Source organism: Streptomyces sp. NPDC043878 (assembly GCF_056435735.1).
In genome coordinates, this window is sequence record NZ_JBWKDW010000026.1 from 3,494 (window position 1) to 45,620 (window position 42,127).

General features: G+C 72.3%; 40 protein-coding genes. 15 read left to right on the forward strand and 25 right to left on the reverse strand.

Translation table 11 applies throughout. The features are described 5' to 3' along the window. Nucleotides 1-113 precede the first annotated feature (113 nt). The 3 genes from AC07AZ_RS29945 to AC07AZ_RS29955 form a co-directional block, all read right to left on the reverse strand. Nucleotides 114-1,058 carry an SPFH domain-containing protein gene (locus AC07AZ_RS29945; protein ID WP_478853207.1) on the reverse strand — a complete coding sequence of 315 codons (945 nt, stop codon included), beginning with the start codon at nt 1,056-1,058 and terminating at the stop codon, nt 114-116. 131 nt (nt 1,059-1,189) lie between these two features. Continuing rightward, nucleotides 1,190-1,624 (reverse strand): NfeD family protein, encoded by a 435-nt coding sequence (locus tag AC07AZ_RS29950; RefSeq protein WP_478853209.1) that lies wholly within the window; start codon nt 1,622-1,624, stop codon nt 1,190-1,192. A gap of 92 nt (nt 1,625-1,716) precedes the next feature. Beyond that, nucleotides 1,717-2,514 carry an ABC transporter ATP-binding protein gene (locus AC07AZ_RS29955; RefSeq protein ID WP_478853211.1) on the reverse strand — a complete coding sequence of 266 codons (798 nt, stop codon included), beginning with the start codon at nt 2,512-2,514 and terminating at the stop codon, nt 1,717-1,719. Between the two features lie 151 nt (nt 2,515-2,665). Between AC07AZ_RS29955 and AC07AZ_RS29960 the strand changes: the two genes are divergently transcribed. Then, nucleotides 2,666-3,445, forward strand: a complete 780-nt coding sequence (locus AC07AZ_RS29960) for a hypothetical protein (protein ID WP_478853213.1) — start codon at nt 2,666-2,668, stop codon at nt 3,443-3,445. A 161-nt stretch (nt 3,446-3,606) separates the two neighbouring features. Here the strand turns inward: AC07AZ_RS29960 and AC07AZ_RS29965 are convergent, their stop codons facing one another. The 4 genes from AC07AZ_RS29965 to AC07AZ_RS29980 form a co-directional block, all read right to left on the reverse strand. Then, nucleotides 3,607-3,846, reverse strand: a complete 240-nt coding sequence (locus AC07AZ_RS29965) for a chaplin (RefSeq protein ID WP_478853215.1) — start codon at nt 3,844-3,846, stop codon at nt 3,607-3,609. A 188-nt stretch (nt 3,847-4,034) separates the two neighbouring features. Next, nucleotides 4,035-4,280, reverse strand: a complete 246-nt coding sequence (gene chpE / locus AC07AZ_RS29970) for a chaplin ChpE (RefSeq protein WP_478853217.1) — start codon at nt 4,278-4,280, stop codon at nt 4,035-4,037. Between the two features lie 179 nt (nt 4,281-4,459). Then, nucleotides 4,460-5,101, reverse strand: coding sequence for a response regulator (locus tag AC07AZ_RS29975; protein ID WP_478853219.1), 642 nt, complete (start codon nt 5,099-5,101; stop codon nt 4,460-4,462). Further along, on the reverse strand, nt 5,094-6,239 hold the full coding sequence (locus tag AC07AZ_RS29980; protein WP_478853221.1) for a GAF domain-containing sensor histidine kinase: 1,146 nt from the start codon (nt 6,237-6,239) through the stop codon (nt 5,094-5,096). Before AC07AZ_RS29980 ends, AC07AZ_RS29975 begins: the two co-directional genes overlap by 8 nt. A gap of 216 nt (nt 6,240-6,455) precedes the next feature. Here AC07AZ_RS29980 and AC07AZ_RS29985 point away from each other — a divergent pair, with 216 nt between their 5' ends. The 3 genes from AC07AZ_RS29985 (at nt 6,456) to AC07AZ_RS29995 (ending at nt 9,355) form a co-directional block, all read left to right on the forward strand. After that, on the forward strand, nt 6,456-7,151 hold the full coding sequence (locus tag AC07AZ_RS29985; RefSeq protein ID WP_478853223.1) for an SDR family NAD(P)-dependent oxidoreductase: 696 nt from the start codon (nt 6,456-6,458) through the stop codon (nt 7,149-7,151). Then, on the forward strand, nt 7,148-8,287 hold the full coding sequence (locus AC07AZ_RS29990; protein WP_478853225.1) for an S-adenosylmethionine:tRNA ribosyltransferase-isomerase: 1,140 nt from the start codon (nt 7,148-7,150) through the stop codon (nt 8,285-8,287). The genes AC07AZ_RS29985 and AC07AZ_RS29990 overlap by 4 nt, the downstream gene beginning before the upstream one ends. A 321-nt stretch (nt 8,288-8,608) precedes the next feature. Continuing rightward, nucleotides 8,609-9,355 (forward strand): transglycosylase SLT domain-containing protein, encoded by a 747-nt coding sequence (locus AC07AZ_RS29995; protein ID WP_478853227.1) that lies wholly within the window; start codon nt 8,609-8,611, stop codon nt 9,353-9,355. A gap of 108 nt (nt 9,356-9,463) precedes the next feature. On the opposite strand, the gene AC07AZ_RS30000 is transcribed toward AC07AZ_RS29995, so the two are convergent. Then, nucleotides 9,464-11,974: an ABC transporter ATP-binding protein/permease gene (locus AC07AZ_RS30000; RefSeq protein ID WP_478853229.1), complete on the reverse strand. Its 2,511-nt coding sequence runs from the start codon at nt 11,972-11,974 to the stop codon at nt 9,464-9,466. A 239-nt stretch (nt 11,975-12,213) separates the two neighbouring features. Here AC07AZ_RS30000 and AC07AZ_RS30005 point away from each other — a divergent pair, with 239 nt between their 5' ends. After that, the gene (locus AC07AZ_RS30005; protein ID WP_478853231.1) at nt 12,214-14,586 is read left to right on the forward strand and encodes a streptophobe family protein; all 2,373 of its coding nucleotides are present in this window, start codon (nt 12,214-12,216) and stop codon (nt 14,584-14,586) included. Between the two features lie 193 nt (nt 14,587-14,779). Then, a complete protein-coding gene (serB, locus tag AC07AZ_RS30010; RefSeq protein WP_478853233.1) occupies nt 14,780-15,988 on the forward strand; it encodes a phosphoserine phosphatase SerB in 1,209 nt (402 codons plus the stop codon). 755 nt (nt 15,989-16,743) lie between these two features. Here the strand turns inward: serB and AC07AZ_RS30015 are convergent. The 4 genes from AC07AZ_RS30015 to AC07AZ_RS30030 form a co-directional block, all read right to left on the reverse strand. Next, nucleotides 16,744-17,262, reverse strand: a complete 519-nt coding sequence (locus tag AC07AZ_RS30015) for a SixA phosphatase family protein (protein ID WP_478853235.1) — start codon at nt 17,260-17,262, stop codon at nt 16,744-16,746. A gap of 99 nt (nt 17,263-17,361) precedes the next feature. Beyond that, complete coding sequence (locus AC07AZ_RS30020) at nt 17,362-17,568, reverse strand: hypothetical protein (protein WP_478853237.1); 207 nt, start codon at nt 17,566-17,568, stop codon at nt 17,362-17,364. A gap of 194 nt (nt 17,569-17,762) precedes the next feature. Further along, nucleotides 17,763-17,879, reverse strand: coding sequence for an SGM_5486 family transporter-associated protein (locus tag AC07AZ_RS30025; RefSeq protein WP_356043957.1), 117 nt, complete (start codon nt 17,877-17,879; stop codon nt 17,763-17,765). Nucleotides 17,880-17,926: 47 nt separating this feature from the next. Then, complete coding sequence (locus AC07AZ_RS30030) at nt 17,927-19,252, reverse strand: CynX/NimT family MFS transporter (protein ID WP_478853239.1); 1,326 nt, start codon at nt 19,250-19,252, stop codon at nt 17,927-17,929. An 82-nt stretch (nt 19,253-19,334) separates the two neighbouring features. On the opposite strand from AC07AZ_RS30030, the gene AC07AZ_RS30035 reads away from it, so the two are divergent. Next, complete coding sequence (locus AC07AZ_RS30035) at nt 19,335-20,030, forward strand: FadR/GntR family transcriptional regulator (RefSeq protein WP_478853241.1); 696 nt, start codon at nt 19,335-19,337, stop codon at nt 20,028-20,030. Here the strand turns inward: AC07AZ_RS30035 and AC07AZ_RS30040 are convergent. From AC07AZ_RS30040 to fabG, 3 genes are all read right to left on the reverse strand, one after another. Next, nucleotides 20,005-20,358: a hypothetical protein gene (locus AC07AZ_RS30040; RefSeq protein WP_478853243.1), complete on the reverse strand. Its 354-nt coding sequence runs from the start codon at nt 20,356-20,358 to the stop codon at nt 20,005-20,007. The genes AC07AZ_RS30035 and AC07AZ_RS30040 overlap by 26 nt on opposite strands. 177 nt (nt 20,359-20,535) lie before the next feature. Beyond that, nucleotides 20,536-21,303 (reverse strand): enoyl-ACP reductase FabI, encoded by a 768-nt coding sequence (gene fabI / locus AC07AZ_RS30045; protein WP_478853245.1) that lies wholly within the window; start codon nt 21,301-21,303, stop codon nt 20,536-20,538. Nucleotides 21,304-21,308: 5 nt separating this feature from the next. Further along, a complete protein-coding gene (gene fabG / locus AC07AZ_RS30050) occupies nt 21,309-22,028 on the reverse strand; it encodes a 3-oxoacyl-[acyl-carrier-protein] reductase (RefSeq protein WP_478853247.1) in 720 nt (239 codons plus the stop codon). A gap of 251 nt (nt 22,029-22,279) precedes the next feature. On the opposite strand from fabG, the gene AC07AZ_RS30055 reads away from it, so the two are divergent. From AC07AZ_RS30055 to tyrS, 3 genes are read left to right on the forward strand one after another with little or no spacing between them, the layout of a single operon-like run. Beyond that, nucleotides 22,280-23,803: a TldD/PmbA family protein gene (locus tag AC07AZ_RS30055; RefSeq protein WP_478853249.1), complete on the forward strand. Its 1,524-nt coding sequence runs from the start codon at nt 22,280-22,282 to the stop codon at nt 23,801-23,803. Next, complete coding sequence (locus AC07AZ_RS30060; protein WP_478853251.1) at nt 23,800-25,194, forward strand: metallopeptidase TldD-related protein; 1,395 nt, start codon at nt 23,800-23,802, stop codon at nt 25,192-25,194. Before AC07AZ_RS30055 ends, AC07AZ_RS30060 begins: the two co-directional genes overlap by 4 nt. Nucleotides 25,195-25,251: 57 nt before the next feature. Next, complete coding sequence (gene tyrS / locus AC07AZ_RS30065) at nt 25,252-26,520, forward strand: tyrosine--tRNA ligase (RefSeq protein WP_478853253.1); 1,269 nt, start codon at nt 25,252-25,254, stop codon at nt 26,518-26,520. Between the two features lie 78 nt (nt 26,521-26,598). Here the strand turns inward: tyrS and AC07AZ_RS30070 are convergent, their stop codons facing one another. Beyond that, nucleotides 26,599-26,874: a GlsB/YeaQ/YmgE family stress response membrane protein gene (locus AC07AZ_RS30070; RefSeq protein ID WP_478853255.1), complete on the reverse strand. Its 276-nt coding sequence runs from the start codon at nt 26,872-26,874 to the stop codon at nt 26,599-26,601. 258 nt (nt 26,875-27,132) lie between these two features. Between AC07AZ_RS30070 and AC07AZ_RS30075 the strand changes: the two genes are divergently transcribed. Both AC07AZ_RS30075 and AC07AZ_RS30080 read left to right on the forward strand, forming a co-directional pair. Next, nucleotides 27,133-27,561 carry a DUF3099 domain-containing protein gene (locus AC07AZ_RS30075; RefSeq protein WP_478853257.1) on the forward strand — a complete coding sequence of 143 codons (429 nt, stop codon included), beginning with the start codon at nt 27,133-27,135 and terminating at the stop codon, nt 27,559-27,561. Between the two features lie 270 nt (nt 27,562-27,831). Further along, nucleotides 27,832-28,050: a hypothetical protein gene (locus tag AC07AZ_RS30080; protein WP_478853259.1), complete on the forward strand. Its 219-nt coding sequence runs from the start codon at nt 27,832-27,834 to the stop codon at nt 28,048-28,050. Nucleotides 28,051-28,135: 85 nt separating this feature from the next. Here AC07AZ_RS30080 and moaA read toward each other — a convergent pair whose 3' ends face one another. From moaA to AC07AZ_RS30095, 3 genes are all read right to left on the reverse strand, one after another. Beyond that, nucleotides 28,136-29,125 carry a GTP 3',8-cyclase MoaA gene (gene moaA, locus AC07AZ_RS30085; protein WP_478853261.1) on the reverse strand — a complete coding sequence of 330 codons (990 nt, stop codon included), beginning with the start codon at nt 29,123-29,125 and terminating at the stop codon, nt 28,136-28,138. A 160-nt stretch (nt 29,126-29,285) separates the two neighbouring features. Next, on the reverse strand, nt 29,286-30,905 hold the full coding sequence (locus AC07AZ_RS30090) for a solute symporter family protein (RefSeq protein WP_478853263.1): 1,620 nt from the start codon (nt 30,903-30,905) through the stop codon (nt 29,286-29,288). Then, nucleotides 30,902-31,258 (reverse strand): DUF485 domain-containing protein, encoded by a 357-nt coding sequence (locus AC07AZ_RS30095; protein ID WP_478853265.1) that lies wholly within the window; start codon nt 31,256-31,258, stop codon nt 30,902-30,904. The genes AC07AZ_RS30090 and AC07AZ_RS30095 overlap by 4 nt, the downstream gene beginning before the upstream one ends. Nucleotides 31,259-31,510: 252 nt before the next feature. Here AC07AZ_RS30095 and AC07AZ_RS30100 point away from each other — a divergent pair, with 252 nt between their 5' ends. Continuing rightward, nucleotides 31,511-33,040: a S8 family peptidase gene (locus tag AC07AZ_RS30100; RefSeq protein ID WP_478853267.1), complete on the forward strand. Its 1,530-nt coding sequence runs from the start codon at nt 31,511-31,513 to the stop codon at nt 33,038-33,040. Between the two features lie 59 nt (nt 33,041-33,099). After that, on the forward strand, nt 33,100-34,473 hold the full coding sequence (locus AC07AZ_RS30105) for a CoA transferase (protein WP_478853269.1): 1,374 nt from the start codon (nt 33,100-33,102) through the stop codon (nt 34,471-34,473). 18 nt (nt 34,474-34,491) lie between these two features. Here AC07AZ_RS30105 and AC07AZ_RS30110 read toward each other — a convergent pair whose 3' ends face one another. The 6 genes from AC07AZ_RS30110 to AC07AZ_RS30135 all read right to left on the reverse strand — a co-directional run bounded on the left by AC07AZ_RS30110 (nt 34,492) and on the right by AC07AZ_RS30135 (nt 40,681). Next, nucleotides 34,492-35,535: a zinc-dependent alcohol dehydrogenase family protein gene (locus AC07AZ_RS30110; RefSeq protein ID WP_478853271.1), complete on the reverse strand. Its 1,044-nt coding sequence runs from the start codon at nt 35,533-35,535 to the stop codon at nt 34,492-34,494. A 96-nt stretch (nt 35,536-35,631) separates the two neighbouring features. Further along, on the reverse strand, nt 35,632-36,342 hold the full coding sequence (locus tag AC07AZ_RS30115; RefSeq protein ID WP_478853273.1) for a VIT1/CCC1 transporter family protein: 711 nt from the start codon (nt 36,340-36,342) through the stop codon (nt 35,632-35,634). A gap of 135 nt (nt 36,343-36,477) precedes the next feature. Continuing rightward, complete coding sequence (locus tag AC07AZ_RS30120) at nt 36,478-37,707, reverse strand: amidohydrolase family protein (protein WP_478853275.1); 1,230 nt, start codon at nt 37,705-37,707, stop codon at nt 36,478-36,480. Continuing rightward, nucleotides 37,704-38,987 (reverse strand): amidohydrolase family protein, encoded by a 1,284-nt coding sequence (locus AC07AZ_RS30125; protein WP_478853277.1) that lies wholly within the window; start codon nt 38,985-38,987, stop codon nt 37,704-37,706. Before AC07AZ_RS30125 ends, AC07AZ_RS30120 begins: the two co-directional genes overlap by 4 nt. A gap of 12 nt (nt 38,988-38,999) precedes the next feature. Next, on the reverse strand, nt 39,000-39,884 hold the full coding sequence (locus AC07AZ_RS30130; RefSeq protein ID WP_478853279.1) for an SDR family NAD(P)-dependent oxidoreductase: 885 nt from the start codon (nt 39,882-39,884) through the stop codon (nt 39,000-39,002). Continuing rightward, nucleotides 39,884-40,681 (reverse strand): acetoacetate decarboxylase family protein, encoded by a 798-nt coding sequence (locus tag AC07AZ_RS30135; protein ID WP_478853281.1) that lies wholly within the window; start codon nt 40,679-40,681, stop codon nt 39,884-39,886. The genes AC07AZ_RS30130 and AC07AZ_RS30135 overlap by 1 nt, the downstream gene beginning before the upstream one ends. A 325-nt stretch (nt 40,682-41,006) precedes the next feature. Here AC07AZ_RS30135 and AC07AZ_RS30140 point away from each other — a divergent pair, with 325 nt between their 5' ends. Then, the gene (locus tag AC07AZ_RS30140; RefSeq protein WP_478853283.1) at nt 41,007-41,993 is read left to right on the forward strand and encodes a DEDDh family exonuclease; all 987 of its coding nucleotides are present in this window, start codon (nt 41,007-41,009) and stop codon (nt 41,991-41,993) included. The last annotated feature ends 134 nt before the right edge of the window (nt 41,994-42,127 follow it).

The window sequence follows — 42,127 nt, forward strand, 5'->3', positions numbered from 1 at the left end:
CAGACGGCCCCCCCCCCCCCCCCCCCACCCCCCCCCCACCCCCCCCCCCCCCCCCCCCCCCCCCCCCCCCCCCCCCCCCCCCCCCCCCCCCCCCGCTGCCGTGGGCGGGGACGTCAGTCGAGGGACGGCTTCTCGCGGCGTTCCGCGCCGGAGTTCCCGGAGTTGCCACCGCCGGAGTTGCCGCCGCCGCCGAAGTTGCCGAAGGCGCCGGACAGGCCCTTGAGGGCGTCGCCGATCTCGCTGGGCACGATCCAGAGCTTGTTGGCGTCGCCCTCGGCGATCTTCGGGAGCATCTGGAGGTACTGGTAGGAGAGCAGCTTCTGGTCCGGGTCGCCGGCGTGGATGGCCTCGAAGACCGTACGGACGGCCTGGGCCTCGCCCTCGGCGCGCAGGGCCGCGGCCTTGGCCTCGCCCTCGGCGCGCAGGATCTGGGACTGCTTCTCTCCCTCGGCGGTGAGGATGGCCGCCTGGCGCGTGCCTTCCGCGGTGAGGATCGCGGCGCGCTTGTCACGGTCGGCGCGCATCTGCTTCTCCATCGAGTCCTGGATGGAGGTGGGCGGCTCGATGGCCTTGAGCTCCACGCGGTTGACGCGGATGCCCCACTTGCCGGTGGCCTCGTCGAGGACTCCGCGCAGGGCCGCGTTGATCTCCTCGCGGGAGGTCAGGGTCCGTTCCAGGTCCATGCCGCCGATGATGTTGCGGAGGGTGGTGACGGTCAGCTGCTCGATGGCCTGGATGTAGCTGGCGACCTCGTAGGTCGCGGCGCGCGCGTCGGTCACCTGGTAGTAGATGACCGTGTCGATGTTCACGACCAGGTTGTCCTGGGTGATCACCGGCTGCGGCGGGAACGGCACGACCTGTTCACGCAGGTCGATGCGGTTGCGGATGGTGTCTATGAACGGGACGACGATGTTGAGGCCCGCGTTGAGTGTCCGGGTGTAGCGGCCGAAGCGTTCGACGATGGCCGCGCTCGCCTGCGGGATGACTTGGATCGTCTTGATCAGGGCGATGAAGACCAGCACCACCAGAATGATCAGAACGATGATGACCGGTTCCATCGTCGGCTTCCCGTGCCCTTCTTTGCATCGGCGTTTTCGGAGGATCTTATGCTTGTTGAAGATCTTGCTGGTCGAGTCTGACAGACCGTCGTTTGGCCCGTGGGGCGTTCCGTCCAGTACGTCGTGCGAGGTCACATGACGATCGCCGTGGCGCCTTCGATGTCCACGACGTCGACTTCCTGACCCACCTCGTAGGCGCGGTCGGTGTCGAGCGAGCGCGCCGACCAGATCTCCCCGGCGAGTTTGATCCGGCCACCGCCGGAGCCGTCGACGCGCTCCAGCACGACGGCCTGCTTGCCCTTCAACGCGTCGATTCCGGTGGCGAGTTGGGGTCGCTGACCGCGATGCCGGGTGGCGATGGGCCGTACGACGGCGATGAGCGCGACCGACACGGCGGCGAAGACGAGCACCTGGACGACGACACCGCCGCCGAGTCCGGCGACGATCGCGCCCGCGACGGCGCCCACGGCGAGCATGCCGAACTCCGGCATCGCGGTCACCACGAGCGGGATTCCGAGCGCTGCCGCGCCGACCAGCCACCACACCCATGCGTCGATGTCGTTCACATGGTCATGGTAGGTCCGCAAGTCCCGCCGCGGACAGGGCGCGATGGGGCGGGAAGGGGCTTTCTACCGTTGATTTCGCGGTAGTTCAGGGTTTACGACAGCGGGAGGCCCTGTGCGGTCCAGCGCTCGCCGACCTGCTCGACGACGAGCGGGAGGCCGAAGCAGAGGGAGAGGTTGCGGGAGCTGAGTTCGAGCTCCAGCGGGCCGGCGGCCAGGACCCTGCCCTGGCGGATCATCAGGACGTGGGTGAAGCCGGGCGCGATCTCCTCGACGTGGTGCGTCACCATGATCATCGAGGGGGCGATCGGGTCGCGGGCGAGGCGGCCGAGGCGGCGTACGAGGTCCTCGCGGCCGCCGAGGTCGAGGCCGGCGGCCGGCTCGTCGAGGAGCAGCAGCTCGGGGTCGGTCATCAGGGCGCGGGCGATGAGGGTGCGCTTGCGCTCGCCCTCGGAGAGGGTGCCGAACCTGCGGTCCAGGAAGTCGCTCATGCCGAGGCGGTCGAGGAAGGCGCGGGCGCGCTGCTCGTCGATGTCCTCGTACTCCTCCTGCCAGCCGGCGGTCATGCCGTAGGCGGCGGTGAGCACGGTCTGCAGGACGGTCTGGCGCTTGGGCAGCTTGTCGGCCATGGCGAGACCGGCCATGCCGATGCGGGGGCGCAGTTCGAAGACGTCGGTACCGGGGCGGCCGAGGGTCTCGCCGAGGATGGTGGCGCTGCCCTGGCTGGGGTAGAGGTAGCTGGAGGCGACGTTCAGGAGGGTGGTCTTGCCGGCGCCGTTCGGGCCGAGGATGACCCAGCGCTCGCCCTCCTTGACCGACCAGGAGACCTGGTCCACCAGAGCCCGGCCCTCACGGACCACGGATACGTCCTGAAGCTCCAGAACATCGCTCATGAGCGCGTTGTCTCCCCTTGCAGTGTGGCCGGTCTCGGCTGTCGCGTTCGCCTGTGGCGTGGTCCGGCGCGCCGGTGGGCGCAGCCCTCAAGGAAATCTACGCCACCGGCCGGCCGCTCCATTCCATCGGTCCGGTCCTTAGGGTGGGGCCATGCTTTCGGAACCACGTTCAGGACGCCTCGCAGCCTGGGGAAATGCCCTGTTGGCCGGACTTGTCTCGCCGGACGACGCCGTGCTCGCCATCGTCGGTGAGGATGCGGTGCACCGTGTGGAGGGGCTGCCGGGTGAGTCGGGTCCCGTCGGTCTGACGCTCGCTCTCGGGCGGCTGCGGACGCTCGGGGCGAGCGGGCTGCGGGTCGCGCTGCCCGCGCCCGGGCATCCGCTGGGGCTGAGCGGACCGCCGGAGTTCAACGCGCGGGCGCTGGACGCCGAGGAGGCGGTGGTCTGCTTCGGGACTGCGCTCGGGCTGGTTCCGGAGGTGTACGAGGCCGGGCCCGCCGGTGACGTCCACGTCGAGGTGGTGTGGCACTGCCTGCCGGTGCGGGAGGCGCCGCCCGCCGACGTGCCGTCGCTGGGTGAGGCCGAGCGGGAGCTCGCGGAGGCCCTGCGGGAGGCGACCGAGGTGCTGTCGCGGCTGGATCTCGCCGGGTCGGGGCCGGTGGCCGAGGCGGCGATCAACGCGTACCGGGCACGGGCCGAGCGGGGGCGGGAGGCTCTGGCGCCGGGGTATCCGCCACGGGCGGTGCGGGTGCTGGAGCTGGCGCGGCGGGTGGCGTTGCTGGTGTCACTGGCGTACGAGAACGGGCCCGGCGGTGCGGTGAGCGCCTCCGAGCTGGCCGTGCGGGCGCAGGCGCTGCGGCCGGTGGAGCGGACGGCGCGGCGGGCGCAGGTGGCGGCGTACAACTCGATGGTGGAGGAGCGTGAGCGGTGAGTCTCACGGCGTGGTGACCGCCTCGGGGTAGCGCCCCTGGGGCTCCTGTCGGCCCCTGCCGGCCTTGTCCTCAAGGGCCGGCAGGGGCTCTGGTGGTCGCACGCGCGGGAGGGGCCCCGCGAGTCCTCGTCGACTCGTGGGGCCCCTCCGGGTGGTGCGGGTCAGCCGTTGACGCCGGTGTTGCCGAACGCGGGGTTCAGCAGACCGATGACGTTCACGCTGTCACCGACCACGTTCACCGGGATGTGGACCGGGACCTGGACGAGGTTGCCGGAACCGACACCCGGCGACTTCACGGCCGCGCCCTCGGCACCCGCGTCGGCGAAAGCGGCACCGGCGGACGCGCCGGCGGCGATACCGGCGACGGTGAGCGCTACGGCTGCCTTCTTGGCGATGTTCATGAGAAGCGTTCCTCCTGCGTTTGCGTGTTCGACCCGGCCGCGGGTCGTTGGCTGGTGAACGCGGCGGTGCTCCGTAACGGCACGCGTCACCGGCTTCAAGCGCCCGTTCGGGTCAATGGAACGTACAAGCTGACCGGCCTCCCGGGAGGCCCGGGAGGCCGGAGGTCACCACCTGCCGACGGCAGGGGTCAGTGGTTGAGGCCGAGGTTGCCGAAGGCCGGGTTCAGCACCCCGATCACGTTCACGCTGTTGCCGACCACGTTGACCGGGATGTCCACGGGGGCCTGCACGAGGTTGCCCGAGGCGACGCCGGGCGAGCCGGCGGCCTGGCCGTGGGCGACGGCGCCGTCGGTGGCGGAGGCCATCCCGGCACCGGCGGCGATCAGCCCGCCGGCCACCATCGTCACGGCCGCCGCCTTCTTCAGCTTGTTCACTTCTGAGCCCTCCTGGTGATGACCGCGGCAGTCGCCGCGGCACGCACTGGAGAACGGCGGAGATCCCCGAAGGATGCGCCATCCGGGGGACATTCCCACGACGGTATGAATCTCAGCCCGGAACGCAACCATCCGTATTGCCGTACCGGATCGCTCCGGCGCACCACCCGGAGCGCGAATCAGCCGGTCACGCCATGGCGCACGGCCCACAGGGCGGCCTGGGTGCGGTCGGCGAGGTCGAGTTTCATCAGGATGTTCGAGACGTGCGTCTTGACGGTCTTCTCGGAGAGCACCAGCGCCCGGGCGATCTCCCGGTTGGAGCGGCCGTCCGCTATCAGGGTCAGCACCTCGCGCTCCCGCTCCGTCAGCGAACCGCCCCTGCCGTGGCCCGAGTTGGTGACCTCTTGGGACAACAGCGCGCCCGCGACCTCGGGTTGGAGCAGGATGTGGCCGGCGTGGACGGAGCGGATGGCGCCGGCCAGGGCGTCGGGGTCCACGTCCTTGTAGACGTAGCCGGCGGCGCCCGCGCGCAGGGCGGGGACCACCGTGCGCTGCTCGGTGAAGCTGGTGACGATCAGCACGCGCGCGGGATTGTCCAGGTCGCGCAGCTTGCGGAGGGCCTCCACGCCGTCCATTCCGGGCATCTTGACGTCCATGAGGACGACGTCCGGCTTGAGTTCCTCGGCGCGGGCCACTCCCTCGGCGCCGTCCCCCGCCTCGCCCACCACCTCGATGTCGTCCTGCACCTCCAGGAAGGTGCGCAGACCCCGGCGGACCACCTGGTGGTCGTCGACGAGCAACACCCTGATCGCGTCAGCCACCGGGGACCTCCATCTCGATCGTGGTGCCCTTTCCGGGCGCCGATTCGACGGTCAGGCCGCCGCCGGCGCCGTCCGCCCGGTCCCGCATGGAGACCAGACCGAGGTGGCGGCCGCCGCGCCGCACGGACTGCGGGTCGAAGCCGCACCCGTCGTCCGTGACCCGCAGGACGGCCCCGCCGGCACGCCGGTCCAGGGTGACGTCGACGTGCTGGGCGCCGGAGTGCCGCAGTGCGTTGTGCAGGGCCTCCTGGGCGACGCGGAGCACGGCTTCCTCCTGGGCGGCGGGCAGCGCCCGGACACCGTCCGCGCCGAAGGTCACGCGCGCCGTGTGGGCGCGGTCGAGGACCTGGACGTGGGTGCGGAGGGTGGCGACCAGGCCGTCCTCGTCCAGGGCCGCGGGGCGCAACTCGACCACGGCCGCGCGCAGTTCGTCGGCGGCCTCCGCGGCGAGCGCGGCCACCTGCTGCAACTCGCCCTTGGCGCGGGAGGGGTCGCGGTCGACCAGGGCGGCGGCCGCCTGGGCCGTCAGGCGCAGGGAGAACAGCTTCTGGCTGACCGCGTCGTGCAGTTCGTGGGCGAGCCGGGAGCGTTCCTCGGCGATCGTCAGCTCCCGGCTGCGTTCGTAGAGCCGCGCGTTGGTGAGGGCGATCGCCGCGTGCTGGGCGAGCAGCGCGAGCAGTTCCTCGTCCTCGGGGGTGAAGCCGCAGGTCCCCCGTCGTCTCGCGCAGTTCTTGTTGGCGAGGAACAGCGCGCCGATGACCTCGTCGCCGTCCCTGATGGGCAGGCCGAGGAAGTCGGACATGTCGGGGTGGGCGGCGGGCCAGCCCTCGAAGCGGGGGTCCTGGCGCACGTCGGCGAGGCGCTCGGTCCTCGCCTCGCGCAGCATCGCGGCGAGGATGCCGTGCTGGCGTGGGAGGGGGCCGATGGCCTTCCACTGGGCGTCGCTGACGCCGTCGACGACGAACTGGGCGAAGCCGCCGTGGTCGTCGGGGACCCCGAGGGCGGCGTACTGGGCGTCGAGCAGTTCACGGGCCGAGGCCACGATCGTCTTGAGGACGTCGCGGACCTCCAGGTGTCTGCTCATGGCCAGCAGCGCGGAACTCACCGCCGCGAGGCCGGACCGGGGGCCTTGACTCATGTCCTCACGGTACCGGCGGCCTGTGACAGCGCGGATCGGACCGGTGACGGCCACCGGCCCGGTCTGTGGTCCTAGGACCGGAGTCGCGGATCGACGGCGTAGGACGAAGGGCCCCGCCGTCCTGCGGCCTGCGCCCGAGGCGGGACGGGCGGGCCCGTTCCTAGCGTGGGGCCGGCGTCGCGCGGACGGCGCGACGGACGAGGGGACGGTGGAGACATGCCGGTGGCGATGATCACGGGAGCGTCGAAGGGGCTGGGCCGGGCGCTCACCGAGGCGCTGGCCGCCAGGGGCTGGGACCTGGTGCTGGACGCCAGGGGGGCCGGGGCGCTGACGGAGGCGGCGAAGGCGGTCGCCGCGCACGGTACGCGCGTCGAGGCACTGCCGGGGGACGTCACGGACGCCGGGCACCGCGCCGGTCTGGTGGCCGCGGCGAGCGGTCTCGGCGGCCTGGACCTGCTGGTGCACAACGCGAGCGCGCTGGGGGCCGAGCCGCTCGTACGGCTGGCCGAGCTGCCCCTGGAGGGGCTGCGGCGGGCGCTGGAGGTCAACGTGGTGGCCGCGCTGGGCCTGGTCCGGGAGGCGCTGCCGCTGCTGCGCGCGTCGGCGGCGGGGGCGGTGATCGCGGTCAGCTCGGACGCGGCTGCCGAGGCGTACGAGACGTGGGGCGGTTACGGGGCGTCGAAGGCGGCCCTCGACCAGCTGACGGCGGTCCTGGGCGTGGAGGAGCCGGAGCTGCGCGTCTGGGCGGTGGACCCCGGGGACATGGCCACGGACCTGTACGCGGCGGCCGTACCGCTGGACGACGAGCCGCGACCGGCACCGGAGCGGGTGGTGCCGGCGTTCCTGCGGCTGCTGGACGAGCGTCCGGTGAGCGGCCGCTACAGGGCTCCCGCGCTGGTGGAGGGGCGATGACGCTGGCGGTGCGGGTGCCGGAGGCGTTGTCTGCGCGGGTGCCGGCGGAGCAGCGCGGACCCGGGCTGGGCCGGGAGGCCGTACGGCTGCTGGTGTCGCGTGGCACGGAGGTGTCGCACCACGCGTTCGCGGAGCTGCCACGGCTGCTGCGGGCCGGGGACCTGCTGGTCGTCAACACGTCCGTGACGCTGGCCGCCGCCGTCGACGGACGGATGGGGCGCGCGCGCGTGGTGGTGCACTTCTCCACGCGCGGGGACGACGGGCGGTGGGCGGTCGAGCTGCGGGAACCGGACGGGCGGGGCACCACGCGCGCGCGTGCGGGCGGGCCCGCCGGAACGCAGGTCCGGTTGCCCGGGGGGACGCGGCTGGTCGTGGAGGAGCCGGTCAGTCCGGGCGCCGAGCGGTTGTGGTGGGCCCGGGTGTGCGGGCCCGAGGTGCTCGGGGCGCCGCGCGCACCGGGGGCCGGGGTGCTCGCGACAGCGTGCGCTCCGGGGGCCGGGGTGCTCGGGATGCTACGGGAGTTCGGGCGGCCGATCCGTTACTCCTACACCGAGCGCGACCAGCCGCTGTCCGCGTACCAGACGGTGTTCGCGCTGCCGTCCGCCGACGGGGCGGGCAGCGCGGAGATGCCGAGCGCGGCGCGGCCCTTCACCGCGCGGCTGGTGGCGGAGCTGGTGAGCCGGGGCGTGCAGTTCGCCCCGGTCACGCTGCACACGGGGGTGGCGTCGGCGGAGTCGCACGAACCGCCGTATCCGGAGCGGTTCGCGGTGCCGGAGGCGTCGGCGCGGCTGATCAACACGGTGAAGGCGGGTGCGGGCCGGGTCGTCGCGGTCGGTACGACGGCCGTGCGGGCGGTGGAGTCCGCGGCGGGCGGCGACGGGGTGGTCCGGGCGGCCGAGGGCTGGACGGGGCTCGTGGTGACCCCGGAACGGGGCGTGCGGGTGGTGGACGGGCTGCTGACCGGGCTGCACGAGCCGCAGGCGTCGCATCTGCTGATGCTGGAGGCGGTCGCCGGGCGTGCCGCGGTCGACCGCGGGTACGAGCAGGCGGTGGCCGGGCGCTACCTGTGGCACGAGTTCGGGGACGTGCACCTCCTCCTCCCTCCTTCCGCTGGAGCGGAGAACTCCTCACGCTGAGCATTGCGCCCGCAACCGCCGGTGAGGTCAGGGGTGGCGCCGTGTGAGCCCGCGCATAGGGCGCAGATCACGTACGAAGGGGCATAGGAGACGGACATGTCCCTTATGAGCGGCACGGACGGTCCAGTCTGTCCCGATTTGCCATTCCCTGATCCACTATCGAGGATCGTACGTCACACCTTTGCCTCAGGATTTTGCGGCCGCTAAGAATTGCTCCCGTCGCTCAGCGCCGCGGATGTCGTCCGCGGCGTTTGTGCCGGAAGCACCCGTCCCCGCCGGACGAAGAGCGACCTCCGCGCTATCCGAAGAGGTCCGTCAGCCATGCCCCAGAACACCACTGCCCGAAGTCAGCGTCGCGTTCTCACCAGGCCGCACAGGGCCGCGATCGCCGGTGTCGCCGCTCTCGGTGCCGCCGCCCTGGCGTTCACCACCGTGCCGGGTCACGGGCAGACCACCACCTCCGACGCCTCCGTCTCCTCGGCGCGGGTGGCGTACACCTCGGAGCAGTTCAAGGGCGCGGCTGAGCAGTTCAAGGGCACGGCGGACGTCACCGAGCAGTTCGCCCGCACCAGCCTGCAGGGCGAGGCCGCCGCCAAGAAGAAGGCCGCGGCGGACGCTGTCGCGAAAAAGAAGGCCGCGGCCGAGGCCGCCGCGAAGAAGAAGGCCGAGCGGGAGCGCAGGGCCAGGCAGACGGCGAGCCGGTCGGTCAAGCGCATCGAGTTCAAGACCGTCGCCGCGAAGACCTACGCGAACAACCTGGACGGCTGGATCAGGCACTCGCTCGACATCATGAAGTCCAAGGGCATCCCGGGCTCCTACAACGGCCTGCACCGCAACATCATGCGGGAGTCCTCGGGCAACCCGAAGGCGATCAACGGCTGGGACATCAACGCCATCAACGGCATCCCCTCCAAGGGTCTGCTCCAGGTGATACCGCCGACCTTCACGGCCTACCACGTCGCCGGGACCTCCTGGAACATCTACGACCCGGTGGCCAACATCACCGCGGCCGCCAACTACGCGGCGGACAAGTACGGCTCGATCGACAACGTCAACAGCGCGTACTGAGGTCGGCGCGGACCTCTGCACGCGGACGCCGAAGGGCGGCACCCTCCTGACGGGGTGCCGCCCTTCGGCGTCGTACGACCACTTCCACCGCGAGTGCTGCCACGACGGCTACTTGCGCATGACCTCGGGCTCGTGGCGGCGCAGGAAGCGGGCCACGAAGAAGCCGCAGATCACGCCGAGGACGACCAGCGCGGCCATGTCCATGGTCCAGGCGCCGACGGTGTGCTCCCACAGCGGGTCCGTGGCGCCCCCGTCCTTGGGCGGGCTGATCTTGTTGAAGTCGAGCGTGGCGCCCGCGGCACCGACCGCCCAGCGCGAGGGCATCAGGTACGAGAACTCGTTGACGCCCACCGCTCCGTTCAGGGTGAACAGGCAGCCGGTGAACACGACCTGGATGATCGCGAACATGACCAGCAGCGGCATGGTCTTCTCCGCCGTCTTCACCAGCGAGGAGATGATCAGGCCGAACATCATCGCGGTGAAGCCGAGGGCCATGACCGGGATGGACAGCTCCAGCATGGTGGCGCTGCCGAGGACCAGGCCCTGCTTCGGGATCTCACGGCTCGCGAACCCGATGACGCCGACCATCAGGCCCTGGAGCACGGTGATCACGCCGAGCACGAACACCTTCGACATCAGGTACGCGGAGCGGGACAGGCCGGTCGCGCGCTCCCGCTCGTAGATGACCCGTTCCTTGATCAGTTCACGGACGGAGTTGGCCGCGCCGGCGAAGCAGGCGCCGACCGCGAGGATCAGCAGGACCGTGGTCGCGGTGCCGTTCGGGATGATCCTGCCCTGCGCGTTGGGCGGGTTGGGCAGCAGGCTGTTGCCGGAGTCGATGAGCAGGCTCACCGCGCCCAGGACGGCCGGCAGGATCACCATCAGCGCCAGGAAGCCCTTGTCCGAGGCGATCACCGAGGTGTAGCGGCGCACCAGAGTGACGAACTGCGACATCCAGCCCTGCGGCTTCGGCGGCTTCATGGCCTGCATCGGCGGCATCTGTACGGACTGTGCGGCGACGGCGTCGATGTCCGCGGCGTACATCTGGTAGTGCTGTGAGCCCCTCCAGCGTCCCGCCCAGTCGTAGTCGCGGTAGTTCTCGAAGGCGGAGAAGACGTCGGCCCAGGTGTCGTAGCCGAAGAAGTTCAGCGCCTCCTCCGGCGGACCGAAGTAGGCGACCGCGCCGCCGGGCGCCATCACGAGGAGCTTGTCGCAGATCGCCAGCTCGGCCACGGAGTGCGTGACGACGAGGACCGTACGGCCGTCGTCGGCGAGGCCGCGCAGCAGCTGCATGACGTCACGGTCCATGCCCGGGTCGAGGCCGGAGGTCGGCTCGTCCAGGAAGATCAGCGACGGCTTGGTGAGCAGTTCCAGGGCCACGGAGACACGCTTGCGCTGGCCGCCGGACAGGGAGGTGACCTTCTTCTCCTTGTGGATGTCCAGCTTCAGCTCGCGCAGCACCTCGTCTATGCGGGCCTCGCGCTCGACGCCGGTGGTGTCCGCCGGGAAGCGCAGCTTGGCCGCGTACTTGAGGGCCTTCTTGACGGTCAGTTCCTTGTGCAGGATGTCGTCCTGCGGGACCAGACCGATGCGCTGGCGCAGTTCGGCGAACTGCTTGTACAGGTTGCGGTTGTCGTAGAGGACGTCGCCCTGGTTGGCCGGGCGGTAGCCGGTGAGCGCCTTGAGCAGCGTCGACTTGCCGGAGCCCGAGGGGCCGATGACCGCGATGAGCGACTTCTCCGGGACGCCGAAGGAGACGTCCTTGAGGATCTGCTTGCCGCCGTCGACCGTGACGGTCAGGTGACGGGCCGAGAAGGACACCTCACCGGTGTCGACGAACTCCTCGAGACGGTCGCCGACCAGGCGGAACGTCGAGTGACCGACACCGACGATGTCGTTCGGGCCGAGCAGCGCCGAGCCGCCCTTGGCGATCGGCTGGCCGTTGACGTAGGTGCCGTTGTGCGAGCCCAGGTCGCGGATCTCGAACCGGTCGTCGGGCGTGGCGTGGAACTCGGCGTGGTGACGGGAGACCTGGAGGTCGGAGACGACCAGTTCGTTCTCCAGGGCACGGCCGATGCGCATGACCCGGCCGAGCGAGAACTGGTGGAACGTGGTCGGGCTGCGGTCGCCGTAGACCGGCGGCGCCCCCGCGCCACCACCGGGGCCCTGCTGCTGCGGGAACGGCGGGGCGGCGGCCTGTTGCGGCCTCTGCCAGCCTGCCTGCGGGGTCTGCGGCTGCGGAGGAGCCTGCTGCGCCCAGCCCGGACCCGCGCCCTGCGCCGCGAACGGCTGCTGCTGCGGCTGCGCCTGGGGCGTCGCCACGGCGGCGGTGCCGCTGACGCTCACGAGCGGTCCGTCGGTCGCGTTGCCGAGGTGGACGGCCAGTCCGGGGCCGATCTCCATCCGGTGAATCCGCTGCCCGCGCACGTACGTGCCGTTGGTACTGCCGTGGTCCTCGATCGCCCAACCGCCGCTCCCCCAGCTGATCGTGGCGTGACGCCAGGACACCCTGGCGTCGTCGAGCACGATGTCCCCCTGCGGATCACGTCCGAGGGTGTACGGCCTGGACGCGTCGAGCGTCCAGGTCCTGCCATTCGATTCCAGTACGAGTTCCGGCACTCCATGCCCCACTGAGTAGTCCCCCGAGTTACCCCCAACACAGGGAGTCTAGGGATGTCGAACATCGTCGGGAACTATTTCAGGCTCGGCCCCCTGACCGAAAGCCGGGCCTTGTGAAGACCGCGCGCGGGCGCTTGCGCCGTTTCCGTTGACGGGGTTGAAACCGGCCCGGAGAGTGGTAATCCACGCGAGGGGGACAAGTGCGGTGGCCGGCCGCGCCGTGGATCGGGGGGTCTGCCATGAGGTCGTCGACGAGCGTCATCACCACCACGCCGTACGACACGAAGGTGCCGTGGGGCGACGTACTGCTGTCCGCGATCGCCGCGGTGAGCTGGGCGTTGATCGGGATGGCGGCCACGGCCGCGCTCGGTCTGCATCTGCTGGAGGCGGACACGGCGGGCTCGCTCGGCCCGATGACCGCGGCCGTCGTGGCGCTCGCGGCGGGTGGTTCCGTCACGCCGTCGGGCGACGTCTCCGCGTTCGGCCTGTCGGGCGCGCAGGCGAACACCGCCGTCGAGATCACGCCACTGGGCGTGAGTCTGGTCGGTGCCCTGCTGCTGACCTGGTTCTTCCTACGGTCCCTGCGGGCGGCGGGAGTTGTGATCACGCCCGCCGAACTCCTCGCGCGCGCGGGTGCGGTGGTGGCGCTGTTCGTCGCGATGCTGGGCGGGCTCGCCTGGGCCGGTCATGACGTCATCACGATCGACGGGGGCAAGCTGGGGCTGGACGACCTGCCCGGCGGCGGCGGTGGGGGCGGCGGTCTCAACGTTCCGGGGCTCGGTGACATCGGCGGACTGCTGCCGGACCGGCTCGGTGACCTCGTGCACGCGAAGGCGGCGGTCGGCTTCACCGTCGACACCGCGCCCACCCTGCTCGGCGGCCTCGCCTGGTCGGCCGGGATCCTGCTGATCGCCCTGCTCGCCTCGCGCCGCACCCCCCTGCCGCGCGGCCTCGACGTCGCCCACCGGGTGGTGCGGCCGGCCACGTCCGCGCTCGTCACGGTGCTGCTGACGTCCGTGGCGGCGGGGCTCGCGGCCGCCGCGTACGCGGCGATCGGCGACGACCATCCCAAGCGGATCGCGGGCGCGGCGCTGCTCGGCGCGCCCAACGGCACCTGGCTGGGCATCCCGGTCGGCCTGTTCGTGCCGTACGACGGACAGGCCACCGGCGTACTGACCAAAGTGCTGCCGCATCCGCTCGACGACCTGCTGAGCACGAGGTCCGACCGGCCGGTCACCCTGGGACGCCTGGCCGAACTGGACGGACGGGTGTGGCTGCTGGGCGTCGCCGCCGCCCTGATGATGCTGCTGGCGGGGGTACTGGCGGCGGTACGAACACCGGTGGCGGGTGGAGCGGGGGCCGGGATCGGGGGCGTCGGCGGAGCCGGGGCCGGTGGAGTGGGCGGGATCGGTGGAGTCGGCGGGGCCGTGCCGGACGAGGGTGCCCTCGGTTTCGCGGGGCGATGTGCGCTGCGGCTCGGTGTCGCGACCGCGCTGACGCTGCCGCTGCTCGGGTGGCTGACCACGGTCTCGGTGGACGCCTCGCTGTCCGTGCTCGGCTTCGACGCCTTCGGGGCGGGGGTCCGGCTGAGCGGACACCTCGGCATGGCGCTCGTCCTCGGCGCGCTCTGGGGCGCCGGGGCGGGGGCAGTCGGGGCCCTGCTGGCCCGGGCGTGCGGCGCCGCGGGACGACGGGCGGCGCCACTGGCACGGGGTGTCGCGGCGGGATCGGGGACGTGGTCGGGGCCAAAGGAGCCTGGCGGGGCGGGAGTCGGGGTGCCGGGAGGGCCGGGTGATGGGGTGCCGGCGAGCGGGCCGCTGGGACGTCCGGGGTACGCGGATCCGGCCGGGGCGGGGCACGGTCCGTACGGGAGCGGGGCCGCGTCCCACTCCGGCGGGCGCACGCCGTACGAGAACCGGAGCGGGCCCTACGGCGGGACCGGGCCCTCGGCGGAAGGGACCGGGCCGTCCGCGGATGGGTCCGGACCGTATGCGGGACGGCCCGGGTCGTACGCGGGGCAGGGTGGTGAGCCGCACGGGGAGCGGGGTGGCGGGCCGTCCGGGGAGCGTGCCGGTGCGGGTGGATCGCCTGCGGGTGAACATGGGGCGCGGGCCGGGGAGTCCGGGGCGCCGGCCGGTGCGGGCGGGCGGCCGTCCCCGCGCGTGCCCGACCCCCCTGCCGGCGCATCGGGGCCGTACGTGCCCGGAACGCCGTACCGTCCGCCGAACCCGGACACCAATCCGTATCTGCGGATGCCGGACCGGGCGCGCGGCGAGGAGCCGGAACCGCGGGATGCCCGGCCGAACGAGTTGCGGGAACCGCAGGACGCGCGACCCGAATCCGAGGACGCGGGAGGGGTGGGCGACGGGCCCCGCCCGCCGGATGCGGCTCCGCCCGCCGGTGAGGGGCGGCGGCCCGGGGGCTCCCGGCCGTCTCCCGACGTGTACGGCGCACCCACGGTGGCCCGGCCGCTCGCCCCGCCCCCGCGGTCGCCGCAGCGGCCGCCGAGGTCGCAGCCGGACAAGGGCCGGTCACCGTCCTCCGACGACGGGCCTCCGCCGCCGCCACCGCCACCGCCCGCTCCGCCTCGCCGGCCCAGGGGTCCACGGTGATCGAGAGCGGGGCCCGGAACGGTTCCCGGGCGTCCGTGCGCCGACGCGGGAGCGGCCCCGGCGTAGGCTGTTCGTGGCCGGCCGGTGGGCCGGCCGCAAGGCTTTCGCCACCGCTTCGACACCGATTGTTCCGTGTCCGTCAGGCGGACCTCCCGCGCGTGAGGCACTGCGTGCCGGATACGGTGAGAACACCATGGACGCTTCGCAGACCTCCGACGTACCCACTCTTCTCGTCAAGATCTTCGGCAAGGACAAGCCGGGCATCACGGCCGGTCTCTTCGACACCCTCGCCGCCTTCTCCGTCGACGTGGTCGACATCGAGCAGGTCGTCACCCGGGGGCGGATGGTGCTCTGCGCGCTCGTGACCGAGCCACCGCAGGGACTCGAGGGCGACCTGCGCTCCACCGTCCACAGCTGGGCGGAGTCGGTGAAGATGCAGGCCGAGATCATCTCCGGCCGGGGCGACAACCGGCCGCGCGGACTCGGCCGTTCCCTGGTCACCGTGCTGGGCCACCCGCTCACCGCCGAGGCCACGGCTGCGGTCGCCGCCAGGATCACCAAGGCCGGCGGCAACATCGACCGTATCTTCCGCCTCGCCAAGTACCCGGTGACGGCCGTGGAGTTCGCCGTGTCCGGCGTGGAGACCGAGCCGCTGCGCACCGCGCTGGTGACCGGCGCGGCGGAGGTCGGTGTCGACGTGGCGGTCGTGGCGGCGGGGCTGCACCGGCGCGCGCAGCGCCTGGTCGTCATGGACGTGGACTCGACGCTCATCCAGGACGAGGTGATCGAACTCTTCGCAGCGCACGCCGGCTGCGAGGACGAGGTCGCCGAGGTGACGGCGGCCGCCATGCGCGGGGAGCTGGACTTCGAGCAGTCGCTGCACGCGCGCGTGGCGCTGCTGGAGGGGCTGGACGCGTCGGTGGTGGACAAGGTGCGCAGCGAGGTCCGGCTGACGCCGGGCGCGCGCACGCTGATCCGCACGCTGAAGCGGCTCGGCTTCCAAGTGGGCGTCGTCTCGGGCGGGTTCACCCAGGTCACGGACGATCTCAAGGAGCGGCTCGGGCTGGACTTCGCCCAGGCGAACACGCTGGAGATCGTCGACGGGAAGCTGACGGGCAAGGTCACCGGCGAGATCGTCGACCGGGCGGGCAAGGCACGGCTGCTGCGGCGGTTCGCGGCCAAGGCGGGTGTCCCGCTCTCGCAGACGGTCGCGATCGGCGACGGCGCGAACGACCTGGACATGCTGAACGCGGCCGGCCTCGGGGTCGCCTTCAACGCCAAGCCGGTGGTACGGCAGGCCGCGCACACCGCGGTGAACGTCCCGTTCCTGGACACGGTCCTGTACCTGCTGGGCGTCACCCGCGAAGAGGTCGAGGCGGCCGACGCGCACGTGGAGGACTGAGCCCGACCGGGTCCTCCCGAGTCCTCCGGGTCCTCCCGAGTCCTCCGAGTCCTCGCGGGGCGGTCGGTGGCGGCACGAAGCCGACCGGGGCCGCTGAGAACCTGCGGGCCGGGCGGAAGCAGGTGGGGGAAACCGGCGGACCCGCTCGGACCGGCCAGGAGCCGGCAGAGGGCGGTGGGATCAGGCGGCGGGCCTCGGGGACGGCGGACGCCGTGGAGAGCGGCGTAGGCCGGTGGCCACCGGCAGGCGGGCCTCGGGAGGGAGCGACCGGACAGGGCTCTGGGGCTCCCGGGCCCGTGGCGGGCGGTACGGCGCCGAGACGACCGTGGGACGGGCGGTACGGGCGGGAGACGACCGGGGCGGCGGGCCGTACGGCGCAAGACGCCCCTTTGAGGCAGCCCACGGGGGTCGTGAGCACCCCCGCGCCCCTTGTGTCCCCCGCGTCGGCCGGTGCCGTGAGCCGCCGCCCGGGCGGCGGCGAGACCACCACGGCGGGACAGAGCAGCCGAAGGACGTCCAGGCCGACACGTACCGCATCCCGACAGCGCCGCGGGGCGACACGCAGCGGGCGGCACGGCCCGGCAGGAACCCGCCACCCCGCCGGCCACGCCCGGCAGGACCGGCCGACGGCGGACGGCACACGGCGGAGCCGCCGCGCCCCGGAGCCGCACCCCACCCGCACTCACGAGCCGCACCCGACCGCAACAACAGGCACCGGGACTCCCCCACGCCCGGAACGGACCGCCCAGCCCCCGTCAGTCCGAAGGTGCCCAGTAGTCCGTCAGTCTCGCCGCGCCCGGTTCCAGGCTCTTCCAGGGGGCGTCGAAGGACAGCACGGCGAAGGCCGCGGCCGGGAAGCCGCGGCCGTTCATCCGCTCTCGGGCGTCTCCCTCGGCCGAGCCGGCCAGGACGTCGGTGAGGCCCTGCACGCCGGGGTTGTGGCCGATCAGGATCACGTCCTGCGCGTCGTCGGGGGTTTCGTTGAGAAGCGCGATCAGCTCGCCGGGCGAGGCATCGTAGATCCGCTCCTCGTAGACGGTTTTCGGCCGGTGCGGGAGCTCGTGGACGGCGAGCTTCCAGGTCTCCCGGGTGCGGACCGCGGTGGAGCAGAGGGCCAGGTCGAAGGGCATGCCGCTGTCGGCCAGCCTGCGTCCGGCGACCGCGGCGTCCAGGCGGCCCCGCTCAGCGAGCGGCCGCTCGTGGTCGGGGACCTCTGGCCAGTCGGCTTTCGCATGCCGGAAGACAATGATCTTGCGGGGTTCTGCGACGCTCATAGCACCCAGCTTCGCATGAAACACGCCATGCGGCGCAAGGAGTTGACATGCGGCTTCACCGGTGCGAAGTGATCACGGGGACGGGCCCGGCACCCCAGGTCAGCGGCCGAGCAGCTCCTGCAGGCGCTGGAAGACCTGGGTGATCGCGGGGTCACCGGTCGCGGCCTGCGCGTCGGACGGGTTGAGTATCAGCACGAGCAGCGCGATGAAGGCGAGCGCGGGCAGCGCCAGGGCCCACCAGGGCAGCCGGATGTCGACGCCGCCCCGGGTAGCCGGGTGGGGCCGGGTGTGCGTAGGGGCCGACATGAGTGCCTCCGCGGGTCATCGGGTGGTCCGTGGTCGAGATCCGTGTCCGCCCGTCGCGGTCACATCTCGAAGCTACGGAATCCGCGGGTCCCAACCCATCCGGAGATCCACCCAGTTGACCCTGACACCCGCCCCCTAGGGGACGGGGGGCCAACCCCACCACCGGTCCGACGCGGGACCGGTCCCGGGTCCGGTCAGGGTGAGGCGATCGACGCGATGACGGCGATGATCACGAAGATGGCGAAGAACGCGCCGAAGACGAGCAGCATCTTCTTCTGGCCGTTCTGGGGATTCGGATCGAGCACTGGCATACGGCAAGTCTCGCACCCGCCGACCGCGCCGGCTCCGCCGGGGGACGTCAGCGTGCCGCCTCCTCCTCCACCGTGCGGTCACGCCCCGCCAGGACGCCGACGGCCATCTGCGGGATCATCAGTGCGGCCATCAGCGCGATGGGCGGGCCCCAGCCGCCGCTGTGCTGGTAGAGCACGCCGACCAGGAGCGGGCCCGGGATCGAGATGAGGTAGCCGGTGCTCTGCGCGAAGGCCGACAGCTGGGCGACGCCCGCGCCGGTCCCGGCCCGCATGCCGACCATGGTCAGGGCCAGCGGGAAGGCGCAGTTGGCGACACCGAGCAGCACCGCCCAGGCCCAGGCCCCGCCGGCCGGCGCGAAGTAGAGGCCGGCGTATCCGGCGAGGCCGCAGACCCCCAGCACGAGCACGACGGGGCCCTGCTGGGGCAGCCGGGTGGCGACGCGCGGGATGACGAGGGCCAGCGGCACGCCCATCACCATGGTGACGGCCAGGAGCAGCCCCGCCGTGCCGGCGGAGACGCCCGCGTCGCGGAAGATCTGCGGCATCCAGCCCATCGTGATGTACGCGGCGGTGGCCTGGAGCCCGAAGAACACGGCGAGCGCCCAGGCGGTACGGCTCCGGCTGATCCGCAGCGCGGTGACCGCACCCTGCCCGGGCTTCCCGGCGGCCTCGTCGTGCCCGGCCGGACGACGCCCCGCCGGCCGCTCGGCGGGCGCGGCGGCCCGGTGTCGTACGAACGGGATCCAGGGCAGTACGGCCGCTGCCGCGAGGGCCGCCCAGACGGCCAGGCCCGACTGCCAACTGCCGCCGAGCGCCCTCGTCATGGGCACGGTCACCGCGGCCGCGGACGCGGTGCCGAGAGCGAGGGCCATCGAGTACAGGCCGGTCATGGAGCCGACCCGGTCCGGGAACCACTGCTTGACGATGACGGGCATCAGGACGTTGCTGACCGCGATGCCCATGAGCGCGAGGGCGCTGCCGGCCAGGAAGCCGGCCGTACCGCCCGCGTAGGGGCGTATGAGCAGGCCGGCGGTGATGGCGGCCATGCCGGCGCAGACCACCGCGCCGGCCCCGAAGCGGCGGGCGAGCCGGGGTGCGGTGACGCCGAACACGGCGAAGCAGAGCGGGGGCACGGAGGTGAGGAGCCCGGCGACGCCGCCGCTCATGCCGAGGCCGTCGCGGACCTCTTCGAGGAGGGCGCCGAGGCTGGTGATGGCGGGCCGCAGGTTGAGCGCGGACAGCACGATGCCGACGACGAGCAGTCTCGTCGTCCACTTCGCCGTCCCCGCGCGCGGGGTGGGTTCGGGGGTCCTGCGCGCCACCGGGACGGCGCCGGGTGCGGACGTCGTGGTCCGGGTCTCCTCACGTGCCATGGGGACCATCATAGAATCATGGGATGATTGGTTGTCCATCCCGAGGCCGCCCGCTCCGGCCCCGCCCGTGCGAAGGTGTGCCATGCCTCTGAGCCATCCCCGCCGCTCGGCGTTGTCCGAACAGGTCATCGCCGCGCTGCGGAACCAGATCACCGCGGGCGAGTGGCCGGTCGGCTCCCGGATCCCGACGGAACCCGAGCTGGTCGAGCAGCTGGGCGTCGCACGCAACACCGTCCGCGAGGCCGTCCGCGCACTCGCGCACAACGGCCTGCTGGACATCCGCCAGGGCTCCGGCACCTACGTCGCGGCCACCAGCGAACTGGCCGGCGTGATGCACCGCCGGTTCGCCGACGCGGACCCGCGGCACATCGCGGAACTGCGCTCCACACTGGAGTCGACGGCCGCGCGCCTGGCCGCGGAGCGGCGCACCGAGAAGGACCTCAAGCAGCTCGACACCCTCCTCGTACGGCGGGAGGATGCCTGGGAGTCGGGTGACAGGGAGGCGTTCGTGGCCGCGGACGCGACCTTTCATCTGGCGGTGGTGGCGGCGTCCCACAACGACGTGATGACGGCGATGTACGCCGACCTGGGCGAGGTGCTGCGGGACTGGCTGCGCGCGGACGTCGGCGAGGAGCTGACGCCGGAGACCCACATGGACCACGCGCGGCTCGTCGACGCGATCCGCGCGGGCGACGGGGCGGCGGCCGCGGCGGAGGGCGCCGGCTATCCGCTGCGGTGCCGCCCGGGCCGGCTCAGCTCGCCCGCCGCTGGTGGCTGACCCACGCCGAGGCGACCTCCTTCCAGCAGCGCCCGGTGAGCCGTACGGTCGTCGCGGGCCCGGCGTCCACCGGGGCGCTGTCGGTGTCCAGGTCCCACCAGCGGTCGCACTCGACGTGCAGACTCACCCGGTCGGTGTCGACATAGGGGTTGTGGCAGTAGGCGACCACGTGGGAGCCGAGGACACTGGTGCGGCACGCGGCGCCGAAGGGCTCCGGGGGATGCGATCCGCCGACGCGCACGCGCGCGTGCGGGATCGCCTCGTACGGCAGGGACATCACGAGCGCGACGGCGACGGTCACTGAGGCCAGACTGCGGGACAGGCGCACAAGGGGACCTCCTCGGCCGTACTGGGGAGGGGGAACACGCGAGGGACGCTTTCTCCAGGGTGCCGGTGCGCACCGCGCTCCCGCCCGGCGGGTGGGCCGACCGGGTGACACGCCGAGGGCCCGCGTCCAGCTGGACGCGGGCCCTCGAACGGTCGGCCTGAGCCGGTACGGCAGCGGTCACGCACCGACGGCGTGCAGCCCGCCGTCGACGTGGACGATCTCGCCGGTGGTCTTCGGGAACCAGTCGCTCAGCAGGGCGACGACACCCCTGCCGGCCGGCTCCGGGTCCTTGAGGTCCCACTCCAGCGGGGCGCGGTTGTCCCACACGGAGGCCAGCTCACTGAAGCCGGGGATGGACTTGGCGGCCATCGAGCCGAGCGGGCCCGCCGAGACCAGGTTGCAGCGGATGTTCTGCTTGCCCAGGTCACGCGCCATGTAACGGCTGGTGGCCTCCAGGGCGGCCTTGGCCGGGCCCATCCAGTCGTACTGCGGCCAGGCGAAGGACGCGTCGAAGGTGAGGCCGACGACCGAGCCGCCGTTCTGCATCAGCGGCAGGCAGGCCATGGTGAGCGACTTCAGGGAGAACGCCGAGACGTGCATGGCCGTGGCGACCGACTCGAACGGGGTGTTGAGGAAGTTGCCCCCGAGCGCGTCCTGCGGCGCGAAGCCGATGGAGTGGACGACGCCGTCGAGACCGCCGAGTTCCTCGCCGACGATGTCGGCGAGACGGCCGAGGTGCTCGTCGTTCGTCACGTCGAGCTCGATGACCTTGGTGGGCCTGGGGAGCTTCTTGGCGATGCGCTCGGTCAGCGTGGGCCGCGGGAACGCGGTGAGGATGATCTCCGCGCCCTGCTCCTGGGCCAGTTTGGCGGTGTGGAAGGCGATGGAGGACTCCGTCAGCACACCGGTGATCAGGACGCGCTTGCCCTCGAGGATTCCGCTCATGGTGATCAGTGACCCATTCCCAGTCCGCCGTCAACGGGAATGACGGCTCCAGTGATGTACGAGGCGTCGTCCGAGGCGAGGAACCGCACCGTCGCGGCGACCTCCTCGGGCTGCGCGTACCGGCCGAGCGGTACCTGCTTCACGATGGTCTCGCGCTGCTCGTCGGTGAGCGCCTTGGTCATGTCGGTGTCGACGAAACCGGGCGCGACGACGTTGAAGGTGATGTTGCGCGAGCCCAGCTCGCGCGCGAGGGACCGGGCGAACCCGACCAGGCCGGCCTTGGAGGCGGCGTAGTTCGCCTGGCCGGGGCCGCCGTACAGCCCGACGACCGACGAGATGAGGACCACGCGGCCCCGCTTGGCGCGCAGCATCGCGCGGTTGGCGCGCTTGACGACGCGGAAGGTGCCGGTGAGGTTGGTGTCGAGGACCGAGGTGAAGTCCTCCTCGGACATGCGCATCAGGAGCTGGTCCTTGGTGATGCCCGCGTTGGCGATCAGGACCTCGACCGGGCCGTGCTCGGCCTCGATCTCCTTGTAGGCCTGCTCCACCTGCTCGGTGTCGGTGATGTCGCACTTGACTGCAAGGCAGCCGAGCTCCACGAGGGCGGCCGGCGGCTCACCCGAGCGGTATGTGATCGCGACCTTGTCGCCGGCGTCGGCGAACGCGCGGGCGATGGCGAGGCCGATGCCCCGGTTGCCTCCGGTGACGAGAACCGAGCGGCTCAACAGATCACCCTTTCGATAGCGGTCAGACGCACCCGCCCGGACAGCTGGGTGACAGGCGGCTTCCTCAAAAACCTATCGGTCCCGAACCGCCGACGAAGAATCGGGCACCGACAGTGGCTGTGGGGACTCACTGTCGGGTCCCTACAGAAAGTTGCCGGTCGCCGACCCAAACGTGTGGTCCGCGGGCCCGCCCGCGCGACATGATCGGGGCAACCACAGGTCACAGGTCACGACAACAAGGAGAGACCTCCGTGTCTCATACCATCGACGAAGCCTTCACGGCCCTACCCCTGCGCGCCCTCGCCGACGCCGCTCTCGCCCGCGCGCGTGCCCTCGGCGCGCAGCACGCCGACTTCCGGTTCGAGCGGGTGCGCAGCGCGTCCTGGCGGCTGCGGGACGCGCGGCTCGCCGGGTCGTCGGACACCACCGACCTCGGGTACGCGGTGCGGGTCGTGCACGGCGGTACGTGGGGCTTCGCCTCCGGGGTGGATCTGACGATGGACGCCGCCGCCCGGGTCGCCTCGCAGGCCGTGGCGATGGCGAAGCTGTCCGCGCAGGTGATCAAGGCGGCCGGTTCCGACGAGCGGGTGGAACTGGCCGACGAGCCCGTGCACGCCGACCGGACGTGGATCTCGTCGTACGAGACCGATCCGTTCTCCGTGCCCGACGAGGACAAGTCCGGGCTGCTCGCGGAGTGGAGCGCGCGGCTGCTGGCGGCGAACGGCGTCAACCATGTCGACGCCTCACTGCTCACCGTGCACGAGAACAAGTTCTATGCCGACACCGCGGGGACCGTGACCACGCAGCAGCGGGTGCGGCTGCATCCGCAGCTGACCGCCGTGTCGGTCGACGAGTCGAGCGGCGAGTTCGACTCCATGCGGACCGTCGCGCCGCCGGTGGGCCGCGGCTGGGAGTACCTCACGGGCACCGGCTGGGACTGGGAGAGCGAGCTGGAGCAGATCCCCGAGCTGCTCGCCGAGAAGATGCGGGCCCCGAGCGTCGAGGCAGGTCTCTACGACCTCGTGGTCGACCCGTCCAACCTGTGGCTGACCATCCACGAGTCCATCGGTCACGCCACCGAGCTGGACCGCGCGCTCGGTTACGAGGCCGCCTACGCCGGCACCTCCTTCGCCACCTTCGACCAGCTGGGGAAACTGCGGTACGGCTCCGAGCTGATGAACGTCACCGGTGACCGCACCGCCGAGCACGGCCTGGCGACCGTCGGCTACGACGACGAGGGCGTCGAGGGACAGTCCTGGGACCTGGTGAAGGACGGCACGCTCGTCGGCTACCAGCTGGACCGGCGGATCGCGAGGCTGACCGGGTTCGAGCGCTCCAACGGGTGCGCGTTCGCCGACTCCCCCGCGCACGTGCCGGTGCAGCGCATGGCCAACGTGTCGCTGCGGCCGGACCCGGCCGGGATGTCCACGGAGGACCTGATCGGGGGGGTCGACCGCGGGATCTACGTCGTCGGCGACCGGTCCTGGTCGATCGACATGCAGCGCTACAACTTCCAGTTCACCGGTCAGCGCTTCTTCCGGATCGACAACGGGCGGATCACCGGACAGCTGCGGGACGTGGCCTACCAGGCGACCACCACCGACTTCTGGGGTTCCATGGCCGCGGTGGGCGGCCCGCAGACGTACGTCCTGGGCGGCGCCTTCAACTGCGGCAAGGCCCAGCCCGGCCAGGTCGCCGCGGTCTCGCACGGCTGCCCGTCCGCCCTCTTCAAGGGCGTCAACATTCTGAACACCACGCAGGAGGCCGGCCGATGAGCGCGCGTACCCCCAAGCCGCACGAGGTCGTCGAGCGCGCCCTCGAACTGTCCCGGGCCGACGGCTGCGTGGTGATCGCCGACGAGCAGTCCACCGCGAACCTGCGCTGGGCGGGCAACGCGCTGACCACCAACGGTGTCACGCGCGGGCGCACCCTCACGGTCATCGCCACCGTCGACGGCAAGGAGGGCACCGCCTCCGGTGTCGTCTCCCGTTCGGCCGTGACCACCGACGAGCTGGAGCCGCTCGTGCGGGCGGCCGAGGCCGCCGCGCGCTCCGCCGGCCCCGCCGAGGACGCGCAGCCACTGGTGACGGGGGTGCCTCAGGCGCCCGACTTCACGGAACCGCCCGCCGAGACCACCTCCGCCGTGTTCGGCGACTTCGCCCCGGCACTCGGCGAGGCGTTCGCCCGCGCGCGTGCGGGCGGCCGCGAGCTGTACGGCTTCGCCAACCACGAACTGGTCAGCAGCTATCTCGGTACGTCGACCGGGCTGCGCCTGCGGCACGACCAGCCCAACGGCACGCTGGAGCTCAACGCCAAGTCCCCCGACCGGACGCGGTCGGCGTGGGCGGGGCGCTCCACGCGGGACTTCAAGGACGTCGATCCGGCCTCGCTGGACGCGGAACTGGCCGTACGCCTCGGATGGGCCGAGCGGCGGATCGACCTGCCGGCGGGCCGGTACGAGACGCTGCTGCCGCCGACGGCCGTCGCGGACCTGCTGATCTACCAGATGTGGTCGGCGTCGGGCCGGGACGCGGTGGAGGGCCGTACGGTCTTCTCCCAGCCCGGCGGCGGCACGCGTGTCGGCGAGCGGCTCACCGAGCTGCCGCTGACCCTGCGCAGCGACCCGCACGCGCCGGGCCTGGAGTCCGCGCCGTTCGTGCTCGCGCACTCCTCCGGCGGCGACCAGTCGGTGTTCGACAACGGGCTGCCGCTCACGGCCACCGACTGGGTGCGCGAGGGCGAGCTGGCCGGTCTGATGACCAGCCGGCACGGCGCGGCCCTCACCGGCCTGCCGGTGGCGCCGGCGATCGACAACCTGATCCTGACCGGCGGCGAGGACCGCTCCCTGGAGGACATGGTCGCGAGCACCGGGCGCGGGCTGCTGCTGACCTGCCTCTGGTACATCCGCGAGGTCGACCCGGCGACGCTGCTGCTCACCGGCTTGACCCGGGACGGCGTCTACCTGGTCGAGAACGGCGAGGTGAGCGGCGAGGTCACCAACTTCCGGTTCAACGAGTCGCCGGTCGACCTGCTGGGCCGGGCGACCGAGGCGGGCCGGACGGAGAAGACCCTGCCGAGGGAGTGGAGCGACTGGTTCACCAGGGCCGCGATGCCCGCGCTGCGCATCCCCGATTTCAATATGAGCTCTGTCAGCCAGGGCGTATAACCTCGTAGTCGGCTGTCAGCCGACCGCCCGAAAGTCATCCGAGGAGATACGAGAACCGTGACGGACATCGTCGACGAGCTGAAGTGGCGTGGGCTGTGGGCCCTGTCCACCGACGAGGACGCTTTGCGCAAGGCGCTCGCGGACGGTCCCGTCACGTTCTATTGCGGTTTCGACCCGACCGCGGCCAGCCTGCACGTCGGTCACCTGGTGCAGGTGCTCACCATGCGCCGCCTCCAGCAGGCGGGCCTGCGCCCGCTGGCGCTGGTGGGCGGGGCGACCGGCCAGATCGGCGACCCCCGGCCCACCGCGGAGCGCACGCTGAACGACCCGGAGACCGTCGCGAACTGGGTGACCCGGCTGCGCGGGCAGATCGAGCCGTTCCTGTCCTTCGAGGGCGAGAACGCCGCGGTGATGGTCAACAACCTGGACTGGACGGCCGGTCTGTCCGCGATCGAGTTCCTGCGGGACATCGGCAAGCACTTCCGGGTCAACAAGATGCTGACCAAGGACTCCGTCGCCCGGCGCCTGGAGTCGCAGGAGGGCATCAGCTACACCGAGTTCAGCTACCAGCTGCTCCAGGGCATGGACTTCCTGGAGCTGTACCGACGGTACGGCTGCACGCTCCAGCAGGGCGGCAGCGACCAGTGGGGCAACCTCACCGCGGGCCTCGACCTGATCCACCGGCTGGAGCCTCAGGCCCAGGCGCACTGTCTGGCGACGCCGCTGATGGTCAAGGCGGACGGCACCAAGTTCGGCAAGACCGAGGGCGGCGCCGTCTGGCTCGACCCGGAGATGACGACGCCGTACGCGTTCTACCAGTTCTGGCTGAACGTGGACGACCGGGACGTCTCCACGTACATGCGCATCCTGTCCTTCCGCTCCCGTGCGGAGCTGGAGGAGCTGGAGCGGCAGACCGAGGAGCGGCCGCAGGCACGGGCCGCGCAGCGGGCGCTGGCCGAGGAGCTGACCACGCTGGTGCACGGCGCGGGGCAGACGGCCGCGGTGATCGCCGCGTCCAGGGCGCTGTTCGGCCAGGGCGAGCTGGCGGAGCTCGACGAGCGGACGCTGACCGCGGCCCTCTCCGAGGTGCCGCACGTGCGGGTGGCCGAGCTCGGTCCGGTGGTCGACCTGTTCGCCGAGGTCGGTCTGGTGGCCAGCAAGTCGGCCGCGCGCCGCACGGTCAAGGAGGGCGGCGCCTACGTGAACAACGCCAAGGTCGCCGCCGAGGACGCGGTCCCCGCCAAGGAGGACCTGCTGCACGGGCGGTGGCTGGTGCTGCGCCGCGGCAAGAAGAACCTGGCCGCGGTCGAGGTCACCGGGGTTTAGGGCCTCTCGCACGGATGAGGGGGCGGTCTCCCGTTTCGGGGAGGCCGCCCCCTCGTCGTGTCCGTCCGGTCCGTCCCGTCAGGCGCGCTGCCTGTTGCCGCGGACCGCCATGTACGCCATGTCGCCCACGGCGACGATGATGATCGCGGCCACCAACTGGAAGAGGTGCCGGGTCCAGTCGATGCCGGCGGTGGCCTCCACGCCGAAGGCGCGGGCGAGCGCGTTGCCGGCGACGGCGCCCAGCATGCCGAAGATCGTCGTCAGCCAGAGCGGGCTGTGCTGCTTGCCCGGGAGGATCGCCTTCGCGATCAGCCCCAGCACGAACCCGACGATGATCGCCCACAACCAGCCCATGCCTGCCTCCTCATACGGCTCCACGTGAGCACTACGCCAAGTCTCGGACCGTCCGCGCCACGGCGCATGCCGGGTACGGCCATCCGGCGTCCGGCACTACACAGCCCGGCGCAGACCCGTTGCCCGGACCGTGGGTGCCCCGGTCTCGTAGGCGGCGCAGGTGCGGCGTACCGTGGAAGCGGTCCAGGTCCCACCTCCCCTCCGGGGGCGTGTGCCGACGGGCCGGGCGAGTCCGACGCGGGTGGATGGTGGATTGTGATGCGGAAGCAGCATGGTGACGGCGCCGCTCAGGTGTTCCGGATCACCGGGGCCCGCACGGGGCTCCAGGAGGACGTGCGCGGACGTCAGCGCCGGTACGTCATCTCCATGTCGATCCGCACGCTGTCGGTCATCCTCGCCGTAGCGCTCTGGAACGTCGAACGGCACGTCGCCATCGTGGCGTTGGTGCTCGGAGCGGTCCTGCCCTACATCTCCGTGGTGATCGCCAACGCGGGCCGGGAGAACGCGCCGTCGCTCCCCTCGACCTTCGTGAGCGCGGCGAGCCGGCTGGGGACGCCGCCCGCCCTTCCGGTCGGTGGCCGGATCAGTTCGTCGCGGCCGGACGAAAGGGGCACGGCGCCCTCTTCGGAGGACGCCGTGAGTGATCCCGGAGCGTCCTCGCGGAGCGCTCCGAACGACCGGACGTGATCTTCACAGGCCCCCTTGTGACCCCTTTGTGGAGGGTGCGCAAACGGAAGTCGACTCCGCACAAAGCTCAAGAAAAGCTCAGATCAATCATGTTGTTCCAGTGCCGGGCGGCGGGTTACCCGTGACATACTTCGTAGGCGCTCCGCATCCCCCGTCGGAGCGACAGACCGACGCCGGGCAGCTCCCCCCGTGGCTGCTCGGCGTCGCCTTGTTCACCGACTTCTCCGCCGCGTATCGCGTGCCGCGCACCCCTGTCTGTGAGTCGAACCCGTGAGTGACGAGACCCCGATCTGTTCCGCCAAGGGCTGCCGTGCCGACGCCGAGTGGGTCCTCGCGTGGAACAACCCGAAGATCCACACGCCGGAGCGGCGCAAGACGTGGCTGGCGTGCGAGGAGCACCGGGAGCACCTGTCCCGGTTCCTCGACGTACGGGGGTTCCTGAAGGACGTCGTCAGGTTCGCGGAGTGGGAAGCGCCCACCGCGTCCTGACCCGAAGACCCCGAACCCGAACCGATCCGGCCCCGAACCGACCGGCCCGAACCGGCCCCGGAGCGGACTCGGACCGGGCTGTGCGCTAGCCGCCGATCGCCGACATCGGCCGGTCCGGCTGCACGAACGACGGGTCGTCCAGGCCGGCGCCGGCCTTCTTGCCCCACATCGCCAGCCGCCAGACGCGGGCGATGTCCTCGTCGGAGGCGTCGGAGCGCAGGGCGGCGCGCAGATCGGTCTCCTCGCGGGCGAACAGACAGGTGCGCACCTGGCCGTCGGCCGTGAGGCGGGTGCGGTCGCAGGCCGCGCAGAACGGCCGGGTGACGGAGGCGATGACGCCTACGCGGTGCGGTCCGCCGTCGACGATCCAGCGTTCGGCGGGGGCCGAACCGCGCTCCTCGGAGCCCTCGGGGACGAGGTCGAACCGGGTACGCAGGGAGGCCAGGATGTCGCCCGCGGTGATCATGCCGTCGCGCTTCCAGCCGTGCTGGGCGTCCAGCGGCATCTGCTCGATGAAGCGCAGTTCGTAGGCGTGCTCGACCGCCCAGGCCAGCAGGTCGGGGGCCTCGTCCGCGTTCAGCCCCGGCATCAGCACGGAGTTGACCTTGACCGGGGTCAGGCCCGCGTCCCGGGCGGCGTCCAGGCCCTCCAGGACGTCCTTGTGGCGGTCCCGGCGGGTGAGGGTCTTGAACACGTCGGGGCGCAGGGTGTCCAGCGAGACGTTGACCCGGTCCAGGCCGGCCGCCTTCAGGGCGGCGGCCGTGCGCCTGAGGCCGATGCCGTTGGTGGTCAGCGACATCTGGGGGCGCGGCTCCAGCGCGGCGACCCGCTCGACGATGCCGACCAGGCCCGGACGCAGCAGGGGTTCACCGCCGGTGAACCGGACCTCCCGGATGCCGAGGGAGGTGACGGCTATGTCGATCAGCCGGACGATCTCGTCGTCGGTGAGCAGGTCCGGCTTGGCGAGCCACTGCAGTCCCTCCTCGGGCATGCAGTAGGTGCAGCGCAGGTTGCACCGGTCGGTCAGTGAGACCCTCAGGTCGGTGGCCACCCGGCCGTAGGTGTCGATGAGCACTGTGGGCCCCCTCCCTCGTAGCGGCTCGCATGTCCTGTCTCATCTGCGAGCCTACGTGACTCCTCCGACAGGGTCAGGGGCCGACCACACGAGGTGGGGCGCGGCCGGGCCGTGGATCCCTTCGAGACGGCCGCGCCCGGGGTGCTGCCGGCCGGGGTGCTCAGTGCGCTCCGGTGCCGGTCAGGGACCGTACCTCCAGCTCCGCGTACTTCGCCGTGTCCGGCTCCTCCTTGGACAGCAGGGTGCCGAGGACGCCGAGCAGGAAACCGACCGGGATCGAGACGATGCCGGGGTTCTCCAGCGGGAACCAGTGGAAGTCGACGTCGGGGAACATGGACGTGGGCTTGCCCGAGACGACCGGCGAGAACAGCACCAGGCCGACCGCGGTGACCAGTCCGCCGTAGATCGACCACAGGGCTCCGGAGGTGGTGAACCGCCTCCAGAAGAGGCTGTAGAGGATCGTCGGCAGGTTGGCGGAGGCGGCGACCGCGAAGGCGAGGGCGACCAGGCCGGCCACGTTCAGGTCGCGGGCGAGGGCGCCCAGCAGGATGGAGACGGCGCCGATGCCGACGGTCGCGTAGCGGGCCGCGGTCATCTCCTGCTTCTCGGTGGCCGTGCCCTTCTTGATGACGTTCGCGTAGATGTCGTGGGCGAAGGAGGAGGACGAGGCCAGGGTCAGGCCGGCGACGACCGCGAGGATGGTGGCGAAGGCGACCGCCGAGATGGTGGCGAGGAGGATCGCGCCCCAGTCGGAGTCGACACCGCCGAGGTGGAGGGCGAGCAGCGGCGCGGCGGTGTTGCCCGCCTTGTTGGAGGCGACGATCTCGTCCGGCTTGATCAGCGCGGCGGCGCCGAAGCCGAGGGCGAGGGTCATCAGGTAGAAGGCGCCGATCAGGCCGATGGCCCAGATGACCGACTTACGGGCGGCCTTGGCGGTGGGGACGGTGTAGAAGCGGATGAGGATGTGCGGCAGGCCCGCGGTGCCGAGGACCAGGGCGATGCCGAGGGAGAGGAAGTCGAGCTTGGTGGTGCCGGTCGCGCCGTACTTGAGACCGGGCTCCAGGAAGGCCGCGCCCTTGCCGCTGTTGTCGGCGGCCGAGCCGAGCAGGTCGGAGACGTTGAAGTCGAACTTCAGCAGGACCAGGAAGGTCAGCAGCAGGGCGCCGGCGATCAGCAGCACGGCCTTGACCATCTGGACCCAGGTGGTGCCCTTCATGCCGCCGATCGTGACGTACACGATCATCAGGACGCCGACCAGCGCGACGATGCCGATCTTGCCGGCGTCGCTGGTGATGCCGAGCAGCAGGGACACCAGGACGCCGGCGCCCGCCATCTGGGCCAGCAGGTAGAAGATCGACACGACGATGGTGGAGGTGCCGGCCGCCGTGCGGACGGGCCGCTGGCGCATCCGGTACGCCAGTACGTCACCCATCGTGTAGCGGCCGGAGTTGCGCAGCGGTTCGGCGACCAGCAGCAGGGCGACCAGCCAGGCGACCAGGAAGCCGATCGAGTAGAGGAAGCCGTCGTAGCCGAACAGGGCGATGGCGCCCGCGATGCCGAGGAAGGACGCGGCGGACATGTAGTCGCCGGAGACGGCCAGGCCGTTCTGGAAACCGGTGAACTGCCGTCCGCCCGCGTAGAAGTCGGCGGCGTCCTTGGTCTGGCGGCCGGCCCAGACGGTGATGACGAGGGTCGCGGCGACGAACACCGAGAACAGGATGATGATCAGGGTGCGGTGCTCGCTCGCCTCGCCGGCGGCCAGGGTGATCGCGGGGCTCATGCGCCGTTCTCCATCCGGGACTTGATGGCTTCCGCCTTGGGGTCGAGCTTGGCGGCGGCGTGTCGCGCGTACCACCAGGCGATGAGGAACGTGGTGAGGAACTGGGCGAGGCCGAGGACCATCGCGATGTTGATGTTGCCGCCCACCTTGGTGCCCATGAAGTCGCCCGCGTAGTTCGACAGCAGTACGTACAGCAGGTACCAGGCGATGAAGGCGAAGGTCAGCGGGAAGGCGAAGGAGCGTTGGGTGCGGCGCAGTTCGGCGAACTCCGCGCTCGCGTGCACCTCGGTGTACTCCTCCGCGGAGGGTGGTGCGTGCTGCTCTTTCGAGGGGGGCGGTGCGTCGGTGGCCACGGAGTCTCCTCGCGTTGCGGACACGGGTGCGTCGGTGGACGGGGGCGCGAGTCCGCGCTCCCTGTCGGAGGTCACGGCGCGAGGTGGGGACCGGTTCAACTCCCGTGCCCTGTTTCCGAAGTCACCTCAGGGAAGTCATTGCTGGCCAGCGGCCGAGGGGGATAGCTTCGGGCTGCACCACCCGTCATGTACCTGCCCACGCGCCACCTGTGCCGAGGGCAGCTTTTCGTTTCCGGATGATGTGGAGACCCCATGGCTCATCTGCGTTCCAGCCGCCGCCTCGCGCTCGCCGTGCCTGTCGTGCTGTCGCTCACGGCCTCGTTCGGCTTCCTGCCGGCGGCGGCCTCGGCCGCCCCGCGCGCGCAGGAGACGGCGCAGACCGCGGACGCGCCCAGCCTGGCGTACGTCGTCAACACCACGGTGGACCACCGCACGATCGAGTCGGTGAAGAAGGCGGTGGCCGCGGCCGGCGGCACGGTCGTCGTGACGTACGACAGGATCGGGGTGATCGTCGTGCACTCGGCCGACCCCGACTTCGGCACACGGATCCGCGCCGTGCGCGGGGTGCAGTCGGCGGGCGCCACCCGCACCGCCCCGCTGGCCGCCGCCGGCACGACCGAGGAGGGCGCGGCGCAGGTCCTGTCGAAGGCGCAGGCCGCGAGGGTGGCGAGCGCCTCCGCCACGGCGGGCGAGGGCGAGCCCCTGGAGGCCGACCAGTGGGACCTGCGCGCGATCGGCGCCGACAAGGCCGCCACGATCAACCCGGGCAGCCGCCGGGTGACCGTCGCCGTGATCGACACCGGCGTCGACGACACCCACCCCGATCTCGCCCCGAACTTCTCCGCCGGACAGTCCGCGAACTGCGTCGGCGGTGTCGCGGACACCAGTGCGGGCGCCTGGCGTCCGTACACCGCGGCGGACTACCACGGCACGCACGTCGCCGGTGAGATAGCCGCCGCCCGCAACGGCATCGGCGTCGCGGGCGTGGCCCCGGGTGTGAAGGTCGCCGGTATCAAGGTGAGCGACCCGGATAACGGCCTCTTCTACCCGGAGAGCGTCGTCTGCGCCTTCGTGTTCGCCGCCGACCACGGCGTCGAGATCACCAACAACAGCTACTACGTGGACCCGTGGCTGTACAACTGCATGGACGACCCCGACCAGCGGGCCATCGTTGACGCGGTCAACAGGGCCCAGCTGTACGCCCAGCACCGGGGCACCCTGAACCTCGCGTCCGCGGGCAACTCCGCCGACGACCTGGACTCCGACGCGGTCACCGACGCCAGCAGCCCCGACGACGGCACGCCCTCCGAGCGGACCGTCGACCCGCACGAGTGCTTCGACGTGCCGACCCAGCTGCCGGGTGTCGTCACGGTCAGCGCGACGGGCGTGGACAACGTCAAGTCGTACTACTCCTCGTACGGCAAGGGCGTCATCGACGTCGCGGCACCGGGTGGCGACCGGCGTTACCAGATCCCGGACACGCCCTCGAAGGACGGCCGCATCCTGTCCACGCTGCCGAACGGCGCGTACGGCTTCCTCCAGGGCACCTCGATGGCCTCGCCGCACGCCGCGGGCGTCGCGGCGCTGCTGAAGTCGACGCACCCGTACGCGAGCCCGGCCCAGTTGCAGCTGCTACTGAAGGCGCAGGCGGACAACCCCGGCTGCCCGGCGTCCTACGACCAGGACGGCGACGGCACGCAGGACGCCGTGTGCAAGGGCGTCAAGCGGGTCAACGGTTTCTACGGGTTCGGCATCGTCAACGCTCTGGACGCGGTGCGCTGATCACGTAGGTCCGTACATCGGTCCGTATATTGATTCAGTCAATACTGCATGATGTAGTCATGACCGATATCGCGTTCGCCTGGTCCGCGGTGGGCGGCGACCCCGCGCTCGTCGCGCGGGTGTCCGCCGTGACGCGGGAGGGCGCTCTCGAAGGGCGCCTTCCCGTACGGGGCCTCGCGCGGGCCTGCGTGGCCGCGTGCGCGCTGGCCGCGGCCGAACTGGGCGCGCGCCGGGCCGGCCTCGCCGAGATGCCCCGGGTGCGGGTGGACGACGGGGCGGTGGCCACGGCGTTCGTCAGCGAACGGCACCTGCTGGTCGACGGACGCGCGCCGGTCGCCTTCGCCCCGCTGTCCGGTTTCTGGCGGACGGCGGACGGCTGGGTGCGGACGCACGCCAACTACCCGCACCACCGGGCCCGGCTCCTGTCGGCGCTCGGCCTGCCCGGGGACCGGGCGGATTCGTTCGAGGGGGCCCTCGCGGAACGGACCGCCCCGGAGGTCGAGGACGCCGTCCACGCGGCCGGGGGCCTCGCCGTGGCGCTGCGCACGCCCGCGGAGTGGGCCGCGCACGCCCAGGCCGCCGCCGTCGCCGAGCGGCCGCTGGTGGAGCGACACCGGCTGGACTCCGCACCCGCGCGCGTGCCGGCGCCCGTCGCAGACGCTCCCCTGCTGCCCGCTGCCGGGCTGCGGGTGCTGGACCTGACCCGGGTCGTGGCGGGCCCGGTCGCGACCCGCACGCTCGCCCTGCTCGGCGCGGACGTGCTGCGCGTGGACCCGCCCCGGCTGCCCGAACTCCCCGACCAGCACGCCGACACGGGGTTCGGGAAACGCTCCGCGACGCTGGACCTGGTCGCCGACCGGAGCGTCTTCGAGGAACTGCTCGCGCGGGCGGACGTGGTCGTCACCGGCTACCGGCCGGGCGCCCTGGACCGCTTCGGGCTGTCCCCGCGCGCGCTGGCCGAACGGCGGCCCGGAGTGGTCGTGGCGCAGTTGTCGGCGTGGGGCGCGTACGGGCCGTGGGGCGAGCGGCGCGGCTTCGACAGCCTGGTGCAGGCCGCCACCGGCATCGCCGTCGTCGAGGGGTCGCCCGGACGCCCCGGCGCGCTGCCCGCACAGGCCCTCGACCACGGCACGGGCTACCTGCTGGCGGCGGCGGTCCTGCGGGCGCTGACCGAGCAGTCGTACGAGGGCGGCAGCCGGTTCGTCGCGGTGGCGCTGGCCCGGACCGCGCGGTGGCTGCTGAACGGCGCCGGAGCCGGGCCGGAGGGACCGGCGGACGCGGTGTACGACGGGCCCGGTCCCTGGCTGTCCGGGACCGGCAGCCCGCTCGGACGGCTGCGGTACGCGCTGCCGCCCGTCTCCTTCACCGGCGGGCCCGCCGACTGGGCCCGGCCACCGGGAGGCTGGGGGACGGACGCCGCCCGCTGGAGCTGAGCCGGCGGGCCCGTCACGTCAGGTGGTCACCAGGACCTTGAGCGCGGTGCGTTCGTCCATCGCCTTGTAGCCGTCGGGCACGCTCTCCAGCCCCACCGTCAGGTCGAAGACCGGCGACGGGTCGATGCGCCCCTCCAGGATGTCGGGCAGCAGTTCGGGGATGTACGCACGGACCGGCGCGACCCCGCCGCGCAGCGCCACGTTCCGGTCGAACAGGACGCCGAGGTCCAGTCCGGTCCCGCTGCCGTGCGGCACGCCGACGAAACCGATCGCGCCGCCGTCGCGCGTGACACCGACCGCCGTACGCATCGACTGCTCGGTGCCGACGGCCTCGACGACGGCGTGCGCGCCCTGCCCGCGGGTCAGTTCACGCACGGCCTCGACGGCCGCCTCCCCGCGCTCGGCGACGACGTCGGTGGCGCCGAAGCGGCGCGCGATGTCCGTACGGACCCGGTGGCGGCCCAGCGCGATGATCCGCTCGGCCCCGAGGCGCTTGGCGGCCAGCACCGCGCACAGGCCCACGGCCCCGTCGCCGACGACGGCGACGGTGGCGCCCGGGCGCACTCCCGCGCCGAGGGCGGCGTGATGGCCGGTGCCCATGACGTCGGACAGGGTCAGCAGCGCGGACAGCAGGTGGTCGTCGGAGGCCGCGTCACGCGGCAGCGGGACGAGGGTGCCGTCGGCGAAGGGCACCCGCACGGCCTCGCCCTGGCCGCCGTCGTAACCGACGGAGCCCCAGAAGCCGCCGTGCTCGCAGGAGGTGGTGAGTCCCTCACGGCAGTAGTCGCAGACGCCGTCGGACCACATGAAGGGCGCGACGACGAGGTCCCCCCGGCGCACACCGGTCACCTCGGAGCCGGCCTCCTCGACGATCCCGAGGAACTCGTGCCCGATCCGCTGCCCCGGCTGCCGGACCGCCTCACCGCGGTACGCCCACAGGTCGCTGCCGCAGATACAGGCGCGCAGCACCCGCACCACGGCGTCGGTGGGCAGTTGCACCACGGGTTCGGGCACGTCCTCCACGCGCATGTCGTACGGGGCGTGGATGGTGGTGGCGCGCATGGCGAGGATCCTTCTCGTGCGGTCTGAGCTGTGCCGGTGCGCCCGTGGGGTGGCCGGGCGCCCTTCACGGTACGCCGACACCCGCGGCGCGCCGCGCTACACCCCGGCCGCACCCAGCGCAGTCCCGGCCGCGTAGGTGACGCCCATGGCCAGCGCCCCGCCCACGACGTTGCGCAGCACCGCCCTGCCGGGGGGCGCGGCGCCCAGCCGCGCGCTGCTCCAGCCCGTCAGCACGAGGGCGGCCAGCACGCACAGCACGGTGACGCCGACCCGCCGGTGCGCCGGCGGCAGCACGATGGCCAGCAGGGGCAGCAGCGCCCCGGCGGTGAACGCCAGGAAGCTCGCCCACGCCGCGTGCCACGGGTTGGTGAGCTCGTCGGGGTCGATGCCCAGTTCCACGCGCGCGTGCGCCCTGAGCGCGTCGCGTTCGGTCAGCTGGACGGCGGCCTCCAGGGCCACGTCCCGGGACAGCCCCCGCTCCTGGAGCAGTACGGTCAGCTCCTCCAGTTCGGCCTCCGGCTGCTCGCGCAACTCCCGCTTCTCCAGGGCCAGGGCGGCCTTCTCCGAGTCGCGCTGGGTGGACACGGACACGTACTCGCCGGCCGCCATCGACAGCGACCCGGCGAGCAGACCCGCCAGGCCGGCCGTCAGCAGGGCCGAGCTGTCGTCCGTCGCGCCGGCCACCCCCACGACCAGGCCGGCGGTGGACACGACGCCGTCGTTCGCACCGAGGACCGCGGCCCGCAACCAGTTCAGGCGGGAGCCGAGCGCGCCGCTGTGCGCCTCGCTGTGGGTGGGTTCCGTCACCCAGGGAGGATCGCACCCCACGCGACACCGGAGCCGCACCGACCCTCACCGGCGCCCGGACCGCCGCCGGCCTTCACCAGACCCGTACCGACGCCATGGCCCTGCACCGAGGACGCACGGACCCCTCGGTGATCCTCACCAGACCCGTACCGACGCCCCGCGCGCGAAGGCCGGGCTCGTCGCGTCCGCGGGCGGTTCGTCCAACGGCTCCGCGAGTTCCGCCACCGTCGGGCCCACCTTCGCCGCGCGGGCGTCCAACAGGTCCAGGTCGAAGCCGTACACGCGGGCCGCGTTGCCCCCGATCATCGCCGCGACCTCCTCCCGGGGAACGCCCGCGAAGGCGAACCGCAGGCCCTCGCGGGAGTAGGGATGGGTTCCCTCGTCGTGCGGGTAGTCGCTGCCCCACATGATCTTCTCGATGCCGATGCGCCCGCGCAGCGGCACCTCGTGGGGGCGCATGAAGCTGGCGCCGACGAAGCAGTTGTCCCGCCACACCTCGGACGGACGCCGGCCCATGCCGGCGGCGAGGCCCGCCCCGAACCTGGCCTCCGCCGTCACCGCCCGCTCCGCGGCCGCGACCATGCGCCCGTGGTAGTAGTCCAGCATGTCGAGCACCCCGGGAATCCAGCCCGAACCCTGCTCGGTGAGGACCAGCCGCAGCCGCGGGTGGCGGCGGAAGGCGCCGCCGAAGACCAGGTGCCACAGCGCGCGGTGCGAGAACCAGGTCGTCTCGACCATGAACACCGCGCGGGCGGCCGGTTCCGCGCCCAGCGGCGGGGACGCCGAGCCCGCGTGGTGGTTGACGGGCACGTCCAGTTCCTCGCAGACCGCCCAGATCGGGTCGTACACCGAGGAGTAGAGCTCGGGCAGGCCCGAGCCGGGGGGCGTGCCGGGCAGCAGCAGGCCGCCCGTGAGGCCCGCCCGCGAGGCCCACCGGATCTCCCGGACCGCCTCGTCCACGTCGTTGAGGAGGATCTGGAAGACGCCCGCGCGCCGGCCCGGCGCCGCCGCGCAGAAGTCCGCCAGCCACCGGTTGTGGGCGCGCAGTCCGGCCCAGCGCCGCTCGAACTCCGCGGCGGTCGGGGCCGGCGCCATCAGGGAGCCGGACGGGAAGAACGGCGGGATCGTGTTGGGGAACACCACCTCCGCGACGATGCCGTCCGCCTCCAGCTCGGCCAGCCGCCGCCCGGAGTTCCAGTTCCGGTCGGCGGTGTCGGCGACCAGGTCCTCGTAGGGGTTGACGTAGGTCGCCGCCCACGCGTCGAAGGCGTCGTGGTACGCGCGCTCCAGATACGGCCGGTAGTCCAGGAGGTCGGCGCCCGCGTGGCAGTCGGCCGAGACGACCGTGTACCGCTCCTCGGTCACGGCGTCACCCCCAGCGCCGGGAAGTCGTGGTCGGTCAGCCAGTGCCGGCCCACCTCGCGCGAGCGCGCCCAGGACGCCGCCACGGCCGCCTGGTCGTCCGGCTGGCCGAGGTCGGCCGGAGTGGGGCCGATACGGCGGGCGAGGGGGGCCAGCCGCTCGGTGTCGAAGCCGAACACCTCGGCCGCCGCCAGGCCCAGCATGCGGCGGGTCTCCGCCACCGGGATGTCGTGGAAGGTGCGGGCCAGCCAGCCGCGCGTGTCGGGCCAGGTGCCCTCGGGGTGCGGGAAGTCGCTGCCCCACAGCATGTTGTCGACGCCGATCTCGTAGCGCTGGGCGAGTTCGCGGCGCTTGGTGTTGGTCGCGCAGACGAAGACCTGCCGGTCGAGGTACTCGTGCGGCGGGCGCCGCAACTCCGCGAAGGGGGACAGCTTCTTGCCGCCGTGCGCGCCCAGGTAGAGCCGGTCCATGAACCACAGCAGGTTCGGCAGCCACCAGCAACCCGACTCCGCGACACCGAACCTGAGGCCGGGGTGACGTTCGAAGACGCCGGACCAGAGCAGGAACCACAGCGGCCGGGCCGGCCACCAGGTGACCTCGGAGACGTAGATCCCCAGGTGGTCGCCGTACTCGTGGCGCGGCGCGGCCCCCGAGTGGGTGAGCACCGGCATCCCGCACTCGGCGGCCGCCGCCCACACCGGGTCGTAACGCCGGTCGTGGTACGGCTCCTTGTCGACCCACATGGCGGGAATCATCAGGGCACCGAGACCGGACTCCTTCGCCCGGTACACCTCCTCCACGACCAGGCCGGTGGGGGCGGTGACCGGCAACAGGGCGACGCCGCAGTGCCGTTCGGGGTGCTCGGACACGAAGTCGGCGAGCCAGCGGTTGTGCGCCCGCGCGCCCGCCATGCCGAGCTCGGGGTCCTGGTCGCCGGAGAGGCCGAGGCCGACGCCGAAGGGCGCCGCGGTCCGGCTGTCCACGGCGTCGGCGTCCGGGAAGACCACCTCGGCCGCCACGCCGTCGCCGTCCAGTTCCTTGACGCGCTGCGCCGCGTCCCAGCCGCCGCGCAGGCCCTCCTCGTTGTCGTGGAACCACTTGTCGGCGAACGCCTCGTTGCGGATGCCGAGCCGGGTCATCTCCTCGCGGCGCCGGTCGCGCCCGGCGAGGAACTCGTCGAAGGCGCGGTGGTGGCGGGAGTCCAGGTAGGGCCGGTACTCCTCGGTGGGCAGCCCGGCGTGGCAGTCGGAGGAGATGATCAGGTACGGGTCCTGGCCGGTCACAGCGTTCCCCTCTCAGTCCAGGATGAAGGGTTCGAGATACGACGGGTTCGTCCGGTCGAGCATCGACCGCGCCCGCGCCCTGATCTGGTCGTCGCTGCGCTCACTCCCGGGCAGCAGCCAGAAGCGGTCCGCGCGGACACCGTCCACGACCAGGTCGGCGACCTCCTCCACGGGCGTGAAACGCACCTCCTGCCCGGCCTCCCGCATCGCGGTCTCCCACTGCGCGAGGCTGCGGTAGGGGGTCCTGCGCGGGCGTCGTTTGGCGTACCGGGCGGGCCGGTTGCGGTGCGACTCCCACAGGCCCGTGCGGAGCATGTGCGGGCCGGGGAACAGGACGGACGCGCCCACGCGCGCGTGCTCCGCCCGAAGATGCGCGTACAGCGACTCGGTCATCGTGACGACTGCCGCCTTGGTGACGGCGTACACGGAGGCGGTGGGCAGCGGGGCGATCCCGCCGTCCGCGGAGGAGGTGTTGACGACGTGGCCGGGCTCACCGGCGGCCAGCATCCTCGGCAGGAACGCCTGGACGCCGTGGAAGACACCCCACACGTTGACGGCGAAGGCCCACTCCCAGTCGTTCGGGTCGTGCTCCCACATGCGGCCCTCCGCGCCCGAGCCGACGCCGGCGTTGTTGCACAGGACGTGCACCGCTCCACAGGTCGCGTAGACGGAGTCGGCGAGTTCCGCCACCTGGTCGCGGGCACCGACGTCGACCACGCGCGCGTGCACCTCGGCGCCGTCCGCGCGCAGGTCCGAGGCGGCCTTGTCCAGGGCGTCCCCCTCCACGTCGGCGAGGACGACGGTGAGGCCCTCGGCGGCGAACCGCCGTGCCATCGCGAGACCGATGCCGCTCGCCGCGCCGGTGACGACGGCCACCTGTCCGGGATGAAGGTCCATCAGGCGTTCCCCCCGGGCGGTGCGTCGAGGATCTGCGCGGGATCGTCGTAGCGCTGGTGGATGTACGGCAACAGGGCCTCGGCGGACACCCGTTCGGCGACCCGGCCGCGCTGGTCGCTGGTCTTCTCGCCGATGGTGATCCCGAGGAGCCGGCGCACCGGCAGGTCGGCGACCGGGTCGTACACCGACTCGCGCAGGACGACGTCCCCGGTGACCCGTTCGAGTGCGCGCACCCGCTCCCGGCGTACGCAGTGCACCAGGACCGGATCGACGTCGAAGCCTGAACCGTCCACCGCGGGCAGGAACTTGAAGTAGAAGTCGGTCCTGGAGGCGGGCGCCGGCAGCGGCAGCACGCCGTCGGTGGCGCCGCGCACCTCCACGAAGGCGATGCCGTGCCGGGCGAGGGACGCGCGGACGACGAGACCGTCCCGCTCGATCGTCACCTCGCCGAGCTTCTTGGGCTCCCCGAACACCTCACGGCCGCCGGTCAGGGCCCGTTCCAGGGTCATCGGCATGACCAGCGGGTACCAGCCGTCGACGCCGTCGTGGGCGGCGGCGACCGCGAACGAGCCTGCCCCCAGGGCCTGTCCGGGCAGCGCGACCTGACTGATGTTCACCCGGACCAGGGGCCGGCCGGTGGGTTTGAGGGGTGGCGGCAGCACCGCCGCGAGGGCGTCCGGGTCGGTCTCCCACAGGGCCACCACGCCCGTGGACCAGATGTCGGGGAGCCGGGAGCTCGCCGTGCGCGCGGCGGCGATCTCCGCCTCGGTCCGCGCGCCGTACCGTACGCGTGCCATGTGCCGTACCGCCCTTCGTCGTCCGTGCACCGGGCCGTGTCCGTCCCGACGGCACCCTCCGCGGCGGCCGTCGGCCGTACGCCGCTCGGCGGGCGCCACCGGCGGCTCTCCCGGCGGTGGTCGTGCGCGGTGGTCTTACGGGGGTCGTCGTGCGTGGGTGTCGCGCCGGGCGGGCAGCACGTTCGCACCGGGTGCCGAAAAGGTCCATAGCCACGCGCACAGACATTCGCACCATTCACGGCACTCGAACGGGCGGGCGCCGCCCGGGACCTGACGGACGGGTGCGGGACCGGGCTGTCAGTCGGGGCCCGTATCCTCAGGAACCATGCTCGAAGACCTCACGACCGCAGCGTCCTCCGCCACGGTGTGGCCGGCCGCGTATCCGAAGGGATACGCGGTCGTTGACGTGGAGACCACCGGCCTCGCCCGGGACGACCGGATCATCTCCGCGGCCGTCTACCGGCTGGACGCCCGCGGCGAGGTCGAGGACCACTGGTACACGACGGTCAACCCGGAGCGGGACCCGGGCCCGGTGTGGATCCACGGCCTGACGAGCGAGGCGCTCGAAGGCGCGCCGCTCTTCCCGGACATCGCCGAGGAGTTCGCCGGCCGGCTCGCGGACCGGGTCCTCGTCGCGCACAACGCCGTCTTCGACTGGCAGATGATCGCCCGGGAGTACGCGCGCGCGGAGCGCGAGGTGCCGGTGCGGCAGCGGCTGTGCACCATCGCGCTCTCCAAGGAGCTGGGGCTGCCGCTGCCCAACCACAAGCTGGAGTCGCTGGCCGCCCACTTCGGCGTCGTACAGCAGCGGGCGCACCACGCGCTGGACGACGCGCGCGTCCTGGCCGAGGCATTCCGGCCGAGCCTGCGGGCCGCGGCGGCGGGCGGGGTCCGGCTGCCGCTGCTGGAGTGCCGGCCGCTGACCGAGTGGGCCGACCGCCCGGCGACACCCCGCATCGGGCAGCAGGCGGGCGGCTACGGCGGCTACCGGCCGACCAGTTGGCGCCCGGCACGCAAAAGGCCCGCATGCCCCTATCCCAACCCGGGGCGCTACGAAGAGGGCAAGTCACTCAAACAGGGCATGCGGGTGGCGTTCTCGGGGGACACCTCGATCGAGCGGGAGCTGCTGGAGGACCGCGCCACCGAGGCCGGGCTGCACGTCGCGTCGAGCCTGTCCCGGCTGACCAGCCTGCTGGTCACCAACGACCCCGACTCCCACACCTCGAAGGTGGTCAAGGCCCGGCAGTTCGGCACGCCTGTGGTGGACGAGGCCGCCTTCGGGCAGCTGCTCCGGGACGTGGAGCCGGCGTGACGGCAGTGAGCGCGGGCGCGCGAGGACGGTGACGGCGCGGTCGCCGGGGCGCCCGGAGTGGTGACGGCAGGGGGGGGGGGGGGGGGGGGGGGGGGGGGGGGGGAAGGGGGGGGGGGGGGGGCGGTACCCCCCCC

Coding starts and splice junctions, on each gene's coding strand:
- AC07AZ_RS30005 (WP_478853231.1), top strand. CDS start 12,214: ATGAGGTCGTCGACGAGCGTCATCACCACCACGCCGTACGACACGAAG.
- AC07AZ_RS30110 (WP_478853271.1), bottom strand. CDS start 35,535: ATGCGCGCCACCACCATCCACGCCCCGTACGACATGCGCGTGGAGGAC.
- AC07AZ_RS30130 (WP_478853279.1), bottom strand. CDS start 39,884: ATGGACCTTCATCCCGGACAGGTGGCCGTCGTCACCGGCGCGGCGAGC.
- fabI (WP_478853245.1), bottom strand. CDS start 21,303: ATGAGCGGAATCCTCGAGGGCAAGCGCGTCCTGATCACCGGTGTGCTG.
- AC07AZ_RS30070 (WP_478853255.1), bottom strand. CDS start 26,874: ATGGGCTGGTTGTGGGCGATCATCGTCGGGTTCGTGCTGGGGCTGATC.
- AC07AZ_RS29945 (WP_478853207.1), bottom strand. CDS start 1,058: ATGGAACCGGTCATCATCGTTCTGATCATTCTGGTGGTGCTGGTCTTC.
- AC07AZ_RS30015 (WP_478853235.1), bottom strand. CDS start 17,262: ATGAGCGTCGCAGAACCCCGCAAGATCATTGTCTTCCGGCATGCGAAA.
- AC07AZ_RS30105 (WP_478853269.1), top strand. CDS start 33,100: ATGACCGATATCGCGTTCGCCTGGTCCGCGGTGGGCGGCGACCCCGCG.
- AC07AZ_RS30035 (WP_478853241.1), top strand. CDS start 19,335: ATGCCTCTGAGCCATCCCCGCCGCTCGGCGTTGTCCGAACAGGTCATC.
- AC07AZ_RS29980 (WP_478853221.1), bottom strand. CDS start 6,239: ATGAGTCAAGGCCCCCGGTCCGGCCTCGCGGCGGTGAGTTCCGCGCTG.
- AC07AZ_RS30090 (WP_478853263.1), bottom strand. CDS start 30,905: ATGAGCCCCGCGATCACCCTGGCCGCCGGCGAGGCGAGCGAGCACCGC.
- serB (WP_478853233.1), top strand. CDS start 14,780: ATGGACGCTTCGCAGACCTCCGACGTACCCACTCTTCTCGTCAAGATC.
- AC07AZ_RS29960 (WP_478853213.1), top strand. CDS start 2,666: ATGCTTTCGGAACCACGTTCAGGACGCCTCGCAGCCTGGGGAAATGCC.
- AC07AZ_RS30060 (WP_478853251.1), top strand. CDS start 23,800: ATGAGCGCGCGTACCCCCAAGCCGCACGAGGTCGTCGAGCGCGCCCTC.
- AC07AZ_RS29955 (WP_478853211.1), bottom strand. CDS start 2,514: ATGAGCGATGTTCTGGAGCTTCAGGACGTATCCGTGGTCCGTGAGGGC.
- AC07AZ_RS29985 (WP_478853223.1), top strand. CDS start 6,456: ATGCCGGTGGCGATGATCACGGGAGCGTCGAAGGGGCTGGGCCGGGCG.
- AC07AZ_RS29995 (WP_478853227.1), top strand. CDS start 8,609: ATGCCCCAGAACACCACTGCCCGAAGTCAGCGTCGCGTTCTCACCAGG.
- AC07AZ_RS30135 (WP_478853281.1), bottom strand. CDS start 40,681: ATGGCACGCGTACGGTACGGCGCGCGGACCGAGGCGGAGATCGCCGCC.
- AC07AZ_RS29990 (WP_478853225.1), top strand. CDS start 7,148: ATGACGCTGGCGGTGCGGGTGCCGGAGGCGTTGTCTGCGCGGGTGCCG.
- AC07AZ_RS30030 (WP_478853239.1), bottom strand. CDS start 19,252: ATGGCACGTGAGGAGACCCGGACCACGACGTCCGCACCCGGCGCCGTC.
- AC07AZ_RS30100 (WP_478853267.1), top strand. CDS start 31,511: ATGGCTCATCTGCGTTCCAGCCGCCGCCTCGCGCTCGCCGTGCCTGTC.
- AC07AZ_RS30020 (WP_478853237.1), bottom strand. CDS start 17,568: ATGTCGGCCCCTACGCACACCCGGCCCCACCCGGCTACCCGGGGCGGC.
- AC07AZ_RS29965 (WP_478853215.1), bottom strand. CDS start 3,846: ATGAACATCGCCAAGAAGGCAGCCGTAGCGCTCACCGTCGCCGGTATC.
- AC07AZ_RS30140 (WP_478853283.1), top strand. CDS start 41,007: ATGCTCGAAGACCTCACGACCGCAGCGTCCTCCGCCACGGTGTGGCCG.
- AC07AZ_RS30075 (WP_478853257.1), top strand. CDS start 27,133: ATGCGGAAGCAGCATGGTGACGGCGCCGCTCAGGTGTTCCGGATCACC.
- AC07AZ_RS30025 (WP_356043957.1), bottom strand. CDS start 17,879: ATGCCAGTGCTCGATCCGAATCCCCAGAACGGCCAGAAGAAGATGCTG.